52 protein-coding genes and 1 other RNA gene (2 of these 53 running past the window's edge) are annotated in these 57,523 nt (G+C 48.0%); 31 read left to right on the forward strand and 22 right to left on the reverse strand.

The features are described from left to right. Positions 1-271 carry the 5' portion of a hypothetical protein gene (locus H6F88_RS18875; protein WP_190644371.1) on the reverse strand. It extends 8 nt beyond the left edge of the window, so 271 of the gene's 279 nt are visible here — the first part of the coding sequence; it begins with the start codon at positions 269-271; its stop codon lies beyond the left edge, outside the window. 61 nt (positions 272-332) lie between these two features. On the opposite strand from H6F88_RS18875, the gene H6F88_RS18880 reads away from it, so the two are divergent. From H6F88_RS18880 to H6F88_RS18890, 3 genes are all read left to right on the forward strand, one after another. After that, the gene (locus H6F88_RS18880) at positions 333-620 is read left to right on the forward strand and encodes a helix-turn-helix transcriptional regulator (protein WP_242050606.1); all 288 of its coding nucleotides are present in this window, start codon (positions 333-335) and stop codon (positions 618-620) included. A gap of 103 nt (positions 621-723) precedes the next feature. Then, positions 724-3,072, forward strand: a complete 2,349-nt coding sequence (locus tag H6F88_RS18885) for a CHASE domain-containing protein (protein ID WP_190644287.1) — start codon at positions 724-726, stop codon at positions 3,070-3,072. Between the two features lie 177 nt (positions 3,073-3,249). Continuing rightward, the gene (locus tag H6F88_RS18890; protein ID WP_190644288.1) at positions 3,250-3,663 is read left to right on the forward strand and encodes a hypothetical protein; all 414 of its coding nucleotides are present in this window, start codon (positions 3,250-3,252) and stop codon (positions 3,661-3,663) included. Between the two features lie 164 nt (positions 3,664-3,827). Here the strand turns inward: H6F88_RS18890 and H6F88_RS18895 are convergent, their stop codons facing one another. Beyond that, on the reverse strand, positions 3,828-4,055 hold the full coding sequence (locus H6F88_RS18895; RefSeq protein WP_190644289.1) for a hypothetical protein: 228 nt from the start codon (positions 4,053-4,055) through the stop codon (positions 3,828-3,830). A gap of 267 nt (positions 4,056-4,322) precedes the next feature. Here H6F88_RS18895 and H6F88_RS18900 point away from each other — a divergent pair, with 267 nt between their 5' ends. The 3 genes from H6F88_RS18900 (at position 4,323) to H6F88_RS18910 (ending at position 6,748) form a co-directional block, all read left to right on the forward strand. Further along, the gene (locus tag H6F88_RS18900; RefSeq protein WP_190644290.1) at positions 4,323-4,460 is read left to right on the forward strand and encodes a hypothetical protein; all 138 of its coding nucleotides are present in this window, start codon (positions 4,323-4,325) and stop codon (positions 4,458-4,460) included. A gap of 70 nt (positions 4,461-4,530) precedes the next feature. Next, positions 4,531-5,391: a Tab2/Atab2 family RNA-binding protein gene (locus H6F88_RS18905; protein WP_190644291.1), complete on the forward strand. Its 861-nt coding sequence runs from the start codon at positions 4,531-4,533 to the stop codon at positions 5,389-5,391. Between the two features lie 46 nt (positions 5,392-5,437). Then, on the forward strand, positions 5,438-6,748 hold the full coding sequence (locus H6F88_RS18910; RefSeq protein WP_190644292.1) for a TldD/PmbA family protein: 1,311 nt from the start codon (positions 5,438-5,440) through the stop codon (positions 6,746-6,748). A gap of 9 nt (positions 6,749-6,757) precedes the next feature. On the opposite strand, the gene H6F88_RS18915 is transcribed toward H6F88_RS18910, so the two are convergent. Both H6F88_RS18915 and H6F88_RS18920 read right to left on the reverse strand, forming a co-directional pair. After that, positions 6,758-7,828 (reverse strand): sugar transferase, encoded by a 1,071-nt coding sequence (locus tag H6F88_RS18915; RefSeq protein ID WP_190644293.1) that lies wholly within the window; start codon positions 7,826-7,828, stop codon positions 6,758-6,760. A 105-nt stretch (positions 7,829-7,933) separates the two neighbouring features. After that, complete coding sequence (locus tag H6F88_RS18920; protein WP_190644294.1) at positions 7,934-8,836, reverse strand: LysR family transcriptional regulator; 903 nt, start codon at positions 8,834-8,836, stop codon at positions 7,934-7,936. A gap of 91 nt (positions 8,837-8,927) precedes the next feature. Here H6F88_RS18920 and H6F88_RS18925 point away from each other — a divergent pair, with 91 nt between their 5' ends. The 9 genes from H6F88_RS18925 to H6F88_RS18965 all read left to right on the forward strand — a co-directional run bounded on the left by H6F88_RS18925 (position 8,928) and on the right by H6F88_RS18965 (position 18,884). After that, positions 8,928-9,485, forward strand: coding sequence for an NAD(P)H-dependent oxidoreductase (locus H6F88_RS18925; RefSeq protein ID WP_190644295.1), 558 nt, complete (start codon positions 8,928-8,930; stop codon positions 9,483-9,485). 25 nt (positions 9,486-9,510) lie between these two features. Further along, on the forward strand, positions 9,511-10,548 hold the full coding sequence (locus tag H6F88_RS18930) for an MBL fold metallo-hydrolase (RefSeq protein ID WP_190644296.1): 1,038 nt from the start codon (positions 9,511-9,513) through the stop codon (positions 10,546-10,548). 285 nt (positions 10,549-10,833) lie between these two features. Then, positions 10,834-12,597 (forward strand): hypothetical protein, encoded by a 1,764-nt coding sequence (locus H6F88_RS18935; protein ID WP_190644297.1) that lies wholly within the window; start codon positions 10,834-10,836, stop codon positions 12,595-12,597. 628 nt (positions 12,598-13,225) lie between these two features. Next, positions 13,226-14,005, forward strand: coding sequence for a WecB/TagA/CpsF family glycosyltransferase (locus tag H6F88_RS18940; protein WP_190644298.1), 780 nt, complete (start codon positions 13,226-13,228; stop codon positions 14,003-14,005). A gap of 615 nt (positions 14,006-14,620) precedes the next feature. Continuing rightward, positions 14,621-15,235, forward strand: coding sequence for a PTPA-CTERM sorting domain-containing protein (locus H6F88_RS18945; RefSeq protein ID WP_190644299.1), 615 nt, complete (start codon positions 14,621-14,623; stop codon positions 15,233-15,235). Positions 15,236-15,468: 233 nt separating this feature from the next. Then, entirely contained in the window at positions 15,469-16,059 is a 591-nt protein-coding gene (locus tag H6F88_RS18950; protein WP_190644300.1) for an HpsJ family protein, read from the forward strand. A gap of 250 nt (positions 16,060-16,309) precedes the next feature. Then, entirely contained in the window at positions 16,310-17,245 is a 936-nt protein-coding gene (locus H6F88_RS18955; RefSeq protein ID WP_190644364.1) for an ATP-binding cassette domain-containing protein, read from the forward strand. Then, the gene (locus H6F88_RS18960; protein ID WP_190644301.1) at positions 17,242-18,063 is read left to right on the forward strand and encodes an ABC transporter permease; all 822 of its coding nucleotides are present in this window, start codon (positions 17,242-17,244) and stop codon (positions 18,061-18,063) included. The genes H6F88_RS18955 and H6F88_RS18960 overlap by 4 nt, the downstream gene beginning before the upstream one ends. Continuing rightward, positions 18,063-18,884, forward strand: a complete 822-nt coding sequence (locus H6F88_RS18965; RefSeq protein WP_190644302.1) for an ABC transporter permease — start codon at positions 18,063-18,065, stop codon at positions 18,882-18,884. Before H6F88_RS18960 ends, H6F88_RS18965 begins: the two co-directional genes overlap by 1 nt. Here the strand turns inward: H6F88_RS18965 and H6F88_RS18970 are convergent. Further along, positions 18,841-19,509, reverse strand: coding sequence for a bifunctional 4-hydroxy-2-oxoglutarate aldolase/2-dehydro-3-deoxy-phosphogluconate aldolase (locus tag H6F88_RS18970; RefSeq protein ID WP_190644303.1), 669 nt, complete (start codon positions 19,507-19,509; stop codon positions 18,841-18,843). The two genes, H6F88_RS18965 and H6F88_RS18970, sit on opposite strands and share 44 nt — an antisense overlap. A 200-nt stretch (positions 19,510-19,709) precedes the next feature. Here H6F88_RS18970 and H6F88_RS18975 point away from each other — a divergent pair, with 200 nt between their 5' ends. Further along, entirely contained in the window at positions 19,710-20,645 is a 936-nt protein-coding gene (locus H6F88_RS18975) for a DUF2382 domain-containing protein (protein ID WP_190644304.1), read from the forward strand. Positions 20,646-20,874: 229 nt separating this feature from the next. Then, positions 20,875-21,891: a DUF2382 domain-containing protein gene (locus H6F88_RS18980; RefSeq protein ID WP_190644305.1), complete on the forward strand. Its 1,017-nt coding sequence runs from the start codon at positions 20,875-20,877 to the stop codon at positions 21,889-21,891. A 226-nt stretch (positions 21,892-22,117) separates the two neighbouring features. Here H6F88_RS18980 and pyk read toward each other — a convergent pair whose 3' ends face one another. The 6 genes from pyk to H6F88_RS19010 all read right to left on the reverse strand — a co-directional run bounded on the left by pyk (position 22,118) and on the right by H6F88_RS19010 (position 29,794). Next, a complete protein-coding gene (pyk, locus tag H6F88_RS18985; RefSeq protein ID WP_190644306.1) occupies positions 22,118-23,905 on the reverse strand; it encodes a pyruvate kinase in 1,788 nt (595 codons plus the stop codon). Between the two features lie 239 nt (positions 23,906-24,144). Beyond that, entirely contained in the window at positions 24,145-24,852 is a 708-nt protein-coding gene (locus H6F88_RS18990; protein ID WP_190644307.1) for a COP23 domain-containing protein, read from the reverse strand. Positions 24,853-25,511: 659 nt separating this feature from the next. Next, positions 25,512-27,953, reverse strand: coding sequence for a tetratricopeptide repeat protein (locus tag H6F88_RS34545; RefSeq protein WP_190644308.1), 2,442 nt, complete (start codon positions 27,951-27,953; stop codon positions 25,512-25,514). A gap of 495 nt (positions 27,954-28,448) precedes the next feature. Continuing rightward, positions 28,449-28,619, reverse strand: coding sequence for a ssl1498 family light-harvesting-like protein (locus H6F88_RS19000; protein ID WP_190644309.1), 171 nt, complete (start codon positions 28,617-28,619; stop codon positions 28,449-28,451). Between the two features lie 189 nt (positions 28,620-28,808). Continuing rightward, a non-coding RNA gene (gene ssrS, locus H6F88_RS19005) (6S RNA) lies at positions 28,809-28,992 on the reverse strand. 121 nt (positions 28,993-29,113) lie between these two features. After that, on the reverse strand, positions 29,114-29,794 hold the full coding sequence (locus H6F88_RS19010; RefSeq protein ID WP_190644365.1) for an MBL fold metallo-hydrolase: 681 nt from the start codon (positions 29,792-29,794) through the stop codon (positions 29,114-29,116). A 456-nt stretch (positions 29,795-30,250) separates the two neighbouring features. Here H6F88_RS19010 and H6F88_RS19015 point away from each other — a divergent pair, with 456 nt between their 5' ends. Next, entirely contained in the window at positions 30,251-31,744 is a 1,494-nt protein-coding gene (locus H6F88_RS19015) for a site-2 protease family protein (protein WP_190644310.1), read from the forward strand. Between the two features lie 35 nt (positions 31,745-31,779). Continuing rightward, positions 31,780-32,271, forward strand: coding sequence for a hypothetical protein (locus tag H6F88_RS19020; protein ID WP_190644311.1), 492 nt, complete (start codon positions 31,780-31,782; stop codon positions 32,269-32,271). A gap of 101 nt (positions 32,272-32,372) precedes the next feature. Here H6F88_RS19020 and H6F88_RS19025 read toward each other — a convergent pair whose 3' ends face one another. After that, entirely contained in the window at positions 32,373-32,933 is a 561-nt protein-coding gene (locus H6F88_RS19025; RefSeq protein ID WP_190644312.1) for a superoxide dismutase family protein, read from the reverse strand. A gap of 358 nt (positions 32,934-33,291) precedes the next feature. On the opposite strand from H6F88_RS19025, the gene hpsE (H6F88_RS19030) reads away from it, so the two are divergent. The 3 genes from hpsE (H6F88_RS19030) (at position 33,292) to H6F88_RS19040 (ending at position 36,280) form a co-directional block, all read left to right on the forward strand. Beyond that, positions 33,292-34,242, forward strand: coding sequence for a hormogonium polysaccharide biosynthesis glycosyltransferase HpsE (hpsE, locus tag H6F88_RS19030; RefSeq protein ID WP_190644313.1), 951 nt, complete (start codon positions 33,292-33,294; stop codon positions 34,240-34,242). Between the two features lie 112 nt (positions 34,243-34,354). Continuing rightward, positions 34,355-35,323 (forward strand): hormogonium polysaccharide biosynthesis glycosyltransferase HpsE, encoded by a 969-nt coding sequence (gene hpsE, locus H6F88_RS19035; RefSeq protein WP_190644314.1) that lies wholly within the window; start codon positions 34,355-34,357, stop codon positions 35,321-35,323. A 102-nt stretch (positions 35,324-35,425) separates the two neighbouring features. Next, positions 35,426-36,280, forward strand: a complete 855-nt coding sequence (locus H6F88_RS19040) for a 2OG-Fe(II) oxygenase (RefSeq protein ID WP_190644315.1) — start codon at positions 35,426-35,428, stop codon at positions 36,278-36,280. A 105-nt stretch (positions 36,281-36,385) separates the two neighbouring features. Here the strand turns inward: H6F88_RS19040 and sir are convergent, their stop codons facing one another. Continuing rightward, positions 36,386-38,302 carry a sulfite reductase, ferredoxin dependent gene (gene sir, locus H6F88_RS19045; protein ID WP_190644316.1) on the reverse strand — a complete coding sequence of 639 codons (1,917 nt, stop codon included), beginning with the start codon at positions 38,300-38,302 and terminating at the stop codon, positions 36,386-36,388. Positions 38,303-38,715: 413 nt separating this feature from the next. Next, complete coding sequence (locus H6F88_RS19050) at positions 38,716-39,246, reverse strand: outer membrane beta-barrel protein (RefSeq protein ID WP_190644317.1); 531 nt, start codon at positions 39,244-39,246, stop codon at positions 38,716-38,718. 626 nt (positions 39,247-39,872) lie between these two features. On the opposite strand from H6F88_RS19050, the gene H6F88_RS34075 reads away from it, so the two are divergent. Next, positions 39,873-39,995, forward strand: coding sequence for a hypothetical protein (locus H6F88_RS34075; protein WP_277882201.1), 123 nt, complete (start codon positions 39,873-39,875; stop codon positions 39,993-39,995). Between the two features lie 314 nt (positions 39,996-40,309). After that, positions 40,310-43,000, forward strand: coding sequence for a CHAT domain-containing protein (locus tag H6F88_RS34550; RefSeq protein ID WP_199333689.1), 2,691 nt, complete (start codon positions 40,310-40,312; stop codon positions 42,998-43,000). 101 nt (positions 43,001-43,101) lie between these two features. Here H6F88_RS34550 and H6F88_RS19060 read toward each other — a convergent pair whose 3' ends face one another. The 4 genes from H6F88_RS19060 to H6F88_RS19075 all read right to left on the reverse strand — a co-directional run bounded on the left by H6F88_RS19060 (position 43,102) and on the right by H6F88_RS19075 (position 48,029). Next, the gene (locus tag H6F88_RS19060) at positions 43,102-43,851 is read right to left on the reverse strand and encodes a DUF928 domain-containing protein (RefSeq protein WP_190644318.1); all 750 of its coding nucleotides are present in this window, start codon (positions 43,849-43,851) and stop codon (positions 43,102-43,104) included. Between the two features lie 26 nt (positions 43,852-43,877). After that, positions 43,878-46,268, reverse strand: coding sequence for a CHASE2 domain-containing protein (locus H6F88_RS19065; RefSeq protein WP_190644319.1), 2,391 nt, complete (start codon positions 46,266-46,268; stop codon positions 43,878-43,880). Between the two features lie 21 nt (positions 46,269-46,289). After that, positions 46,290-47,279 carry a DUF1822 family protein gene (locus tag H6F88_RS19070; protein WP_190644320.1) on the reverse strand — a complete coding sequence of 330 codons (990 nt, stop codon included), beginning with the start codon at positions 47,277-47,279 and terminating at the stop codon, positions 46,290-46,292. 84 nt (positions 47,280-47,363) lie between these two features. After that, positions 47,364-48,029, reverse strand: coding sequence for a sigma-70 family RNA polymerase sigma factor (locus H6F88_RS19075; RefSeq protein WP_190644321.1), 666 nt, complete (start codon positions 48,027-48,029; stop codon positions 47,364-47,366). 467 nt (positions 48,030-48,496) lie between these two features. Between H6F88_RS19075 and H6F88_RS34080 the strand changes: the two genes are divergently transcribed. From H6F88_RS34080 to H6F88_RS19090, 4 genes are all read left to right on the forward strand, one after another. Further along, the gene (locus tag H6F88_RS34080) at positions 48,497-48,622 is read left to right on the forward strand and encodes a hypothetical protein (RefSeq protein ID WP_277881983.1); all 126 of its coding nucleotides are present in this window, start codon (positions 48,497-48,499) and stop codon (positions 48,620-48,622) included. Between the two features lie 120 nt (positions 48,623-48,742). Next, a complete protein-coding gene (locus H6F88_RS19080) occupies positions 48,743-51,598 on the forward strand; it encodes an FG-GAP-like repeat-containing protein (RefSeq protein WP_190644322.1) in 2,856 nt (951 codons plus the stop codon). A gap of 331 nt (positions 51,599-51,929) precedes the next feature. Next, the gene (locus H6F88_RS19085; protein WP_190644323.1) at positions 51,930-52,694 is read left to right on the forward strand and encodes a pre-peptidase C-terminal domain-containing protein; all 765 of its coding nucleotides are present in this window, start codon (positions 51,930-51,932) and stop codon (positions 52,692-52,694) included. Positions 52,695-52,795: 101 nt separating this feature from the next. Next, positions 52,796-53,581: a peptidylprolyl isomerase gene (locus H6F88_RS19090; RefSeq protein ID WP_190644324.1), complete on the forward strand. Its 786-nt coding sequence runs from the start codon at positions 52,796-52,798 to the stop codon at positions 53,579-53,581. 253 nt (positions 53,582-53,834) lie between these two features. Here H6F88_RS19090 and H6F88_RS32730 read toward each other — a convergent pair whose 3' ends face one another. The 3 genes from H6F88_RS32730 to H6F88_RS19100 all read right to left on the reverse strand — a co-directional run bounded on the left by H6F88_RS32730 (position 53,835) and on the right by H6F88_RS19100 (position 55,470). Further along, positions 53,835-54,461 carry an IS630 family transposase gene (locus H6F88_RS32730; RefSeq protein WP_206756455.1) on the reverse strand — a complete coding sequence of 209 codons (627 nt, stop codon included), beginning with the start codon at positions 54,459-54,461 and terminating at the stop codon, positions 53,835-53,837. Next, on the reverse strand, positions 54,415-54,903 hold the full coding sequence (locus H6F88_RS32735) for a helix-turn-helix domain-containing protein (RefSeq protein ID WP_199333691.1): 489 nt from the start codon (positions 54,901-54,903) through the stop codon (positions 54,415-54,417). Before H6F88_RS32735 ends, H6F88_RS32730 begins: the two co-directional genes overlap by 47 nt. A 360-nt stretch (positions 54,904-55,263) precedes the next feature. Next, positions 55,264-55,470: a hypothetical protein gene (locus H6F88_RS19100; protein ID WP_190644325.1), complete on the reverse strand. Its 207-nt coding sequence runs from the start codon at positions 55,468-55,470 to the stop codon at positions 55,264-55,266. A 196-nt stretch (positions 55,471-55,666) separates the two neighbouring features. On the opposite strand from H6F88_RS19100, the gene H6F88_RS19105 reads away from it, so the two are divergent. Beyond that, a complete protein-coding gene (locus H6F88_RS19105) occupies positions 55,667-55,981 on the forward strand; it encodes a hypothetical protein (RefSeq protein WP_190644326.1) in 315 nt (104 codons plus the stop codon). Positions 55,982-56,104: 123 nt separating this feature from the next. Further along, on the forward strand, positions 56,105-56,284 hold the full coding sequence (locus H6F88_RS19110) for a hypothetical protein (RefSeq protein WP_190644327.1): 180 nt from the start codon (positions 56,105-56,107) through the stop codon (positions 56,282-56,284). Between the two features lie 29 nt (positions 56,285-56,313). Here the strand turns inward: H6F88_RS19110 and H6F88_RS19115 are convergent, their stop codons facing one another. Next, complete coding sequence (locus H6F88_RS19115) at positions 56,314-56,562, reverse strand: DUF2584 family protein (protein ID WP_190644367.1); 249 nt, start codon at positions 56,560-56,562, stop codon at positions 56,314-56,316. A 320-nt stretch (positions 56,563-56,882) separates the two neighbouring features. Here H6F88_RS19115 and H6F88_RS19120 point away from each other — a divergent pair, with 320 nt between their 5' ends. Beyond that, positions 56,883-57,523 carry the start of an NAD(P)H-quinone oxidoreductase subunit 4 gene (locus tag H6F88_RS19120; protein ID WP_190644328.1) on the forward strand. The gene runs 1,063 nt beyond the window's last position, so only the first 641 of its 1,704 coding nucleotides appear in the window; its start codon is at positions 56,883-56,885; the stop codon falls past the right edge of the window.

Here is a 57,523-nt window from a genome sequence, read left to right on the forward strand (position 1 = left end):
TGGCCCTGCCATATGTCCTTTGAAGCTTCCCCTGATTTATAGTATCGGGCACTTCGCAATCAGTCGGCAGGGCTTCAGGTGGTTCAAAGGCGATCGCCAATCGCACATCAGGCACCTGTCGCTGAAGGGTAGCAAGGTACATTTCAGCATCATTGCGACGACGAAAACGGGCGATCGCCACATTCTCACAGTTGGGCAGCAGACGATAGACCACCCAAGGATGAAGCTGGTCGTGATAAGTCATGGTGTTGTAGTGGTAGAAATGAGACACTAAAGCAGTGCTGCCCTTTTCTATTTGGGCAATTCACTACTCTTAAATTTCATACGCCATTATGACGCGCCAGATGGATGTACGTCAATATGGCGCGCTAAATTCGTTGATGAAGAAAGACAGGCGACCCCAGGAAAGCGATTCACCCATTGAGAAGTTGAGGATTCAGCGCACAAACTTGTCACAGGCTGAATTTGCGGTTCAGTGTGGCATTCCGCTGCGGACTTATCAACGCTGGGTGTCAGGAGAGACTGAGCCAAAGCTAACCCCTCGCCAATGGAAAACCTTGATGCAGATTTTAGAAATTCAATCTGTTAATGAAATACCAGATGACTTTTCCCCCGGTTGAGCAAAGTCCCCCGATTAAGCAGAGGAAGCTGGAGCTTCCGAATTAGCATTACCGGGCTAGAGCTTGTTAACGAGCAAGCCCCTCTTCCCCCTCTCCCCTGCCTGTGAAAACAGAACTTCAAGAACGAGCCGATGTCTTAGCTGCCAATTTACAGCGCAGTATTGATGCCTGTTTTGAGGTGTTGCGTTCGATTGGGCAGCTTTACGGTTCGGCGGAGTGGGTAGGGCGGCAAGACTTTGGGCGATTTGTGCAGCCTGTGCTGCTACGGCATTCCGGCATTCAGGCATTGGAATGGCTGCCTCGGTTGCAGGAGTGCGATCGCCCCTTATTTGAGAAAACTCTCCAAGCTGAGGGCTATACAAACTTTCAGGTGACAGAGCGCAAAGCAGATGGACAGTTGACTAGAGCGGCAATGCGTCCAGAATATTTTCCGGTTGCTTATGTAGAGCCGCTCACGGGCAATGAGTTGGCACTGGGGTTTGACCTGTTTTCGGATGCAATTCGGCGGACGGCGCTAGAACGGGCCCGAGATACGGGGGCGATCGCCATTAGTGGCAGGGTCGAACTGGTGCAGGAAACTCAGCGGCAGTTTGGCTTTCTGGTAATTTTGCCGATCTACCGGGGTGCGTCTGGAGAAACCATTGCAGAAAGGCGCGATCGCCTCCAAGGATTCGTTTTGGGCGTGTTTCGGGTAGCAGACGTGGTTCGGGCTTCGTTGTCCGGGTTGAATCTGGACAACATCAACTTCTTTCTGTGTGATCAGTCCGACCAGCCCGACAAAGCATTTTTGGCTACTTATGAAGCTCAGTCTCGGCGGGTGCTTGCTAGCCCAGCCGAGGAAAGGGGCTTTCAGGAACACCACTCCTTTTGGCAAGAAAAGCTGTCTGCTCAGGACAATTCGATCTGTAGCCGCAGTTTCACCATTGCCGATCGCCACTGGTCGCTCTTGCTATTGCCCACGTCTGCCTATGTCGATCGAGAAGAGCTATACGAGCAAAGCCGCAGTCTAGCAGATGCAGCGACGGCTGAGGCTGAAAAACTGAAGCAGGTTTTGCTCAATCTGCAACAAACGCAGGCGAGATGGTTTCTAGAAAAGCGATTGATTGCGATTGGAGTCGGGCTGGTGTTTCTAGTGCTGGGCAGCGTCAACCTGGTTGCTCACCGCAGCATAACTCGCCTGACCGCAAGCACAAACGGCATGGAACGCACGTATAGCACGATGGCAAGTTTGGCGAAGATCTTAGCGATCGCCACGAATGCCAAAACTCAGTTAGAGAATGTAGAAATTCCTAATTCAGAAACGGCACCCGCGATCGAGCAAATTGATGCTGAAAGCATGGGGACAATTGCTTTCGAAGTGGCATCTTTGCGCCAAGCCATTGCCCCGGATGCTGCTCAGCAAAACCGCCTGGATCTGCTGGAGCCGCTACTTTCTCAACGCCTTACCTCACTTCAGCAAACCGTGCCACAGCCTCAGAACAATGGTGGCGATCGCCAGCTTCAGCAGCAGATTCAGCAGGTGATTCGTGAAATGGAGCAAGTGGAGCGATCGCGCCTTCAGCAATGGGAAACGCAGGCAGCCGAAAGCGTTCGCAGCATTTTTCTAATCAACATTGGTGGCATTCTTCTGAGTGCGGCACTGTTGGTTTGGGTGTATTACCTGCTGCATCGCCAAATCAATGAACGCCAGCAAGTTGAGGTTGCCTTATTTGAGGCAAACAGTCAGCTAGAAATGGAAGTGCAAGAGCGATCGGCCGAACTGGCGCAAACCAAGGAAATTAGCGATCTGAAGCAACGCTTGTTTTCAATGGTTTCCCACGAATTTCGCACTCCCCTAAGTACGATCCTGCTCTCGACTCAACTGTTGTCCGGTAGTTCTGAAGATTGGGCAGAGGAGAAAAAGCGAAAGAACCTGTCGCGCATTCAGTCTGCTGCCAAAACCCTGGCACAGCTTTTGAACGATATCCTGACGCTCAACCGCGCCGAAGCCGGGAAGCTAGAATTTCGTCCCGAACTCCTCAATCTAGAACCTTTCTGCCAGCAAATTGTCGAAGAAATGCAGCTCAGCACAGGCAGATCTCAGATCGAATTCACCCAATACGGCTACCCGACTCCGGTAAAACTCGACAGCAAACTGTTGCACTCCATTCTGACGAACCTGCTCTCGAACGCTGCGAAGTATTCTCCGCCTGATTCAACCGTGTTGCTCAGCTTGATTTACAATCCGGGTTCAGTTGTGTTTCAGGTCAAAGATTACGGCATTGGCATCCCCCCAGAAGATCAGCAGCGAATTTATGAAACCTTTTACCGCAGCAAAAATGTGGGTGACATTGCAGGCACCGGTCTGGGATTAGCCGTTGTGAAAACCTGCGTAGATTTGCACGGGGGACTGGTTGCAGTGACGAGTGCGATCGCCACTGGCACTACTTTTACCGTGACCTTGCCGCAATAGGAACAGAGTCTAGTGAAGGGTAGTGCGGCTGAGTCGTACTACCCTTCACTAGAAGATCTCAATTTATGCCTTTAGACCATGTGAACTCTGCCAAAAGGTCATTCAAACGACAAATTGAATGCACTAGAAATAGAAATGACCAACATTGTAAACACTGTTTCTATTTCTATGAAATCAATGACTAATTTGCTTGCTGCTATGGGACGTTGGGCTGTGACCGCCCTGTTTTGTATTTCAGCGATCGCCTTTGTTTGGCAGGGTGCATTCTTCTCAAACACCGCCGCAATGGCTGCTCCGGGTACGCTCGTAATCGCTGCAAGAACAGAGACCGGTAGCGAGATTCAGCAAGACAACAAAGGCTTTGTTCAGGATGCGGCAGAGAAGGTTAAGGATGCTGCTAATAGCAACGCTAACCGAGTTGATGATGCAACTGACAATGGCAGCTCTATCGGACGCAAAGCTCAAAGAGATGCAGCCCGCATCGAGAAAAGAGCGAATGAAGATGCATCTCGGACTCAGAGAGCGATCGACAACAATGTAAATGCTGTTGAACGTGCTGTTGACAACATCAAAGATGTTTTCAGCAAGTAAGCAATAGTCGATAGCGTCGCTATAAGAAAGCGGTTGAGAACTAGTTTAGGCTAGAACTTCAACCGCTTTTTCAGTTGGATGAGCCTGAGTATTGTGAATAAAACAATTTAGAAAGGACGAAGTTAGCTTAATAACTCCATCCTTTCTAGATTTTGTTGCTTCATCTAAGGATTGATAATGCCATAGTAAAGACCCGCTATAAACAAGAGAAGCGCAAGTATAACGCCTACGAGACTAAGTCCAAACGCGTAGGAAGGAGTCTCGTCCTCATCTAAAACATCTTCTTTCAAGCGTGCTTCTTTTTCCGCTTGTGTAGCTTGATGGGGTGGGGAATCGTTGACGGCAAAGGCAGAATTTCCAGACCTTTCTAAATCCATTTCAGTAGTGTTCATGAGTTTTCTTAATACTTCATTAGTAACGTCTCTACTATGTTCTCGCTCAATATCAAGATCTGCCTCTTTCGTTTGGGTTTTCTAAAGTGAGTTTTTCTCTGACAAAGGAAGTAAGGCAAACCTAAGAAGTAAGACTATTAGTAATAAATTTTGTTAAGAGAAGAATAAATCCACCCTTAGTTGGAGAACATTTAGCATCACTTCCTGAATTAAGAAGCATCATAATCTCAGTCAAAGAACCGAACGCTAGAGATTGCCCTATCACTAATGCACGAATCGCCCAAAAAAGCCTGGACTGTAGCCTCTCTAGCAAAACAGATGCCCCTAGCAGAACAGATGCCCATGTCGCGATCGCATTCTCTAGCCCGATTTACAGAACTGGTTAGGATTGCACTTTCTGCGTGAAATAAAAATAAACTTGCAGAACCGTCCTCACCTATGATCTAGAGCAGAGGTTCAGATTAATTGCCTGCTTATGCCTGTTATCTGGGAGTTAGACTTTTACTCTCGTCCGGTGCTGGATGAAAATGACAAGAAACTTTGGGAGGTGCTAATTTGCGAAAGCCCCACAGACATCACCACTGAGCCTGATTCGCTATTTCGTTATGCCAAATTTTGTTCTAACAGCGAAGTGAATTCGGTGACGTTGCGAGAATCGCTGGAAGAGGCGATCGCCCAAGCAGCTAAGCCGCCCTCCCGCATTCGCTTCTTTCGCCGTCAAATGGCTAACATGATCACCAAAGGCTGCGAAGATGCCGGAATCACTGCCTTTGCCAGTCGGCGCACGCTAGCGATCAATCAGTGGATTGAGCAGCGAATGCAAGAGGTCTATCCCACTTATCCCACCTATCAGCCAGGGACCAATCCTTCGGTAGCAATGGCTGACAACGCGCCACAGCCCTTGCCCGATGCGCTGATTGGGCAGCAGTGGGCGTTTGTCAATTTGGAGGCGATCGCCTTCAAAGAGATGCCAGAGTGGGAAATTGGCTTTGGTGAAGCCTTTCCGTTAGAGATGGCAGGCTTAGCGCCAGATGCTCGGGTTCCCGGTTTAATCATCTTCTCGCCCCGTGCTGTGCCGCTGGCAGGCTGGATGTCTGGGCTAGAGCTAGCTTTCCTCAAGTTCAACACTTCTCCACCGCAACTTGTCCTGGAAACCGGAGCCGACAACGCCTGGATTCTGATCAACTTGCCAACCCCCGCCCTGCAAGCCGAAGCAAAAGCCTTTGAGATTGCTAAGCAGCAGGCAAACCAAGTACATTTCATCGCCGTGCAGACTGACCCAGAATCAGAAACCTTTGCCGGATTTTGGCTGCTGCAAGAACTGAACTTGGCGTAAAGTACCGCGATCGCACAAGATAGTAAACGGTCAACCAAGGAATACTATGGGTTCCGATAACTCGCCACAAATGTTACCGGCAGAGCAACTGCTGGATTTAGCAAAGCAAGCAGGCGCAGAGGCGGCAGAAGTGTTTCAGTCGCGATCGCTCTCTCGTCCAGTCTTTTTTGAGGCAAATCGGCTAAAGCAGCTAGAAAGCTCTCAGGCAGAAGGGACTGCGCTACGGCTTTGGCAGGATGGTCGCCCTGGTTTGGCTGTCGCCTATGGTGCTGTTGAACCGCAAGCATTAGTCGAACGGGCGATTGCCCTCAGTCAACTGAACGACCCAGAAACCATTGAACTCAATGCCGCCTCTCACATTACCTACCCAGATTTGGGAGAAGCAGTAGCCGTTGAAACCCTGGTAGATTGGGGCAGAGAGGCGATCGCTCTGGTGCGTCAGGCTTACCCCGAATGTCTCTGCACAGCCGAGTGGGAATGTGAGGCAGAAGTAACGCGCCTGGTCAATTCTCAAGGACTGGACTGTAGCTACACTGATACCACACTGAGTTGTTATCTATCGGCGGAGTGGGTACGGGGTGAAGATTTCCTGAGTGTCGCAGACGGGCAAACCCAACGCGGCAGGCTCGATCCGGTGGCTGTGGCTGATCAGGTGTTGCAGCGGCTGGACTGGGCAAAAAACAACGCGGCTTCTCCCAATGGGCGCGTTCCAGTACTGTTTACCTCCAAGGCAGCAGACATGCTGTGGGGCACCATTCAAGCGGCGATGAATAGCAAACAGGTACTCGAAAAGGCTTCCCCCTGGAGCGATCGCCTGGGAGAACCCGTTACTTCCCCTGATCTGACCGTCTCTCAACAGCCCGAAGCAGGCCCGTTTAGCTGCCCCTTTGATGATGAAGGCACGCCCACCCAACCGATCACCTTTATCAAAGATGGTGTTTTACAGCTTTTTTATACCGATCGCACGCTGGGGCGATCGCTCGGCAGCGGCACCACAGGCAACGGCTTTCGCCCCGGCTTGGGCAGCTACCCCACCCCCGGATTGTTTAACTTGCTAATTCAACCTGGCTTCAAATCTCTCTCAGACCTGATCGCCTCCCTCGATTACGGCATCATCGTTGATCAAATGCTGGGTGGCGGTGCAGGCATCTCTGGTGAGTTTTCGGTGAATGTTGATCTGGGCTATCGGGTAGAAAATGGGCAGATCATCGGTCGTGTTAAAGACACCATGGTTGCAGGCAACGTCTACACTGCCCTCAAAAACCTGGTCGAACTTGGAGGCGATGCTGATTGGAACGGTTCCTGCTACACACCTTCAATTATTGTTGAGGGATTGTCAACTACAGGACGCAGTTGATGGTTAAGTTTACACAGGTAGACCTCTACGCCAGCGTTTTAACATTAAAGGCAGACGGATTACGAACAGCTTTAAAAGCGCCAACACATTACTTAAATTTTTAGACTGTCTCGCTAGATATAGAAAAGCTGATGGGTTAAGCCACAACTCCCCCTGCTTCAGTAAGTGCTGAGTCAAGCTCGTATTGTTAAGAGTATGTCTCAGTTCCTCTGGCAACTCTAGGCTAACTGGTAATCGCTTGGGACAAAAGTTGGCATCATATCTAGCATTGACCCAGGCTAGTTCTTTGCCTTTGTAAGTTTTGGCTTCAGGATGACCAAACCCAATATTCGTTGTAAAGGAAGTGGTGGGGACAAGATGCGTCTTCTGGTGATATAAAGCGGCAAGGGTAAATGTAATGACCCAGTCTGTTTGTCGATTTTTCTCCAACCAAAACTGGTTGATCATTGTTCTCTTAGTTTGAGAGGTAGCTGGAATTTTGTAAAACTCGCCAAAAGGATTGTATTGTTCTGATTGATTGGCTAAATTCAGCTCTTTCCACCGATCAGCCCAGGTTGCAAATCCCCAGCTAAAGACACGGTTAGACACGATAAAGTCTGTATCAGTCCGAGGACTCAACTCTGCTGGTAGGCTTGCATAGGCACTAATTGAACATATCTGTTGGTGATGTCGATAAGCTTCTAGAAGCCGACACATCCGATCATAAAAGTGTGGATTAGGAACAATGTCATCCTCTAGATAAATCAAGGAATCATGAGAGGACAAAACTTCTGTTAGACCCAGAATTACGTTTTGGTCGCACCCCAAATTATGATTTCTTTTAACGATATGGACAGGTACGAGTGTAGATAACTCTTCTAGTAGTGAAATGCACTGTTCTATCAAAGGTTCATCAGCAGCTTTTCTTGCCCCATCAATAAAACCAATAATCTTAGATGGCATTAGTGATTGTTGACGAACTGCTGCTAAAACTTTTTTGAGCAAATCAGGGCGGGTAAAGGCTACCAGGACAAGTGGAGGTAATTCTACTGGTAGTGGAACATCATTGAGGGAGGTAATTAATGATACATAGCTAGTCATTCTCTAAAACACTCTTTTTTCTCTGTGAACGATAAAACCTATGCTCTCTAAGGGCTTGTAGGATTATAGCTCATGGAGATTGGGGGTTGAGTTGGGTGATTTTACTTAAATGCCTGAGCAAACTTTAGCCAGTTGAGACCTGAGCCATGCTTGGGCTGGATTGTGATGGCTGCGTTCATGCCACATCATCTTCACAGAGGAGAGAGGAATTTCAATGGGAACAGCGGTGAGGTAAAGTTGATCGCTCATTCCACTCAGTTCAACCACTCGTATTGGCAAAACTGCAATTAGATCCGAGTTAATAAGAATTTGGGGAACCACAAAAAACTGATTGACCGTCAGTCCAATGCGGCGAGTGAGTCCTTGTTCCTGTAGGAAGGGTTCAAGCAAACCTGTTGTTTCTCCAGTCAGGGTTACAAGCAAATGTTTTGCTTCGGCGTAGCGAGCTAGAGTTAACTTCTTACCTGCAAGTGGATGGTTATGCCGCATCGCACAGACCCAGGTTGAGGTGAAGAGTGTGTGCGATCGCAAACGAGCATTGACCTGTAGAAATACACCAATTGCAAGGTCAATCTCTGCTTGTTCTAGCAGCATTGGAGCATTGATGTGAGTGTTGGGTATAGTCCGCAAATTGATGTTGGGTGCAAGTTTTTCCAATGTGTTGACCAAAGCAGGCAAAATCACATGGGCTGAAAAGTCATTGAGGGCGATCGTGAAGCTAGCACTTTCGACAGCAGAATCGAACTCCACTGGCTCAAAAGTTCGACGAATTTGAGTTAAAGACTCGCGAATAGGCTGCCACATTTCTGTCGCTTTTGGAGTTGGGCTCACTCCACTTGGGACTTTGATGAATAACTCATCATTCACCAAGTGACGTAAGCGTTTAAGAGCATTGCTAACAGCAGGTTGTGTCATATTCAAGCGATCGGCAGCACGAGTCACGTTGAGTTCTGTCATTACCGCATCAAAAATCTTCAGCAGATTCAAATCAAGCTGTTCGTAATTCATTCTAGTGATAACCCTTATGGCAATTATCTATTAGACAATATAACAATTCTGCCAATATCTTAGAACTTGAAGAGCTATGGCAGAGCAAGTCATGAAGAAAGTACTCGTTATTTTGGCTCATCCAAACTTTGCAGAATCCAGAGGCAATAAAGCACTAGTAGAAGCGGTTCAGGAAATTCCCTCGGTAAAGATTCACTATTTGTATGAGCGATATCCAAACTGGCAAATTGATGTGCAGGTGGAGCAGGAGTTTTTGAGAAGCCACGATTTGATCGTGCTTCAGCATCCGTTGCAATGGTACTCAGTGCCGCCACTGCTGAAGAAGTGGATGGATGATGTACTCACTTATGGTTTTGCTTATGGTGAAGCAGGTACGGCTCTTAAGGGAAAGGAGTTGATGCCTGTAGTGACAGCAGGTGGCTTATCAGAAATGTATGTGGCAGGAGGAGCTGTTAACTTCACGATGAGTGAACTGTTGCGACCCATTCAGCAAACTGCAAATTTTTGCGGAATGAGTTACAAAACACCTTTCGTCGTTCACGGATTTCTGCCGAAAGAGCTGGGAATTCCTGGAACCATTTCAGATGAGCAACTATTTCAGGCATCAAATTGGTACAAACAACTTTTGCAGCAATGTGTCGCAAGTTAATACTCACATTTAAGTGGAGCAATGTATGTCGCTTTCTATTCGATTAGTTCGAGCAGTCATTCAGGCTGTGCAGCGATCGCACTTCAGAACGATTATTAAAACAATGGCTTTTCTGCTCATTGCGCTCATCCTCACTTTGTCGATGAAAGCGCCGACAGTTAACGCAGCCCATGAGGAAAGTACTCCCAACGCAGGAGCTTATCAGTTTCAGGTAGGAAGTTTCAAAGTTGCGACGATTTCTGATGGATTACTAACACTGCCTCCTCTGCCAACCTACGCTCCAACAGCCGATCCGATAGAAGTGGAGAGAGCAATGGTAGAACGATTTTGGTCACCCAGCGACTTATCCCTCTATTTCAATGCAACGTATGTGGATACAGGCGCTCATCAAGTCCTAATTGACACAGGTGCAGGGATAGAGCTTGGAGCAGGGCTTGCAAAACTGACGCAAAATCTTCGGAGTATAGGAGTTCAGCCTCAGGACATTGATACGGTGATCATTACTCATGCTCATCCTGATCACCTTGGAGGGGTTGTTTCTCTTGATGGACAACTTACCTTTCCTAACGCTCGATATTACATTTCAGCCGCCGAGTGGCAGTTTTGGACAACCCCCACGATTGATTTATCATCCCTGATTATTCCTGAAGCTTTCAAGCAAGGTATTGTTGCATCTGCACAGAAGCATTTAGGGGCGATCGCCAACAAAGTGAGCCAGTTTCAACCTAATCAAGAAATTGTTCCAGGCATTACTGCGATCGCTGCACCAGGACATACTCCGGGTCAATCAGCATTACAAATTAAATCTGAAGCCTCTCAGTTGATGGTCACTGCTGATGTCTTCTTCAATGAAGCGTTTGATTTAGAACATCCTGAATGGCAAACTGGGTTTGACTTTAACCCGCAACAAGCAGCAGAAACGCGGCGTAGGCTACTCGATCAGGTCACTCAAGATCGAACAATGGTGAGTGCTTATCACATGCCGTTTCCTGCAGTGGGTCACATTCGTGTAAGGGGCGATCGCTATGAATGGGAACCTACCCTCTGGCAATTCGAGCCTTAGAACGTATAAAGTCCGCTAGAATCCTTCTCTTATTTTGAAGGACTCCGGGCTGTCTCTATATTTCTACGTCTGAAGTTCAGAAGCGGGTATGGGGAACTCTGTTCTTCTACTCAAGTTCATTAGAGAACAGCAATACTTCACGTGGATTTCACTCCTGATTTTGAGGAGTTTGAGGAGATTGTTAAAAAAACTTTCCTGATTCACGTTTTTGGGCTTGAAAGATGACACAGGGGCAAAGTCTACCAAAAGCAAAGACACCATCTGTAATGCTGTCAAGGGAATCTCATGACAGAACTCACACAGGCTATCCTGTTGTCACCTTCTAGAAGGGACAGCTACTCAATTCAGCCCTCTTCTCGTTTCTTGCCGTCTTTATGGGAACCCATTGACCCGGAGCCATCTCCCTCAAAGTGGTTTACTTCAGATGGACAGCGGCGTGTAGTAGTTGTGGCTGGACTCGCAGTGGCTGTGACTTCTGCAAATCTGGCACAAATCTTGAGCCGCGCCCCCGAATATGAGGGAAAGTTCCAGATTTCGGTGGAGCCTGCGATCGCCAACCGTTCTCCTCAAGCCCAAGCCCTGAGCAATGGCTATGAGACAGCGGTTCCTACGATTGATTATGATACTCAAATTGAGGTTTTAAGGAGTGCTGTACTCCTTAGCCCGGTCGTTGAACAGCTTCAAGCGCAAGACATTGAGCTTGACTATGATGCTTTGAGCCGCAACTTGCACATTGCCCAGCTTGAAGCACCAGGAATGTTGGAGATTACCTATCGCGATGCAGATCCTGAAACTGTTCAGGTTGTTCTAGACCAGGTTGTGGATGCTTACCTGAACTATGGACAACAGTGCCAATCAGGTGCTTGTAAAGGACTCGAATTTGTTGATGCCCAGATTTCCCAGGTGCAGCAAAGGGTGGAAGATTTGCGTCAGCAGCTACAGGGGTTTCAGCAACAGCATGGCTTAAGCGATCCAGATGCCCAAGGGCAACGCTTGTCTGCTTTTTCTCGCGAAATTGCAAACCAGCAGGCAACCTTACAAACGACTCTGCCGAAGATTCGCAGCAGTCAGGTAATGTTACAGCAGCAAATGGGTTTGCCTGATTCGGCGATCGCCGAAACCTTGTTAAATCAGTCATCTAGCTATCAAACGCTGCTCGACCAGCTCCGAACCGTAGAGTTAGAAATTGCCCAAGAATCGACTCGCTTCCAAGTGAATGCTGAAAAAGTCGAGTCTTTGCAGCAAGAGCATCGTGAGTTGCAGCTACAAATGCGTCTGGAAGCTCGACAGATTGCACTCAGTTACTTATCCACCAATCCCACGATTGCAATCACAGAGTCGGTGGAAATGCCTGTTTCACCAGAAATGGCCCTACGTTGGATTGAAACCACTCAATACCTCCAGGTTCTAGAAATTCGTCAACAGTCCCTTGAACGAGCGGAAACGCTGCTAGTTCAGCAAACGGAACAGTGGGCAGCGCTGTCTCGTCAATACTCACAAGTGGAACAGGAGTTGCACACTGCCACTAGCACTTTAAACCAGTATCTTGTGAAGCGGCAAGAGCTAGAACCGCAGGCTGCTCAGCAGAAAATTGCCTGGGAAGTCATTGCTCCACCAGAATTAATTCACGATCAAACAGGTCAACCTGCACCCACAATTCCTAATCTCCAGCGTGATTTAAGTGCAGGAATTGCTTTTAGCATGTTGCTTGCGACTGGAGCGGCGATCGCCCTTGACAGACGTAAATCCCTTAACTCTGCTATTCAAACCAAAACTACCATCACTCACCTTGACATCCAATCCAGGCTGGCAATGCTGGCGCGGTACGTTGGTCTGAATACAGAACAACATACCAAAGGGCAAACTATGCTGACTAACTGCTATCCCATGTTGAGACTGCCAGAAGGATCTCAGCAATCACAACCCGTTCAATTCCAAGCAGATGCTCACTCGCATCAATCAGATTGGACTTCGGCACCCCTAACCATTACTGCAGAACTAGTTTCTGAAGAGTCGGCTTCCGAACCTAAACTCGTTTTCGCGAGTTAGGTATAAACTGCTACGATGCTGATGATTTTCAAGGATTGAGCTTAATGCTTGAGGCGATCGCAATTCTTACGCATCTCTTCATGAAATAGGATATGAAAGGATGAGTATGTTCACGTAATTCGGTATATTTTGTTAGTGTGGATCAGTAGTTGACGAGCAGCTAAATCATTGCTTACTCGCTCTACCGCTGCTTGAAGTATTCACTTTTGAGTTGCAAAAGCTACGAAGCAGCCTACTTAGGGCTGAGCTCAAAAATTCTTGTCAACTGTGCCTAAATCCGACTTAACTTCAAAATAATCTTCCGGATAGGCTAGTGGTTTTACGTAGACATAGATAGTTAGACATTGTTCAAGTTTGTGCTCAATGTCGTTCATTACCCCTCCATCTACCTTCTCTCTGGTGCCGAACTGCCACAGCTATTGCTAATTACATTCCTGAATGTGTGTTGCAACTTCAGGACAACTTAGCAAACAGGACTTCTACCATTAACCTCAATTTCTTTTGCAAACACACGTTTGGTCAAAGAGGTCTGTTATTGACCTTTTCACAGGGTGGCTGAACCGTAGCGGACGCATTTAACGCTGCATCCAAAAGCAAAAAAACAGTTATTGGATAGAGGAGTCATACTGTGAAACCACCCCTTAAAAAGGTGAGTGTGGTCAATTCCCCCGTTACCGCTTCACCATTCGACGAGCAAATAAAAGTAATTTTGGAATGGGCTAGCAAACATCTCAGTAAAGTTGTTTGTGTCGCTAACGTTCACATGGTGACAGAGGCGTATTTAAACCAGGACTTTAGCAAGGTTCTCAAAAGCGCTGATCTGGTTACACCGGATGGAATGCCGCTGGTCTGGATGATGAAACTGTTGGGAGTGCGAGATCAAGACCGTGTCGCAGGTTTAGACATCCTACTAGCTCTTTGTAAAGCTGCTCCCTCAACTGATGTCGGACTGTTCTTTGTGGGTTCTGAGACGCCTATCCTTGATCAGATGAGAGCAAAGCTAAATCAAGAATTTCCTGACCTACAAATTGCTGGAATGGAACCGTTACCCTTCCGACCCCTTACACCAGCGGAAGATGAGGCGTTGATTCAAAAAATTAATGCGAGTGGTGCAGGTGTGGTTTTGGTGTCATTAGGCTGTCCAAAACAGGAACGCTGGATGGCAGAGCATAAGGACAAAATTCACGCGGTCATGATTGGCTTAGGTGGAGCTTTCCCAGTTTATGCAGGTATTTGCAAGAGAGCGCCGCGTTGGGTTCGAGAAATGGGTCTGGAGTGGTTTTACAGACTCATTCAAGAACCTCGTCGGCTCTGGAAACGCTACAGCACGACGATTCCTCTGTTTTTGTGGTTGGCGACAAAGCAGTTGATTAAACAACCCAAAGTGTTGTTACGCTCTCAAGGGTAAACCAGCAATTCTTTGAAGTCACATACTCACTAATAAACAAGGGGCCTATGCTCCTTGTTTTTGCGCGATCGCCCATTCTACAGTTGCAGCTATACAGGTTAGGAAAAAGAGGGGAGGCAGGGCTTAGCCCTGCCTCCCCTCTTTTTCCTAACTTAAATAACTTGCCGATTTTTGTTTGCTAAACGTAGGGAAAAAACTCTTTAGAACAACTTTAAGACCAAGAATTAAAAAACTAAGAATGTGTCCTACTTAATGAAAACTTGTCCCTGATTTTAATGGAGAAGGGGTGAATATACTGACTAGTCAACTTACGAGGAACATTTGATAAATAAGTGGTTTCTTTAACAAGAGGACGGTGAGTGTAAAAATACCGTGAAACCACGCAATATGTCTTGTGGCTACAGTACAGTCACATACAATTGACTTATTGCAAGATGCGTTTTTTTAAGCCCTACGTATTTCTCTCAGGTGCTAATTCTCTACCCAAGGTGCGCCGCTAGCTACGAAGCTTTTAAGACTATTCGCAAAGAATAGCTTACGAAAACTTCAGTAGCTGACTCAGGTTCAACCATTACCCTTCAACCCGAACAAGCACACACACTAGGTAGGTCAAGCATGAATTTCAAATCATTTGCTCTTAAGACTGCGATCGCTGCCACTGTACTCACAGGCTCCACACTAGCGGTTTCTCCTGCTGAAGCTATCACCTTCGGTAGCAAGCTGAACTTCTATGGCACTGCTGATGTCACGACCAATGTCGGTGAAATTGACTTCTATTTGCAAGATGCAGATGAGAGTCTAGATGGAGCTGGTGGTGAAAACATTGGACAATTCATCGTTAGTGGTCCAAGAAGCAACACGAATGAGTTTAAGTCTCTTGCTAGAGCAGTAGGAACTATCAAAGACATTGAGTCTTTACCAGTTTTCCAAGCTATCAACAATTTCCTGTTTTTCGGTCAAAACAGCCCGTTCAACTTTAACCTCACTGCCTTCACTAAGCTCTCTGATACGACCTACAAATTTGAAGGAGTTTTTGCTGACAATACCCTTGGTTCAGGAGAGTTTACGACTCAGGTGATTGCATCTGGTGTAAACAGCTACTCTGTCACCGTTGTCGCGGGCAATGAAATTCCCACTCCTGCTCTGCTCCCCGGTTTGATCGGCATGGGTGCAGCTGTGCTGCGGAAGCGTAATGCTGAAGAGGATGAGCAGGTAGAAGCAGAAGCATAAATTGATTGGTGATCATATGCTCTGCCTTTAGAGACGGTCCTTTAAACGTTAGTTCCTCTGTGTAGGTAACTAATAACTACTCCATTTGGAACTGTTCTACTAGTCAAGGTTGGTAGGGATAGCTGTTTTGGAAGCCGTTCCGACGCAGCTATTCCTCCCTTTAACTTTTTCTAAGTTTGTATGTTGCAGTCCAGTTTACAGCAGTTTTTTCCCCTACCAATCCTTTAACTTCTATGGCAAGTATCTCTGCCCCCAACTTTGCTCACCCCTACGCTGCCAGAAACCTCTGCCGCATTGTTGGGTTCACCTGTCTGGCTGGTTTTTTGTTTGATTTACTGTTGCTGGCACTGCCACCTAACCTCGGTAGCCTGGAATGGCGGGTTGGGTTTATGCAGCAAATTGGCGATCGCAGCATTATTCTACTTTTTGGCGCAGCCCTCACGATGTTTGGCAGCCTTGATAGTCGCCAATGGCTGAAGCAATTGGCAATGGGCTGTTTAATTATTGGTGTTGTCTTTCACCTTTCCTGCATTTTGCTTTTGCGAGATAGTCTAGTTCTACAACAGCAGGCGATCGCCAACATTTCTACCCAGGCTGCCGAACTGCAAACGCAACTAGAAGCATCTGAAAATGACCCGGCGGCGGCTGAAGTTAGTCCAGAGGAGCGACAGCAAGTTAACCAAATGCTCACAACTCGTGCCGAGACGCTTAGACAAAATGCTAGAACTGGAATTTTGAAAGCTGGACTTTCCACCGTTGGTAACCTGGTTGTGATTGGAATTGGGCTAGTTAGCCTGGGACGCTACGGAATGCGACAGCGTTAATAGCGTTAATTGAGATAAGACGATTTCATGTTAGAAATACCCGCTGCAGGGACGAACGTCTGTTCATCCCTGCAACTAATTTGTTAACCTACAGCTGCGATCGCGTCCGGTCTTCAAGGAAGCAGATCTGCGACTTCTTTGAGGAGTTGCAGATCTTTGCTTTTGGTATTGCATCCTGCCTATGGAGATCCGGAGGATGCGATTGCCGTTCGTCTACTCTAGACTTACTGGAGTAGCGAGCGGACTCACAATGGATGTAATGGTGGAAGCCAGAGGGCTAGAAAAGTGCTTTGGCAAGACAAAAGCTTTACAGGGCATTAATCTCTCGGTGCCTCCTGGGTCAGTGTTGGGGGTGCTAGGGCCAAATGGAGCAGGTAAAACCACAACAATTAATTGCCTGACAACCCTACTCAAGCCTGATAAAGGGTATGCCACGATCGCCGGGTACGATGTTATTAAACAGCCCGCTGCGGTGCGATCGCTAATTGGCGTAACGGGTCAGTTTGCAGCGGTTGATGAAGAATTGACTGCCCGCGAAAATCTAATTCTGTTTGGGCGATTGCTGCGACTCTCTGCCAACACGGCAGCAAAACGGGCAACAGAGCTGCTTCAACAGTTTGAGCTACTAGAGGCAGGCAATCGCCGGGTCAAGGAATTTTCGGGTGGAATGCGTCGTCGCTTGGACTTAGCAGCCAGTATTGTAGCTGAGCCGCTGGTGCTGTTTTTGGATGAACCAACTACGGGGCTTGACCCACGCAGCCGTCGTCAACTCTGGGATATGGTTGTCGCGCTAAAAAAACGCGGTATCACCATTTTTTTAACCACACAATATTTAGAAGAAGCAGACGAGCTTGCCGATCGCATTGTCGTGATCGATCGCGGCACCGTTATTGCAGAAGGCACTTCTGATGATCTAAAAAATCGCGTCGGTGGGACATTCTGCAAACTGGAACTGGCAGACCCCAAGGATGAGCCAAAAGTGAGACGAGCGCTATCTGGGTTAGGGGATATTGCAGGCACCGGAACACTTACTCTGGCTGCACCCGATGGTGTCACAACTTTATCTGAAGTGGTTCGTCGGGTGGATGCTATCGGCATTACCCTGGCTGATATTTCTCTCTGTCGTCCCAGTTTGGATGATGTGTTTTTTGCCCTGACCGGACACACCACAGGAGAAACCATATGACTGCGATCGACTTGCAGGCTAAAGCCAAACAACTGGTGAAGGTTCGGTGTGAAGCCGGAATTAGTAGAGCGATCGCCGATAGTTTCATCATTGGTCAGCGCAACTTAATTCGGCTGAGTCGTCAGCCAGCCGTCATTACTGGTGTGTTAGTGTTTCCTATTGTGTTTCTGACTGCCTTCCTGCTTGCTTTTGAGCGATCAATGTCTGCTCAAAACATTGATTACATCCAATACCTGGTGCCCATTATCACGCTTCAAGCGATGTTTTTTACCGCAATGAATTCTGCTAGCAACCTGGCAGGTGATATTGATACAGGAATGCTGCAACGCTGTCGGGCAATGCCGATCTCACGGGCGGCTGTTCTAGGTGGGCTACTAATTGCCTACTTGGCCAGGGCAATTGTCACGATCGCCATTCTACTTCCCGTTGCTTACCTTTATGGTTTTCGGTTTCAGGCAGGGGTGTTGTCTGCGATCGGATACATTTTACTCACTTTATTCTTTACCACCGTCGCTGTCACTGGCTACTCTCTCCTCGCTTTGGGGCTAAAGAAACCTGATCTGGTGCAATCTCTTGTGATTGTTCCTTATGCTCCTTTTCTATTACTTAGCAGTGGATTTAGCCCTGCCGAAAACTTTCCAAATTGGCTTCAGCCCTTTGTCATAGCTCAACCCGTGAGTCATATTGCAGCGGCTCTCAGGGCACTGGCTAGTGGTGAACCGCTGCTGATTCCGTTGCTGTGGTCAATCGGCTGGTTAATTGTGCTGTTATGTGGGTTCGGGTTCACTGCGATCTGGCTTTACCGGAGGATTTCCTGATGACGCTTCCTTTGAATGCCGCTCAACTGGTTGAAATCCGACAAGAAGGTGAACTCTTTCGCGACCTGCATGACATTGCCATTGTGACTCAGCGCAACCTACTATTAGATCTGAGAAATCCGGCTGTGATCATTGGTTCAACTGGTTTTCCTATTTTCCTGATGCTTATCTTTACAGCCAGTTTTGCAAAGGTTGTGGTGCCAAATGGCTCTTACACAGACTACGGACAGTTTTTGGTACCACTTAGCACAATTCAGGGATTGTTGTTTAGCACGATCAATACAGGAACCGCACTCTACTATGACCTTAGAAGCGGCATGGTATCTCGACTTCGCACCCTGCCCATCGCTCGTTCTGCCGTGTTAGCCGGACGCATTTTAGGTGGGGCCGGACGGCTCCTCGTTCAGGTCACTTTCATCACTTTAGTGGGACATTTAATCGGATTTCGCTTCCAAAATGGATTCATCAACAGTCTGCTCTATCTACTCCTTCCTGTCGTCTTCACCTCTGCTTTTTCCTGGGTGGCAGTCTTTCTAGCCGTAAAAGCCAAATCTGCTGAAACCGTTCAGGCGGCCATGGCTCCCTGGTTGTTGCCACTCACTTTTCTTAGCATTGGCTACGTCCCCAAAGAAGGATTTCCCGAATGGGTTCAGGGGTTTGTGTCCCTCAATCCCGTTTCTGCTGTAGCTCAAGCCATGCGAGGGCTATCATTCGGTGGCCCTTATGTTGAATATGTGATTCAGTCCTTACTGTGGAGTGCAGCGCTGACTGCCGTATTTAGCACTCTGGCGATTCGGGCGTATCAGAAACGTAATTCGTAAGATTGTGTCGCAATAGTTGGGCCTGCTGGGTAATCAATTCCCAGTTTTGAGTGGCGATCGCCTCCTCGGGAAACAACTGCCCCGATAGCCCCACTGCGATCGCCCCTGCATCCAAAAATGACCTGGCATTCTGAATCGTTACGCCGCCCGTTGGAATCAGGGGAATGTCACCCAATGGCCCCTGCAAGCTGCGAATATAGTCAGCTCCTCCTAGGGCCTGCACCGGAAATACTTTCACGCTCGCGGCACCGGCTTGCCAGGCCGTAACAATTTCTGTGGGTGAAAATGCCCCTGGAATAATTGGTACCTGTTGGGCAACTGCCACCTCAATTAGATTCAAATCGACATGCGGGGTAAACAAAAACTCAGCTCCAGCGGCGATCGCATCTTTTAATTGGTCAAGCGTGAGTAAAGTACCTGTACCAATTACACAATCAGGTAACTCATCCCGCAACTGTTGAATCAACTCACCTGCACGATCGCTATTCCAAGTAATTTCAATTAGTTTCATATTTGCAGCGGCGATCGCTCTAGCCATACTAAGTCCCAAACTTAACTGGGGTACACGAATGACGGCGATCGCCCGCTGCTGTTGCACCAAATTCTGCCAAGCGCTCTTAAACATACCTCTAAAAACAAAATTTGTTGGCTAAAGACCAAACCACATTACTGCGTCTACCTTTTAGCCTAGTTGTCACTTCAATAATTGAGACTTTGCTCCGAAATTTAACAAGTGCCACGTCAGCCAGGCGGGAGATGAATCGCAGTCAGCATTTTCATAACCTAGACGGGTATAGACCGAAGTTTAGTTTTAGGAAGAACAACATGGCTTTAGTTAAATTCAAAGAAGCTTATCCAGATTATCGCAATAGCTTTGGCGATAGCGATGCAATTCCATTTGATTCATTCAACGTTTACAGCCAAAACGACGAGCAAATTGGCTCTGTTAAAGACGCTCTAATTGACGAGCAAGAAGGACGCTTTCGTTATTTGATCGTAGACACAGGCTTTTGGGTTTTTGGCAAAAAGGTCCTACTGCCCATCGGCATGGCTCGTTTTGACTATGACGCACGTCGCATCTATGTAGATGGACTGACCAAAGAGCAAGTAGAACATCTACCCGCATTTACCGACGACCTCAAAGTCGATCAGGATTACGAAGAGAGCGTGAGAAGTGGATATCGTCCCCTTGCTGCTCAACCCAGTACGCTACCTGGTACTCAATCCGTTGACGCAAGCACACAGCCACTCACAGGTACTTCTGCGATAGGTGCTTCTGCGGTCGATAGCACTTACGATCGCGATGCATACAGCTACGATCGCGACCACGCTCTGTACAACCGCAACGAAATTGAAGATCAGCCACTACGCCTTTATGAGGAGCGTTTAGTCGCTAACAAGAGCCGTGTCAAAACAGGCGAAGTAGCGATTGGCAAGCACGTCGAAACTCAGACTGCACGAGTATCAGTGCCCGTTGAGAAAGAGCGAGTAATCATTGAGCGTACTACTCCTACCGATGCGCGTGCAGCAGTAGTAGGCACCCACGACTTCCAAGATGGAGAAGTGGCACGGATGGAAGTTTACGAAGAAACCCCCGATATCCGTAAAGAAGCCGTAGTTCGGGAAGAAGTCCAGATCCGCAAAGAGGTCGACCATGAAACCGTCGAAGCTCAAGAAGAAATTCGTCGTGAAGAACTGGATATCGACACCCAAGGACGACCCATCGTTGAGCGCTCTGACCGCCCCGGACGCTCGGTATAACCGACTCCCCTAGTCAATCGTGTCTCCAGGTTTTGCTTGGAGACACTTCTAGCGGAACTCTACCTTCCAACAAGATAAGATCCAGAATTTCTAACCTGGCATCTTAGGGTGGAGTCTCAAGTGAAGAAAACCCTGAGTGGTGTAGGTTAGTCCTGCACCACTTGAACTCATTTTTGGTCAAGCGAACCTATTTGGCTGTAAGGCTGACGAATATAGAACGGAGAATAGCATGGCTCTTTATAAAATCGAAGATTTTCATCCCAACTATCGAAACGAGTTGTTTGGTGGCGAAGACATCAAAGGTCTCAATATCTACACCGAACAAGATGAAAAAGTAGGAACGGTTAGCACTGCTCTGGTAGACGATGACGGGCGATTTCGCTATCTAGTGATGGATACAGGCTTCTGGATCTTTGGCAAAAAGGTGCTGTTGCCAGTTGGGCGGTTTCGTAGCGATCCGCGATCGCAGCGCATCTATCTGAAGGGGCTCTCTCGCCAGCAAGCAGAGCAGCTGCCTGAATATGATGAACACATGACTGTCGATTATGACTATGAAGAGCGGGTGAGAGGCGTTTACCGGACCGCTCCATTAGAGAATGGGGTTCCGCTAGAGAGAATGCCAACGGAAACTCGGACGGCTGCGGTTTCTGCTCCCCAACCAAGTGAGCGCGTCAGAAACAATATTCCTCCTGCCCAGCCGGTAGTCAACCCGCCTGTGAGCAACACAACTACCTCAACTCCAGGGTTTGATCGGTTGGATAGGGATGCGGATCGCGATCGCACTCCTTATAATCGCAATACATACCGCTATGAGCAGGAACCCTCTCTGTACTCTATGAACGAGCAAGATCATCAAACCTTCAGGCTCTATGAAGAGCAACTAGTTGCGAACAAAGACCGCCGTAAAGTTGGTGAGGTAAGTGTTGGTAAGCGCATCGAGACTGAGACTACTCAAGTTGCTGTCCCCGTGCAGCAGGAACGCGTTGTAATTCAACATAACCCTACTGCAAACCGGGGTGTAGCCGTCACTCCAGGTGCTACCGACTTTCAGTCGGGTGAGGTGATGCGGGTAGACCTCTACGAGGAAACCGTTGACATTACCAAGCAGCCCGTGGTGCGCGACGAAGTGGTGATTCGGAAGGAAGTCCGGCAGGACACGGTGACCACCGAAGAAACGCTGCGCCGTGAGGAGCTAGACATCAACACAGCCGGTCGTCCATTGATTGATGAACGTCCGCTTCTTTAGCCCCTCAAGACAACATTACGTCTGTACCAATCTCCTTTACTCCCCTCCCGGTTGAAGATTAGGTACTAAAACAGGAATGCACCCCCGCGTCGCGGGGGTGCATTCCTGTTTTAGTGGGAAAGAAGTATATGCGTGGCACTACAAGCTTTGTCACTTTTGGGAAAGAAATTTCCCTCGTTCCTCTTGTTCGAGAGTAATGGAAGAGAGATAACAAGGGGCGATCGCGCTATACGCTAAGCGTTGTATCTGCCTGGTTTAGCCCTACTGCACCGGAGTAAACCAATCCCCTTTGCATGTCGAGCGTGAGAATTGTCCCGTCTCGAATTACCTCAGTTGCATTTTTAACACCCACAATCACCGGCACCCCCAGGCGCAAACCGATCACGGCGGCGTGGCTGGTGAGGCTGTCGTCTTCAGTCACAATCCCCGAAGCTTTGCGAATTGCCTCTACAAAATCAGCACTGGTACCAGAGGCAACCAGAATCTCTCCAGGGTTAAAATTACCGATTTCCTTACTGCTGTGAGCAACTCTGGCACGTCCACTGATTGAACCTTGTCCAATGCCAATTCCCCGACCTAACACGGCAGTGACCACTTCAACTTTGATCAGATCCGTTGAACCTGCCACGCCTTGAAGTGTGCCCGCAGTCATCACCACCAAATCGCCCTCTGAGAGTAGTTGCTTTTCTTGAGCCACGTTCAGCGCTGCCTGAAAGGTTTGCCCGGTAGAGGGTAGATCCAACACAAGCAAAGGTTTTACTCCCCAAACAAGCTGAAGTTGGCGAGCTACATCCACATGGGGAGTAATGGCCAGAATGGGAGTGTGGGGCCGAAACTTAGATACATTTCGAGCCGTTGCCCCAGTTTTAGTCAGCGTCATGATGGCAGCAGATTTAAGCTGCTCAGCAATGCGTCCCACCGCTTGGCTGATCGCATTGGGAATCGATCGCCCCGGTGCGCTTTCTGCATTCCTGTTCAGGGGTTGGTCTTGCTCAATGCGAGTGGCGATGCGAGCCATCGTTTCTACTGCCTGAATCGGATATTTGCCGACCGCTGTCTCGTTAGAAAGCATGACCGCATCGGTTCCGTCCAAAATGGCATTTGCCACATCTGAAATTTCTGCCCTTGTCGGGCGAGGGCTTTGAACCATGCTGTCCAGCATTTGAGTGGCCGTAATCACCGGAATACCCAAACGGTTAGCGGTGGCAATCAGCCGCTTTTGCAACAGCGGAACTTCTTCGGCAGGCAGTTCTACCCCCAGATCGCCTCTGGCAACCATCACTCCATCGCAGATCGACAACACAGCTTCCATTTGCTCGATCGCCTCGTGTTTTTCGATTTTGGCGATTACAGGAACGTTTTTGCCTGCGCTAGAGATTAATTCTTTGATTTCTAGAATGTCTTGAGGATTGCGGACAAAGCTCAGTGCGACCCAGTCCACGCCCTGGTCTAGCCCAAACGTCAGGTCAGTTCTATCCTTGTCGGTAAGTGCCTTGATCGAAAGGTAAACCCCTGGGAAATTTACGCCTTTGTTGTTGGACAGCACTCCACCCACAACCACACGGCAGTGAAGTTCTTTGTTTGTCTTGTCTACCTTGTTTACAATCATCTCGACGCGACCATCATCCAGCAAAATCGTTGCGCCTTCTGGAACTTCGTCTGCCAAGGGTTTGTAGGTTACAGAGCTAATTTCCTGGCTTCCAGGCAAAAGCCGACTGGTAAGAATAAATGGGTCGCCCTTCTGTAAGGTAATGGAACCATTCTCAAACTTGCCCAGACGAATTTTGGGACCCTGTAAATCTTGCAGAATCCCAACGGGTTGGTTAAGCTCAAACGAAATTTGACGAATCAGGCGAATGCTTCGCTGGTGGTCTTCATGAGTGCCGTGAGAGAAATTGAGTCGTAGTGTGGTTGCCCCAGCTTCAATCAGGTCGCGCAAAACTTCTGGACTGCTAGTGGCTGGCCCGATAGTAGCTACTATTTTGGTTCGACGGATAGAGTGTTGCAGTTGCATAGAGTTGCCAGAAGTAAGTAGAAATTCTAGAGGCAGAATTGCCAGGTTTCACGGGTTTGGTCTGGAGCGACGATTGCTTGGTAGAGGCTAGCTCGTCTCTGAAGGAAAGACATTCAGGATGGAGAGGCAGGGTGGAGAGGCAAGAGGGATAGTATCATGTTTGGCGATCGCCTTCAGCATGAAATTCCCCACCCTCAGACTGAGAATGGGGAGGTAGATGCCAATTTTTGGCAAGTTATCTAGCGAAAACTGTCAGGGTTGAGCTGTGGACTAGATTGAGCAGGGGTGCCGCCTTGTAGTCTGGTTCCGGTGCCGCCATCAGCCTGGTCGAGGAAGGGGCGCAGGTTGATGCTGTCAGTGCTTGAGTTGCTGCGTCTCGAACCCGGTAAGTCAATATCCAGCGCCTCTCCGATGCGGTTGAGGATGCCATCATCACCGCCAGTGAAAGTTGTAACGGAGTCGGTTTGCTGACCTCTATCTGCAACTGCCAGGTTTTCAAAGACACGATTACGCGTTACCAATGGATCTTGTCCAGGAGGCACGGTCAATACAATTCGGCAAGATGCATCTTGCTGAGTAGTGACGCAAATGGTGTTGTAGCCGTTTTCTACGCCTGTCTGCATTTCTAGCAAGCCGTCAGGACGGTAGGACTCTAGGCGACGGCTAATCTCACTGCAACGTCGTTCTTCCGTCCAACCGCCACCTAGCTCAGTTGGAGTAGCCCAGGCATAGGCTTGCCCAGGTTGGCTTTGGGGATAGTACATCACAGTATATTGTCCGTTGATGGACTGGCAGGCAAAGCGGGTGCTGCTGGTGATGTCCGGTTGGGGAGTGGTTTGGGCGATCGCCCCTCCTGCTAGCCCCATTGCCAGTCCTACAGACAGGCTGATTCCTCGTCGTAATCGTGTCGTAAGTGTTTGACGTGACTCAAACAGGGATAATGGCATATTATGAAGTCCTTTTAGGTTCATGAACGCTATTTTCTTAAACTCGTTTTTGGGCAAATTTTGGGGCAAAAGTTAGGCAAACTGGAGCGGGGAGAGGAAGCGAATCCCAGAATTGGTTTCCACTCAGTCTAGCTAGTTGGTTTGGTTAAGTGGCGCGATCCAGAAAGCTAGCACAATCTTCTCCATCTTCTGAGGACGAGGACAGTCTCAGCAAAGTGCCTCAGATCTACAATTTTTCGCTTTTACTTAGGCCTGTGCAGAAGCGCTAAATCGCAGCTTGATAAAACAGAGCTGTTTCTAGGTGCCGCTTTTGAGCAATCTGTCTTAAGAGTATCTTTAGCATCTATTAGGTGCAGTTATGGGAAGACCCCAAAAATCTCGTAAAGTTTTATGACGAAAGGTCTGTGTCTCTTGTTACACTATTTTGTGGAGAAGGAAATGGCGGAAACGTCAATATTCCGTTAACCCCTGCCGATTTGGGAACGCGCAGTTTGGGTTTCTTCCAATGAAAAGACAACGTGATTGACTATCTCTTGGGCTGGCTTGGAATCAAGTCAGCTTTTTTGTAGAGGCTAGGGGCCAGTACCGAACCCCGAACCTCGAACCTCCCACCTATAGTTCCTTAGTTCCTTCCGGAACCTTAGCCCCTAGCCCCTCTTCTAAAGCTGAGGCAAAATTTGCGGCAGCAGATGCCCAGGAACTTTAGAGAGGGCCAGGTTTTGTCCTTGAATGCCAAATTGATTGTAGAAGGCGCGGATGGTTTGCAGGAGACAACTCAAGGCAGTTTGGCTGAATTCGGGTTTTTGCTGCCAGCCCTGTAGCGCTTGTAGATGGTGATGTAGTGAAGCTTCCAGATGATTTGACCGGGCTGGAGCCTCAGCTGAAACGTGGGGATCGCTGGCGATTTGATAGTGGGCTAAGCCCAGGTTGTTGTGAGTGGCGTTGAGGTCAAAGTTGAGCGGGATGGGCTGAGAAGATTTAGCCAGTTTTTCGGCAGCGATAAGAGTTGCTTTGTAAGCAGCGATCGCCTGCTCTAGATAGTCCAAGCGGGCTTCAGCGTCATCTTTCACATGGTTTGCCATGTGCCAGTAGGCTGTGCCGAGATTGTTTTGAGTCGCGGCAAAAGCGGCTGGGGCGACTTCCAGGGTTCGATATTTCAATGCCATGCGATAGGCTCCTAGAGCTAGCCCCAGCCAGTCTTTCGGCTGTTCTTGCTGAGCCAGATTCCAGTAGGCGGTGCCGAGGTTGTTTTGGATCATCGCGTAGTTGAGCGGCTCTTGCTTGGGATTGTAGTAGCGCAGAGCCTCTGAATAGGCAGCGATCGCCTGCTTCAAATTCACCTTGGGCTGTTGGTGTTGCGCCAGGTTCCAGTAGGTGGTGCCCAAATTGTTTTGCGTCGAGGCATAGCGCAGTGGCTCTACATCTGCTTTGCGATAGCGCAATGCCTGCTGGTATGCCTGAACCGATCGCTGAAGATTCTCGGCAGGTTCCTGATACCGCGCCAGATCAGCGTAGGCCGCTCCCAGATTGTTTTGAATCATTGGGAAAGTTTGAGGCTGAGCCTGGGGATCAACCTTCGTCAGGGCAAGCTGATAGGCTTGAATGCCCTGCTGCAAGTAAGGTAATGCTTGATCGGGGGAAAGGGGCGATCGCGACAGCATCCAGTAGAGGTTGCCCAGGTCGTTCAGGATGTCTGCCCACTGGTTGGAAGCTTCGTCGAGGCAGAGCAAAACCTGCTCATACGCCTGGATCGCGATCATCAGGTTTTGGGGAGAAGCGTCACCCTGCTCGATGCGATCGCGATAGAGGTTGCCCAGCGTTCGATAGGCATTTGCCAACACTGCTGGAGGAGCCTGTTGCTGATGCAGCAATTCAATCTGCTGCAACAAAGGCAATGGCTGCACCGCTTCACTTGCTCCTGGGGGCACTTGAATGCGGGCTTGAGATTCGGCTAATTTACCCTGCTTGGGGGTCGAAGTCGTCACAACTGGCTGCTGGCTCGGTTTGCTTCCCGTCTGAACTTGGGGTGGTCTAGCCTGAGCAGGTTGATCCACCGCAGCATCAGATTTTACTGGTTGACGCGGCGCAGGGGTAGCAGCAGGAGGTTGAGTTTTGGCAGCAGGTGGCTGGGCTGGAGGGGCGACGCGGGGTTGAACAGTCGGCGCAGTCTGAGCGGGACGCGCACTAGGGGGCGCACCTGGAGATTGATTTCTACCTGTTGGAGCGGCAGGTGAGGTGACAGGTAGATGTGGAGCTGTTCCGGTGCCGTTTGAGTTTGCAGGGCGATCACCAGGGTCAGGTTGAGGTGCTTTTGCCCGAGAAACTGGGGGTGCGGCTGTGTTAGCCTGGTCTAGTTTTGCCAGATCCCGATCCAGTGCATCCCAAAGCGATTCTGATTCAGTTGCTTGAGACTGCGGCAAGCCATTAGTTTTGGCGATTGCCGGAACAGTTTTTTGAGGTGCTGCTTGAGTCGCTTGAGCCGCAGTTGCAGCGATCGCCTCTTGAGGACGCGTCCGAGGTTGAGGAATAGATGCGGCAGGCAGCGGAGTGGGATCGCCAACAAATTCAAACACTCCCGTGCGACAGCGCCAAAACTCTGGGGCTGACTGCGGCATAGAGCGAAACCAGGGACGCGGCATCCACAGTAGCAAACTCGACTCCAGCACAGGTAAACTGCGCTCAATGCCCTGAAGATGCGTCAAAAAGAGACGCTGCACCGCAGCCGACTGGCGAGTCAGGTGTTCGATCCCCACAAACTGAAAGGCTGGCATTGGGGCGCGGCGGTTGCCCGTTTTGGGTGGCGGTGACTGAGACAGCCATTGAGCCACCTGCACAATTGGGTTAGGATCGCTCAAGCTTAAGTCCAGCGTGACTAGGCGAGGATAGCGCTGTCCGCCTGTTTCTGCAGCCCGATTGAGTGCCGTTGGAGAAGGATTTGCCAGTTCTGCCAAAAGCTGTGCCGCGAGGCGATCGCGCAAAGTCAGGTCATCACAGACTGCAATAAAAATCTGACGACGCAGATTCAAACTCAAAGCCAGTTTCAGGCATTGATAGGTCTGCTGGTTTAAGCCTAAAATTTTGCGAAAGGGGATGTCTGTCACGAGAAGATGCCGCAGGTCGAGAATGGGTTTGATAACCAGATTTGCTAACCAGATCTGAAGCCAGAAGTTTGGAAATCAGATGAGGTTTCAGTCAGTTTTGAATACTACGTAATGAAACCTATTTTCGTAGAACGCTATGGATGTGCCGTTTCTACAACAGTTTCTTCAGAAATGTGACTGAACTAGCTGGCTTCCGGCTAACTTGATAAAGGAGTTGGGGCAGTTAACAGATTAAGCCGTTATAAACCTCTTCAAGCCGATTGCCTTCAGGTCAGGACAAGAGTGCTGTATCTGAGGTAAGTCAGTTTTACGCCATTTCGCTTCCCCTTCCTGAAACTGAAATAGCCCTATCAAACGCTGCACAGGGATTTTTATCAAAATCAAAAAACCAGGCTTTTCCACAAGGGCAGCCTGGTTAATGATGTCAAATTCAGATGTGTGCCACCTTCAGAAGGCACTCAACGCCTGGTTTGCTATCGATTTTGTAAAAGACTTTTACGATACAGAAACCGCTATAAAGAGGAGTCCGCCGATCAGTGCGATCGCCGCAACGCTCAAAATAATATAATTCCGCTGTTGTCCCTGGGTTGGTGGCTCAGCTTGGTAAATTTTGGGTTCAACCGCAAAATTATTCAGGCGACCGCCTTCTTCGGTGGTATAGGGCATGAAAGAACCTCTCGTTACAAATTTCACCAATTGTAACAAATAATTGCGGGATCACTCTCACCTAACTGTTTACTTTTCTTAATAATTTTCTCTTTCCAAAAATTGAAGTGGCGCAGGCATTGCCTGCGCCACTCAAATCCGTTGTTCTTTTAGAACTAGAAGCTTCTATGAGAAATCAAAAAAGCTTGAGAGTCCCCCGCAACGCCGTCTTACCTCAGTTTTTGACCTGGAATAATCCAGGTGGGAAGCACGGCCTCAGTTTTAAGTTTCCGGGTACAAGCCCGGTATACTGCCACTGAAACATCTAGTTTCCCTTGTAAACAAGGCATAGATCATAAAACATTATTGGCAGTCACCAACGCCGCAGCAGAACTATGCCTATTTTAACGATCTTTGTGGGGGCTATTGCAAGGGTGGTGAACCGTAAATGAATAAATCTTGACTTAAGCCATATTTCTCACGTAGCAATCGGTCTACCCAAGGGCTGAAAAGCTTTACAGCAGAGGTTTCGCTTGTAGATGCGTAGCTAGATCCAGTTGAGCTAACCGCTGATAAGCCTGGTCAATCGCGCGTTTGCCCCGAAGAAATCCAGTGTTGGCACCCGGACAGATATAGCTCAACGTTTCTGGCGTAAACCGATCCATGATTCGCTGAATACTCTGAATTTGTCTCGGCCAGTGAAAGGTCTTTGCAATTCTCAGAGGTACAGGTTCGCCCTGCTGATTGGGCAGCAAATGTCGTCCGGTAAAGAGAATCCCACCGTGGCGATCGCAATACAAGCAAGCGGAGCCAGGGGAATGACCCGATGTCCAAATCGTGTGGCACTGCGGATTGATTTGAAACTCTTGCTGAAACTGAGTTAGCTCGATTCCCGGTAATAAGTAAGCTTCTTGCTCTTGAATCAACACCTCACAGCCAAATTTCTGCTGAATCTCACGGACTCTACCCTTACCGCCCCGGTGTGTCAGAAACAGCCAACGAACGCCGCCCTGCTCCTGCAAAAAGTCCTGGTTTGTCTGATCCCAAGCAGGACAGTCAACCAGAATGTTTTCGTTTCCTTCCGTGGCTTGTATTAAATAAGCAGTTCCCCCCATCGTGTCGCGGTTAGGGGGAAAGGCAAAAATATCCTCAAAGACTTTACGGGGTTGCTTAGAGTTCGGCTGAGAATTGCTCAAAGTTCGGTTGGCTTGGGATGAGTCAGGGCTAAAGGCAGGATCTAACACAACTATTCAGTATTCAGTCTCTCTAAGCAGATCGTACTAAGCGGATTTCACGCTAATGCAATCCTTATTCTACTGACGTTTTGGCATGAAGCTGGTGAACGAGCTTAACTCTCGTGAGTAGACTTAACTCCAGAGACAAATTTCTGAGCGAATTTCAGTAATCTGCTAGCTGATCGATTGTAGAATGATCACTTTAACGGGGTTCATCTGAAAAAGTCTTGCTTGAATCCCGCAGCAAAAGCTTCTTGGCGAGTTTTGGGATGTTGATGACGCAGGTGTTTGTTCTGTGCGGGTTTGAATTAAAGCTTTAGATTCATTCGCCTTGAGGATTGGTTGAAAGCGGTATGCTGGAGATCTACCAGTGATCAATCAGTGATCGATTGAATTGACGAAATTGAGACCCGCAGCATGATTTTCTGGTTGCTCCTCTTGGGAATATTTACGTACTTCATCGTCCAACGGACGGTGGCGAGCATTACCCGAACTCCGATCTGGGTACTGTGGCTAGTGATGATGACTCCTGCTTTTGTCTGGACAGGCTGGATTTTGGTTTATGGAGAAAATGAACCAATGCCAGCCATCCTGTTGTTGGGGCCCTTCATCCTTTGTCCATTGCTGTACTGGTTTTTGATTCAGTGGGGACGTTCGTCCAAATCTGGCGCTGCGGTTGAGGCACAGGCACAAGGTCTACAACAGGGACCGCAGGCGATCGCCGAACCTACTGCTGAAAAGCGCCCTACCCTCCGACCCATCGATAAAGAAGAAGAAGCGGCTTTGCAAAACTGCTTTCCCTGGTCAGTCTATTACTTGCAAAACGTTGAATACCGTCCCCAGGCTTTAATTTGCCGGGGACAACTGCGAACCTCACCCGAAGTAGCCTACAAAACGATTCGGGAGAATGTGGAAAGGCAGTTTGGCGATCGCTTTCTGATTGTGTTTCAGGAGGGAATGAACGGTAAACCTTTCTTTGCTCTGGTGCCTAACCCTCAAGCCCAAGCAGCCGCAAAATCAGCCAGTGAGTCCCTAAACCGCCCCGGTCTAGCCCTAACTCTGCTGCTAGCAACTATCTTCACTACAACGCTGGCAGGCGTTGCAATCTCTGGCACGATCACTGAAGATACAGAAATCACAGCTGCTTTGCTGCTGAATGGACTGCCTTATGCACTGGCGCTAATGGCTATCTTGGGAGTTCATGAGTTGGCGCACTATTTGGCGGCTAGGTTTTACAAAATTCGGGCAACACTTCCTTACTTTATTCCGGTTCCACCAGCCAGTTTCTTTCCCTTTGGGACTTTTGGTGCATTTATTCAGATGCGTTCTCCTGTACCTAATAGAAAGGCGCTATTTGATGTAGGGATTGCTGGACCAATGGCAGGCTTTGTGGTTACGATACCGCTGCTGCTTTGGGGGTTAGCACACTCTACTCCTGTCAGCCTCACAGAAGAATCTGGTATTCTAAACGTCACTTCCTTTCAACCTAGCTTGCTGTTGCTGGCTTTGTTGAGTAAGCTAGCTTTGGGTGGTGGGTTGACTGCGACCACTGCTCTAAAGCTGCACCCAGTAGCGGTGGCAGGCTGTTTGGGTTTGCTGGTGACAGCGCTGAACCTGGTGCCTGTGGGTCAGCTTGATGGGGGGCATATCGTTCATGCGATGTTTGGGCAGCGAGTGGGTGCAGTGATCGGTCAGGTTGCACGATTGTTGGTTCTGGCTCTGTCGTTTGTTCAGCAAGAATTTTTTCTCTGGGCAATTTTGCTGTTTTTCATTCCCGTGGTAGACGAACCTGCCCTGAATGATGTCAGTGAATTGGATAACCAGCGTGATTGGTGGGGGTTAGTTGCATTAGGGTTACTGGTCAGTATTATTTTGCCAGTTCCCCAATCTGTAACTCAAATTTTGTTTTAGACTCTCTAGCATGGGCTGCATGAGGAGTTGGTGGGATGTCTCAGGATGTTAGGCAGTGGTTGTTAGAGATTAAGGCACTTCAACAGAAACTGGCTGAGGTCAATCAAGAACGGGATCAGGCTTACACCAGTGCTGCAAATTGGCGCAGGTTTTATGAAACAGAGGCACAGCAGCGGCGTACTGAAGCACGTTTAGCACAACAGCAAATTGAAATGCTGAAAGCTGAACTGCAACGGTTACAGCAGTCGCCTCAGCCTATTGTGAGTGATGGGATAACTGAGTCTGCGATTCAAGAGCAGCTAGAGCAGTTACAAAACCCATCAGAGGTTAAAGAGACTTTGGTTAGAGCGCTGATGGAGTGCGATCGCCTATCTCAATCGCTCAAAGCAGAGCAGGCAGACCATGCTCAGACGCGGCGCAGCTTAACAACGGCTCTCGGAGACACGGTGAACCTGTTAGCTAAAGAACGAGCGACTCGCGATCAAACAAAATCTGGTACGCCGATTACTAATGGCTCAGCGGTGTGAGGTTTACAGCCGTAGTCTTGAAGGTGCAGACAAGGGGCTTAAGCCCCTTGTTCATAATATTTGCGGAATGGCTTCAAGCGAGTGACTTCAAGTGAGTAAGTTTAGCTTGAAGTATCAGAGCTTAGGAAAATCGTACCGCAGCCGATCCGACCTCCGGCATTGCCGGTGGGTTGCCCGAAGTCGTCTTCGTTTTCGTGCACAATAATTGCTCGTCCGGCGATCGCATACTTTCCGTCATTCAGCGTTAAGCCAGGAAGCGTTTCGCTAAACGCGGTGACTTCACCCCCTGCAACTGAAATGTTGCCCAGATCGCCTGCGTGAGCATTGGCAAATCCATCTGTGGCAAGTTTGCCATGCTTTACTCCATCTGGGTTGAAGTGCCCTCCTGCTGCATTGCCACCCTCAGCGCAACTGCCAAACTCGTGGATATGAAACCCGTGATTTCCAGAGGGAGCAGTATCCAGAGTTGCGTTAATTTGCAGCCCCGCATCTGTTTCGACAAAACGGGCTTCTCCTGTCACAGAAGCAGATTCTGAGGTGCCTTCAATGATGGCTTTGCCGATTTCAGCGGCAGTAGCGGCAGGGACAGAATAAATTACAGCCAAAAGACTCAGACAGAGGGCTAGCCCCAATGTTTTGATGATTTTGCCAATGCTAGTCATGGTTCACTTTTTGGATAACAAGCTTGATTAAAGCAGCGATCGCTGATTATTTGAGCGATCGCTCATAGATTGAATCTTCTACGTAAATTTCTCGTCTGTGAATCCCCTATAGGGTTTAAGCAGGGTCAGCACAACTCACTAGTTCTGCCGAAACCTATATGTAGAAACACATAGCCAACCTTAAAGAGTGAATGAAGATCAAGCTAGATCGCTAGTCCTGATATCCTCGCATTCGCTACTATCTGACTTATGAAAACTGGTCAAGGAACTCTGACTTAGTCTCTGCAAATAGGCTGAAAATTTTGCAGCTCTTAACTGAATTAACGTAACCGCTAATATTCATTATCTGCTTAAAATTATGGTTGATTTCACGGTAGCGATTCCTACGTACAATGGCGAAGAGCGTTTGCCAGACGTGCTAGACCGATTGCGATCGCAGATTGACCTGGACAATCTCTCCTGGGAAGTCATCGTTGTAGACAACAACAGCAAAGACAATACTGCCAAAGTCGTTCAGGACTATCAGGCGGAATGGCCCGCTCACTGCCCGCTAAGGTACTGTCTAGAACCTCGTCAAGGGGCCTCTTTTGCCCGGCAACGAGCCGTTACGGAAGCAAAAGGAACCTACATCGGTTTTTTGGATGACGACAACGTGCCTGCTCCCAATTGGGTTGCAGCAGCTTACGCCTTTGGCGAAACCCATCCCGAAGCAGGAGCCTTTGGCAGTCGCATTCAAGGAGACTACGAAGTCGCGCCTCCTGAAGAATTTAAGAGAATTGCCTGCTACCTGGCCATTATCGAGCGAGGTTCTAAACCCCGACTGTACCAACCTAAGAAGCGTATGTTTCCACCTGGGGCTGGGTTGGTTGTGCTGCGGCAAGCCTGGTTGGAAGCCGTTCCCAAGCGCCTATTCTTGAACAATACGGGCAAAGAAGCCGGGCTTGCCAGTGAAGATTTAGAAGTCGTGCTGCACATTCAGAAGGCAGGCTGGGAACTGTGGTACAACCCTGAAATGCAGGTTCAACACAAAATCCCCCACTGGCGGCTAGAGAGAGACTATCTGGTTTCAGTGTTTCGCTGCATCGGGTTGAGCAGCCATCACATTCGGATGCTGAGTTTTGCCGCTTGGCAAAGACCTTTTGCCTTCTTGATGTATCTAGCAAGTGATCTACGAAAACTAGTTTTGCATTTCCTTAAGTACCGAAAGGTGATTAAGAATGACCTGATTGCTGCCTGTGAAATGGAGCTTCTGGTCAACAACATCATTAGCCCATTCTTTCTATGGAGAAAGCGGCTTTTGCGGATCTAGCGAATCTAACTGATCCATTTCAGGAATTCGAGCTTTCTACTTAGAAGTAATTTTGGCTAGCAAGATAAACCGACTTCAACAATCACTGCTTTGAGGACTTTCAGGGAAAGATATGACTTCTGAAAATAGTAAGCCGGAAGGCGCAGGGATTGGCTTTACCGTTGCAATTCCAACTTATAATGGCAGCGATCGCTTGTCTAATGTATTGGAAAGGTTGCGATCACAGATCAACACTGATTTTTCCTGGGAAATCCTAGTTGTCGATAATAACAGCAGCGACAATACCAAAGAAGTGGTTCAGTCCTATCAGGCTGATTGGCAAGGTCCCACTCTCAAGTACTGCTTCGAAGCAAAACAAGGGCTGGCATTTGCCCGTCAGTGTGCCGTAGAAAATGCTCAAGGTGAGTTTGTTGGTTTCCTGGATGATGACACGTTACCAACTCAAGACTGGGTTGCTGCTGCTTATGAATTTGGTCAAACCTATCCCACAGCAGGTGCTTTTGGTGGGCAAATTCACGGCGACTTTGAAGTAGAACCGCCCGAAAACTTTGAGCGGATTCAATCATTTCTAGCAATTAAAAAACGCGGTTCAAAACCTCATCGGTATGAGCCGGAAAAACTGAGTCTGCCCCCCGGTGCGGGGCTAGTTGTACGCAGACAAGCTTGGTTGGACAGCGTGCCCAAACAGTTAGTTCGCACCGGTAGAGGCGGCAATGACTTCGAAATTTCCTTACACTTGCATCGGGCAAATTGGGAAATTTGGTACAACCCCCTGATGAATATCTATCACCAAATTCCAAAACAGCGTTTGGAGAAAGAAAATCTGCTTAAGCTGATTCGTACCGCTGGACTATGTGTTTGTCAGCTTCGTTTGGTGGGAGCAAAAAGCTGGCAAAAACCCGTGATTGTGAGCAAGATTCTCTTAGGTAATTCTCGTAGAGTGATTCTTCACCTGTTGAAGTATCGATGGAAAGTAAGAACTGATTTGATTGCTGCTTGCGAAATGACATTTTTCTTAAGCTGTTTAGCCAGTCCCTTTTACTGCTTCATGTCTAGCTCAAAGAAGACTCAAAAGGCATGATTCTAAATTAACGTCTTGCTGGCTAAAACAAGTCAAACAATTCTAACGAATTTGAGGCGATCGCCCCAACTATTTTCATCCCTTACTTAAAGGAAAGGTTACGTGCTTAACACTCTGATCAAAAAGGTTCCACAAGCTCTATCTGAACTGACTTACAAATCAGATTTAGCCAAATATGTAGATAGGCTTCCAGCAATCTTACCTGGCGATCGCCAAATTGTTGAAGGTCTTCAGCAAGAAGGAACTGTAATTACTTCATTAACTGATTTAGACATTCCGTCAACATCCACTTTATTGGATGCGGCAGGTCACATCGCGCCTGAATTGCTAAAGATTCCTCCTAAGAAAAACAGAGCTTACTCGCGCGCAGATTCAACCCTGCTGATGCAGTATCCTGGACTGTTTTTGTGGGGTTTAGAAGAGCGGTTGCTCAGCATCATCGAAAATTATTTAGGGCTACCCGTTGCCTATCATGGAGTCTCTTTCCGTCGAGATGTAGCGGATGGTTCGCAAGCAGGTACCCGCCAATGGCACATCGATATTGAAGATCGGCGAATGGCAAAAATTATCGTCTACTTCAACCAGGTAGGTGAGAACAATGGCCCGTATGAATATATTCCCAAGTCGCTAACACCGCCTCCTAATGTGTTTAAGCGAAACTATGGTTTTGTCCCAGATGATGTTGTAGAAAAAGCGGTGCCATCGTCTAATTGGAGAAGCTGCACAGGTGGCGCTGGAACGGTTGTCTTTACCGACACTTGCGGTGTATTTCACCGAGGCAGAATGCCTACCGAATCCGAACGGCTTGCCATGTTCTTTACCTACACCTCCCGCAAGCCTAAAAATCCAGAAACCTGCAAGTCGATCCTGAGTCAGGATGAGTTACTGACTATCTCAAAATCTCTGTCCGATCGCCAAAAGCAGTGCATTTTTTGGAAAGAATTCAGCAATTTGTAAAAGAGATTTCTGTAGGGGGAAACGGCTATTTCCCCCAAAAAATAAGTAGCGCAGGGATTAACTGCGCTACTTTTTATCGACTTAATACCGATCGCCTTCCGCAGTTCAGCTTATGGTCTGTAAATAAGCCTCGATAGCCGTATTCGCTAGCTCTGTCATCGGTTTACCTTGCTGGGCGGCAATCGCCTTCAGCTTGACATACACCTCATCCTTGATGCCAATTCGATGACGCAATTTGTTGCTCGTTCTGGGCTCATAGCTAGCCGCAAACTGCCGCAATGCATCAAACCCAACTCGATGGCAAAAATCGCCAAAGCTTTCCGGCTCTGCTCGTTGCTGACGCTCTTGCTTGAAGTAGATCAACAGTGGCTCTAGCGCAGCTTCCAGGTTTTGGATATTCAGCTTGTCCAGATAAAGTTCAGCCAGACGAGTTTGATTTGGGTCAGCCCCTAGCCACAGTTGATAGGTATCGGGTGACTGTCCTACAAAGCCTAACTCTGCCAAATAAGGACGAGCGCATCCATTGGGGCAACCCGTCATTCGCACGACAAAATGCTCCTGATCCAAGCCCACCTTATCTAGCAACGTCCGAATTCGCTCCATAATGCTAGGCAGTACTCGCTCTGACTCGGCAGTAGCCAAACCGCAGGTAGGCAATGCCGGACAAGCCATCGAGTAACGTACCAGTGGATCGATCTCAGTTTCCGGCTGAATGCCACAGCGTTGAAGAATTTCCTGAATTTCAACCTGCTGAGACGGCTTAATCTCATATAACACCAGGTTATGATTTGCGGTCAGGCGAATTGGCAGCGCAAATCGCTCCTCAATCTCCCGCAGAGCCGACTTAAGCTGAAACGTGCCTTCGTCTTTAATTCGCCCATTGTCAATTGAGATGCCCAAGAACAGGTTGCCGTCGCCCTGCTCATGCCAACCCAAAAAGTCCAGATACTTGAACTCTGGCAACGGTTTAAACGGTTGGATGGACTTGCCAAAATAGCCCTCAACTTCCTGGCGAAACTTGTCTACGCCCCAATCTTCTATCAAATATTTCATTCGGGCGTGGCGGCGGTTAAAGCGATCGCCATAGTCGCGCTGAGTCGCCACGATTGCCTTCATCAGGTCGTAGACATCAGCTTTGTCTACATAGCCAATCGGGTCAGCCAAGCGAGGAAAGGTTTCTTCCTTGTTGTGAGTGCGTCCCATGCCGCCACCCGCAAACACGTTAAAGCCTTCCAGTTCGCCCTGGGAATTGGTCATCACTACCAGGCTGACATCTTGTGAATAGAGGTCAATTGAATTGTCTCCTGGCACCGTCACGCTGCACTTAAACTTGCGCGGCATGTAGTAAGTGCCATAGAGCGGCTCTTCGTTGTCATGAAAAACGGTGCCGTTGCCGTTACGTTCCAGTGCCTCAGCGATCGCCGGATTGGGTTCTGCCGTAATCGCTTTCTCACCGTCTAGCCAGATTTCGTAATACGCGCCCGTTCTGGGCGTCAGCAAATCTGCAATCTGATCCGCATATTCACGCGCGTAAACATATTCAGGGCGATCTTTGTAAGGCGCAGGGGGAGACATCACGTTGCGGCTAACGTCGCCACACGCCCCCAAGGTTGAACCCATGTTGCGAACAATGGTGGCGATCGCCGTCTTCAGATTCTTCTTGAGAATGCCATGAAGCTGAATTCCCTGCCGCGTTGTGATCCTCAGCGTTTGATTGCCATATTGGCTCGACAGATCATCCAACGCCAGATAAAGCTGCGGTGGAATAAAACCACCAGGATTCCGAGTCCGCAGCATGAACTGATAATCTTTCTCCTGTCCCTTGACCCGATTATCGCGGTTATCCTGCTGATAAGAACCGTGAAACTTAAGGATCTGTATCCCATCCTCACTAAAATGGGTTGTATCCTGAGAGATCTCAGTGGCGACAGGCTCACGCAGTGCATGGCTGCGTTCTTTAAGGCCTTCTACTTTGGAAGACTTACGGTCAGTGGCAGGTAGAAAAACAGGAGTTTTAACCATTGCAAAGATCTAAAGGATACTGATTTCCGGTTTCCCGGTCGGAATAAAGGTGAATCCACCCCTCCGATCTTAGCATCGCATCTTCTCACATCAGCCTTTCCCATTGTTAGAAAGAATTTCAAATTATGAAGATGCTGCTGTTGTCACACCAGTTAAGACAACTTATAGCGTCTCTCTAGAAAGAGGCTCTAGATAGAAGGGCACGCTGCTCCACGGGGTGCCCTTCTATCTAGAGCCCTAATTTTTGGGATTGGTATAACGCAGGTTATTCAATTCGCCATCTTTAAGAAAAATGGGGAGAGAACTAAATTCTCTCCCCGTCCTTTCCCTAACTCAAAGGATTCACTAGATTCGGAGTTGCACCCTTAGTTGTAGTTGCACCCTGGGAAGTTACACCCTCAAGGGTTGCATTCTTAGAATCGGTAGCCAGCACCAAACTGGAAGCTGAGCGCTGGGTTAGAGCTATCTTGATAAGCATCTAGACCTAGCTTTGCGTCGCCGTACAGCACCACATTTCGGACGACCTCAGCCTCAACACCTGTCGTCAAGACGACAGAATCCTGGTTGCCAAGAGGGGTTGCCTGACCGTCTTGCTCTACAAAGGAATAGCCTGCTCCGGCGTAAACGTTAGCGTTATTTGTGATAGGCACATCGTAAGAAACGATTGGCATGATCGCACTGGTGTCATCACTAAATAGAACCGCACCGCGTAAAGAAACAGGCGCATTTGGTACAGCAAAACGTCCCTGAATGTTGCCTCCAAATGTGGAACCCTCTTCATCGCTTCCACCATCTAGGACACCTGCGGAGATACCGCCACCGACGTAGGTTCCATCCATTCCAGCAGGTTGAGCAGAAGCAGGATTAGCAGAGAGGAAAATTGGAGAAATTGCTAGTGCAGATAATGCAGAAAAAGTTGCGATAGACTTCAATGAAAGTTTCATGTTCGTTCCCTTCAGCAGTTTCTTTGCTGTTCTTTTTGAGATTTTGCGTCGTTAGAGTCGACGTAATAGTTCCAGAAAACTCAACTTTTTCGCCACCCGAATTTGAGATATTACAAAGTGCCGTATAAATCTAAAAGCCTCGTCTTGCAATGGATTCAATATGCAGCGGTAGCTTCGAGATTAGACTTGTGGGGCTTACAGCAACTTTTCTCTGGATATATTCTTGTTTTAAATCCTAGGAAAATGAACAGGATGTTGTGATGGTCTGTTTTCTAACTGTCACACATAATTTGTTTCAAAAAATGCAACGAAGTCAGTAATATTTTGTTCGAGATATATAGAAATTATCTAAGAAGTTATTTAATCAATTCAGTGATTTGAAAGTAGGATAAGTTCATTCTTTAATCCAAACAGGGTTTTGATAGCTTGGGAACAAAACATAATCTTTTACGTCCTCAGCTAATGTTTAGTTTCAACTTTCAAATACATTTTTATGAAAAATACAAATCTTTTTTCTCTATAAATCTCTAACTCTTTCAAAAGTAGAAGAATCGTACAATGGAGCAATTATTTTCAAATGCTTTCAGGTGCTAGTAATGCCGAGAACACTCTCCTAGCAGAGTTTTGTGGCTACACCCAGGTCAAAGCAGCAGACAAATGACTTGCTTTTTACCCAGCCGAATCAGGCGATCGCCCCAACTGAGATGAACCGTTTAAAGTCTTCCCAAGACTCGATGTGTAGGAGTTAAGTCAACGCAGTATAGTTACCTTGAACTGAGCTAGGATGCATTAATTGTTTGTTAATGAATCATCAGGAGGACATCTAATGGAAGCAATTCATTGGATGGACGCGATTTCAGCGGGGTTTGCGATCGCCATCTTTGCAGGGGGGCTATTCATGCTGATATCAGGGGTGTGGTCGGCGCGAGATAAATAGGCACAATGGTTTCAAAACGCTTCTAAAAGACTTTGACCTATCATCCAAAGACGGTCTGTGAACGGCAATAACTTAGTAGCTTCAACGAGTTGCCAGATTCCCTAAGTAATACGGGAGAGGTGAACTGTGATCACGCGACGATATCACCGACTGGTTGCATTCTTCTTACTCACGCTCCTGAGTTTTATGGTGGTTGTCAATCGACCCGCGTTGTCTGCTGATGCACGACAGCTTTTGCAGGCGGGGGTTAACTATTATGAGCAAGAGCAATTTGCGACAGCGGTTGAAGTCTGGAATCAAGCATTAGCTGGCTTTACGGCTCAGGATGATGAGCTAGGGCAGGCATTAGTGCAAAGCAATCTCTCGGTGGCGTATCAGCATTTAGGACGCTGGGAAGAGGCGGAAGAGGCGATCGCCACCAGTCTTAACCTATTGCAGTCTGAGCAATCCAATACATCTACTCAACCATTCTTGGCAGTATTTGCAAAAGCCTTGAATACCCAGGGTCGATTGCATTGGTCTGGGGGGCGCTTTGATGACGCTCTAGACACTTGGCGACAAGCAACGCTTGCTTATCAGCAAGCCAACGATATTCGCGGGGTGGTTCTCAGTTCGATTAATCAAGCAGAAGCGCTCCAGGCATTGGGGTTGAGTGTACAAGCCGAAGCAACTCTAGGCAATGTTTATGAGGTGTTGCAGCAACAGCCTCTAGAGCCATCCTTGGTAGCAACGGGGCTGTGGTATCTCGGCAATGCTCAACGACGCTTAGGCTACTTAAACCAATCCCACGAACTGCTGCAAGAGAGCCTGGCGATCGCCACTTCTCTCGATCTTCCTTCACTCACGAGCTCTATTTTGCTGGATCTGGGCAACACAAACCGGGCTTTAAGCGATCGCGCGATCGCCATCGGCAAAGCAGATGAAGCACAACCGCATCAAACGGACGCGATCGCTCACTATCAACAAGCTGCTAGCAGAGCGACCTTACCGATTCATCAGATCCAAGCTAAGCTCAATCAACTCAGCTTGCTGGCAGAAACTGGGCAAACTTCGGATGCTGCCGAACTGTGGTTGCAGATTCAACCTGATCTCACCCGTCTACCGACTGGGCGATCTACTGTGTTTGCAACTCTGAATGCAGTCCGCAGCTTGATCTGCCTGCGTCAGCAGCTTAACTCTGCTCAGGCAGATTGCTTGCAGCAAACTACTCAACCAGAGCTAGAACAGCCCCCTCCTTCCTTGCCTGATTGGAGTGAGCTTGCCCAATTGCTAGCAACTGCCATTCAGCAGGCTCGCACTCTGCAAGATTCTAGGTCAGAAGCTTTTGCATTAGGACAATTGGGAGAACTGTACGAGTTAACCCGCCAGTGGTCAGAAGCTCAAGCTGTAACTCAACAAGCGCTCTTGAAAACAGAAACGATTCAAGCTCCCGATATCCGCTATCGATGGGAGTGGCAGATGGGACGACTGCTGGAAAAACAGGGCGATCGCCCTGGAGCGATCGCTGCCTACACGGCGGCGTTTGAAACTCTAAAGTCTGTTCGCAGCGATTTGTTGACCATTAATTCCGACGTTCAATTTTCATTTCGCAGCAACGTCGAGCCAGTCTATCGGCGTTTGGTGAGTTTGCTATTGCAGTCAGAAGTGGGTCGTGAACCGAGCCAAGACGAGCTAAAGCAAGCAATTGAGGTGATAGATGCATTACAGCTGGCAGAGATCGAAAACTTCTTGCGCTGCACCGTTGTGCAAGCGACAACTCCCTTTGGAACTGAACCCTTAGTCGATAGCATCGGTCGCGTTGATCCAACAGCGGCGATCATCTATCCCATCATTCTGGAGGATCGGTTAGAACTCGTCTATCGATTGCCAGGACAACCATTACAGCATTACACCACTGCGATCGCACAACATCAGGTTGAACAAACCCTAACCGATCTGCGAACCAGTATCGTTGCTCGAAATCGTCCTGAAATGTTGCTTGAGAAGGCAACTCAAGTCTACGACTGGATCATTCGTCCGCTAGAGGCAGACCTCGCTGCCACCAATACGGTGAAGACTCTAGTATTTGTGTTGGATGGAGCGCTGCGAAACATTCCGATGTCGGTCCTTCACGATGGGGAGCGTTATTTGATTGAGAAACCCTATGCTGTGGCGATCGCTCCTAGCTTGCAACTGGTTGATCTCCAACCTCCCTCAGGAAATTCCCTTGAGGTGCTGACAGCCGGGGTCAGTGAAGCGCGACAAATCGAAGGACAATCCTTTAGCCCCCTCGCAAACGTTACAAACGAGCTACAGCAGATTGAGGCAGTGGCTTCAACCGAGTTGCTATTGAATCAGGAATTTACGAGAACAAACTTGCAACAGCAAATTGACTCCGGCGACTTCTCCATCGTTCACGTTGCAACGCATGGGCAGTTTAGCTCTGATCCAGACGCAACTTTTATTGTGGCTTATAGCGAGTTACTAAAGAGCCAAGACTTAAATGACCTGTTACGCACTGACCTGCAAGACCGCTCCAGCTTCATTGAATTGCTAGTGTTGAGTGCCTGTGAAACTGCCCAGGGAGATGAACGAGCAACGTTAGGGTTAGCAGGAATCGCCGTTCGCGCCGGGGCACGCAGCACCGTGTCTACGCTGTGGCAGGTGAGCGATTCCTCTACTGCTATTTTGATGGGAGAGTTTTATAACCGCCTCACGCCGTCCACCCTGACGAAAGCAGAAGCGTTGCACCAGGCTCAACTTGCACTCTTCAATGAATATGGCTATCGATCTCCCTATATTTGGGCACCGTATGTATTGGTAGGAAACTGGCTTTAATTACTCCTTTCCCACTAAAAGATCAGGGATGCCCCCCCGCGACGCGGGGGGGCATCCCTGATCTTTTAGCACCTAATCTTTAATCGGGAAGGGAGTAGACTTCAATTAGACAGCAATTGTGCATCCACAACCGTGTCTAAAGCTAGATCGGCTAAACCAACCTGTTCCAAAAGGTCAACCCAGGCTGTACGAACAGCAGTGTCTTCTGGGTTAGAGCGATAACGAGTAGCCAACTCCGTCAGTGCGTCATACCAAACTCCATTCCATTCAAATGCAGGGTCAGGAGTGGTTCGCGTAATCCAACCATCCAGAGCGAAATCTCTGTGTCCATAGCTCTCAGAGCCACAATTAATCATTAATTTCCACTGATAGGCTTCCTCCATTTCCAAAGCGATCGGAATAGTGATTCCCATCACTCCTGGTACATCTGCCAGTTGAATCGAGGAGCGATACAGGGTGGTCGTCTCATTGCGATCATGCACTGAAAACTCAACGGTAGTCACATCCTGATTCGTGTAAGGCATGTAAAACCAGACCACTGGAGACTCCATTGCTGTTGCCCCTTTTCCATCTTCGGGCACAAGAGCGGTGGGTGGATGAGTGGTTTGCCTACACTGACTCGCGGATTCCCCAGGACGGGTTCCTCCTCCGGTACGACTGCCATCTGGAGTACCTGTTATGGGGAGCGGTCTGGGGCGCGTTGCTACTCTGGAAGGGTTAACTTCAGCATGGTGTGGGTAAGAAGTTTCTGCTTCTAGCCTCGTTTGAGTCCATCCGGCATTTGGAGTGAGTATCAGGCTAATTACTAACACTCCAATTTTCAAATGTTTTATCAGTAATTGATTAACCATACGGATTCAATGAACCTCGACAAATCCTACTGCACGACAGAACCTGGCGTTAAGACAAGCATCACACCTCCTGTTATTCCAAGCGCTAAAACGGTTGGAATCAGTGGCAACCAAAGCCCCTGAACCAGTGCAAACCAGCACGAGCCGTATAATACTCCGACGGCAACTCCAAACCCAATTGTCAAATTCAACAAAATGGGAATGCCAGTAGGATGAACCCGCAAATGCCAAACCAATACTCCTCCCACGAGGGTCCACCCCAGCACCCAAAGGGCATCAGCCCATTGAGGCATTGCTTGAATTAAAGGACGATGCGAAGCATCCACTTTAGAGTAGTCGCCCAAAATAGTGTCTAGCAGTTGACTGACAATATGCGCATGGATGTGTAACCCCCGCATTCTGCCATAGGGTGTGGACTGATCATCTTGAACACTTGCGGCTGTTACGCCAACTAAGACTACGCGATCGCGAATCCAACTGGGGTCAATTTGATCTTGAAGGAGAGCCGTAATCGAAATCTGTTGGGCAATTTCGGCGGTGGCTCGATAGTTGATCAAAATCTGATTGCCGCGCGCATCCAGGTTTTGATATCCACCCGTGCGAGGGGTTAAACGTTTAATGATTGTTGTATCAAACTGCCAGTCCTGTTCTGCTGTCAAGGTTGGAGGAATAGCTGGGATTTGTCGATCGAGATAGTTGAAGACCAACTGCAGGCTAAAAGAATAGGGTGTGGTGCAGGGAGATAAAGGCGAAATCGGATTGGGCGATCGCGACAATACATGCCGTCGCACCACTGCATCCGCTGCATCCAATTCTAAGTCTGCAAAACCAATCTGCTCCACAGGGCTATCAGGAGGAGGGGCGATCGCCTGCGTTTCATCTGTTCCCCAGGTACATACGGGGACGACATTTGGGTTAGATTGCAACTCGGCAACAAAGGATTCATGCCCCGGTAAAACGGGGCGATCGCGATAGATATCAATGCCGATTGCTGCTGGACGATGGTGCCCCAGTTTTTCAATCACTTGAACCAATACCGCATCGGGTACTGGAAAGCCATACTGCTGCAAATCTCGTTCGTCTGCCCCAACCAATAAAATGCGAGAGTCAGGTAGCTCAGCCGGGCGCTGTCGCAACAGGCGATCGTAGCTTTGCAATTCCCACGGCTGCAGCCAGCCAAACCACCGTAATCCCATAACGAGAGCCGTAACTGTCACACTGCTTAAGCAGACCAGCCCAAGTGGCCTCTGTAAGGAAGTAGAAAGGGGTGTTTTTAACTTAGAGTTTGGAGTTTTAGGTTCTGAAGGCTCTTCTTCCTCTGGATGCCGACATAGCTGTTGCCAGGTCGCCGGAATCGCCGCTGGATGCTGATAGATGACGGGTAGCCAACTGGCACAGGGAAACTGATCCTCTAAGCTCTGTAATCGCTCACGGGCTTCTCTTTCTGCTAAATAGAATGGTTCCCCTCCAGCAAAGGCTTTCAAAAAATACTTGAGAAAGTCTTGAGCAACCGGATCAGGGATAGGCTGCCGCATCACGATCATTTGGGGCAGTTGCAGTTCCTCAAGCGCATGGGCTAAGCCCAACCCATCGCAGGAGTTAAAGATAGCAAACTGCAAACCGTGAGCGATCGCCCGATTAACTCCATACTTCAGTTCCTCAATGGTCAAACTCACGTCAGGGTTGAGCTTGATCCACCCCTCGCCATCTTCCGTGGTCTCGCTGTGCCCAGCAAAGAAGAGAATGTCCCAAGGCTGTTCACACAGGTGGTCGTGCAGCACTCGTCGAGACGGTTCTACCAAAAACGTCAGGTTAGCTCCTGGTAGCTCAGTCAACATCTGCTGATCAGCCTCGACGTTGATGTTAGAGCGATCGCCCAAGATAGCCAGTATTCTCACTCCACTCGTTGCAGACGCAGAACGGGTGAGTTGAGTCAGGGGACGGCGAAACTTGGGCGCACCCAACGCAACCTCTGCCTTTGGATATTGCTCAACCACATCCCACACATGCCAGGGAAGCTGATGCAACTGCTGATCGTCAGTGCGAAGCAAAATTCGAATCGGTTCCTCTTGAACCAATGCCTGACGTAATTGATTATCAATTTCTCGAAACGAATTGGATTGCAGCCACAATCTCAATTGTTTTTCTAGCGTCTTTGCCGATTGGAGACAGGCTTCAATCGGGTGGAGGGAGCCGTCGTAACGGATCTGTCGAGGTTTGAGTGCGCGAGAGGGAGCCGATAGACGATGATAATGAGTTTGCCATTGCGCGAGTTGGGCAGCTAACTCTGGGTTGGGCGGAAGCGCTCCACTGGTTGCAATATCAGGATATTGTCCCTCCTGCCCAATCTCCAACGTAATCCGGAATCCTTGCTGTTCCAGGTCACCATCCAATTTCAGAACCACGAGCTTACTCATGACGGTTCCTTGCTATCTCACTCAAATCACGAAGGACTCAACCTTGCTCTGATCTGCTAGCTCCACTTTGACACTAAACGCATCTCCAACATCACCGCTAAATTTCAGTTCAATCAGTCGGTTATCTGCTCGGGCATCAGACTGCATGATGATTGAACCTTCATTGTCTAAAATCATCACCCGCAGCGTTGCTGGAAGATGTGGGTGATCGGCTGTTGGGCAAACATGAACAGTAACGGTATGTGATGAGTCTGCCTCTGATGAGTCTACCTCTGGAGTAATCTCCAAGATCAGGGCGACCTGTTCATCAGGTAAATCGCTGAAGCTTAACAGTTTGCCTCGTGCGATCGCAGATGTATCAGATGTCGCCTCTGCATCTGGCGTTGCACTGCGCCATTGTACTGCTAGGGGTTGTAGCCCTAATAGGTCATCCAGCGATCGCCATCCTGCCTCAATCAAGCCATCTAACCACTGACTTAACCGCGTCACGCCTTGTAATGGGTCTTGACGTGAAGTTAACGAGTGCAGGTAAGTAGGCAGTTCAGAGAGCGATCGCAACTGACGCAGCGGCAATTCTTCTGTCTCAACCTGATCGACAAAGCCTAGAAGGGTTGCCTCCTGACGATGGTCATCAATGCCCACCACAACATATCCAATTCGATCTTCCTGCACCTCAGTGGGAACGTGGCAAACTGGGTCAGGGTCTTCGAGTCCAGCCAGTGAGAGCGGACGACACTCTAACCGCCCTACCCCAACAATGTTTAGATCCGCTGTATTGATTACCGATCGCATCAGTGGATTCCAACTGTCGCATCCTGACAAATTTGCAGAAACCCCCAAAATCTTGAGGTAATTATTCACCGCGCAAACCGCCAGCGTATTGAGATAAACCTGATCGGCTTTGGTTGGCGTAGGCTGCTGTTTGGCAAATCCTTGTGCGAGTTGGTGGGTTTCCTGGGTAATTAGGACAGGTACTCCAGCATCATCGAAAGCCCCAAGATCGTAATTCATAGTTCCCCTCTTAGCAATTGGCGAGTAGTCAAGAGTCGTCGTGGTCACGCAGTATCAGCATCAACTTATACTTTTGTGAAAGTTTCAGCGATGACTACTCTCCTCCTCATCTAGATATCCTTGCGAGATACCAAAATTTCGCAGCAGCGGCAGGCAACGGCGATTGTAAAACTTGGGTAAATCCTTAGCTTCGGCAGGAGTAAGGTGAAAGCGATCGGCAATGACTTGCCAAGAAGTTTCTGATGGAAACCGCATCAGGAATAAAGTTTGAGCATTGATATCAACTCGTTTTCTAAAACAAGTTGCTTGCAATATGCCCTGCGGATCGGTTTGGACCCAGTTCATCGTTTTTTCCCAAACGTCGAGTGTCGGTTCCAGTTCAGGGCGTGCTGGAAGTCGATCGACTGGATCTACAAAATTTCCTTGCTCTGTTTGCTCTATGCCTGCACGTCGCTTGTAGTCTCGACTTTGGCGATCGCGAAATAACCGCAGTTGCTTCTTCAGATAGTTATCTAACCAGGTGATCACTCCACTCAACGTTGGATCATATTCTTCCAAATGCTGGCAGCAATACTCCCACATCTGCTGAAGGGCATCTGCATAGTAGGGAGTGTATTCTCTCCAAAGTTTGCCCGACTTCATTACTAACCGATAAATCTCCTGCAGTGCCCGTTGGCGGTCAACGCTTTTAGGAGGATGAGTACAGGCTTCGGCAACGAGCTGGCGAAGCGTTTCATCTAAATCCTTCATATTAAATCAGTCAAGGAGAGGGGTTTGGGGCATTTATAACTCCTCTTCTGTAATACGCAGTATTCCAGGTAACTGCGCTTCTTCATTACAAAATTTAGTACACGAATTCAGTAGCGCAAGAGGCTTAGCCTCTTCACTAAGCGATAGTCGCTTTTTAAGTGCTGCTCATGCTCAAGAGGCGATCGCCTCAAAGTGGAACTGCTCCACATCGCTCTTTGTCTAGTAGTGACTCCCTCACACTATTCACGAGTTCTACTTTGCTTCGCCCGACCTTAAAAAAATCAACGTCTTGAACCCGCTACGTCATTCGGTTAGCTGCCCGACGTTAGCACCCGTAAAGGTGATAGGGAAGGGGGCTATGGCTTGGTAAAATTTATTCAAATCCAGGTTGCATCAACTCTTCAAACCCAATGTAGATAATATCAACCAGGGTTAGGAGATTGGCGAATTTATTCGCAGATTCCAGAATGAGATCGGTCGAACGCTACAAGAACCAGTCCGCATCGGCAGACTATCAGAAGTCAAAGGTCAAAGAACCGACACAGGTCGGTTTTGTCGAGGTAGGAGTGGCTTTAAACGCCAAAATTCTTTAGCTTTGTGATGTCTAAGTTCGATGAGTAGCACTAGGCATACCCTCTGCTCACTCTTTCCTTTAAAGGGTTGTTTGAGCAGATTTGCTGCTACCCGCAATTTACCTGGCTTAAGGAAAGCATATGTCTCAGCATAATTCGGAAACGTTTTCAGTTTCAGCTGCTTCTGAGTTGAGTAATCAAACCACATCAAATTTGACACAGGATTGGAAGTACAGTGTTTTTGGTAATGGAATTGGTAGTAGTGGGCTGATTACAGCAGACATTGACAACGACGGAATCACGGAAATCATTGCTGGTGGGTCACTCACAACCTTTGGCACCAACGATTTTTGGTATGTGTTAGACCCGATCTCAAACCCTAATGGGTATAACAGACAGTGGACCAGTAGCTTATATCCAGACAAAGTGTCAGCGATCGCGGCGTTTGACACAGACGCAGATGGCATCTACAGCATCTTTACAGGACTAGGAAATGGGGATGTTGCAATCTATGATGGCAGCTCACTTCAATCCATCAAAACCCTCAATCCGTCTAATAGCGCGATTCATCACATCCTGTATGCTGATGCAAATAACGACTCTATCAAGGACATCGTCATTGCTGATGACAACCATATCTACATTTACAATGCCAGTTCCCTCGCGCTCGACCTGCAACTGAATTATGCTTCCACCGACTTCGAGATCGGCAATGTAGACTCAGATGCAGCTAACGAAATTGTTTTATCCAGCGGTTTGGTCTTGGAAGTCAACGGTTCCAACACTAGCGTCCAGTGGGATTATGCTGGGGGAGACTTTGGACAGTCAGTTGAACTCTCAGATGTTGATGCAGACGGAATTCAAGAAATCATCGGAGCAGCTCCTTGGAACTACATTACGGTTTTTGATGCAGACATTCAATCTCCCAAATGGCAAATCACCACCAGGCAGGACATTGATGCCCTTCTGGTTACAGATATTGACAATGATGGAGTTGATGAAATTCTTTACGGTGATGGTCAATTCGGTAAGATTTACGCTTATGACGTGATCAGCCGCACTGAGCAATGGGCAATTGACAACCCTGAACATGGGGTTACTAATATTGCTGTAGTCGATGTGGATGGAGATGGAACCCTGGAGCTTTTTTGGGGATCTGGGGCAACCTCAACAGGACCAGATCATCTTTATGTCCATGACATCTCGACGCAATCTCTAGAGTGGAAGAGCCAGCACGTTGATGGCCCCTTTCATGCGATGGATATTGGTGATGTGGATAGCGATGGACAACTAGAAATTGTCTTTGCTTCGCTTCGGAGTAATAGTGGTTATGGGGATGGCATGGTCGCAGTTTGGGATGCACAAAGCCATAGGCCTGAGTGGGATCAAACCAATTTATTTGGAGGAACGGCTTGGACTGGAATTCACGATGTGCAAATCGGCGATGTTAATAACGATGGTACGCAAGAAATTGTCGTCGCCACCGATCGCTTATATGACGGAGCCATTTATGTCATTGACGGCACTACAAAAGAAATTAGGCATTCCTATTTCTATGATGATGGTGCTTCCATAAGGTCACTGGCGATCGCTGATATTGACAATGATGGCACAACCGAAATTATTGCAGGGGGTTCTAGAGAGCACACAGGTGCCCCTGGGGTGTATACCTATATTTTGGATGGCGCAACTGGAGCCGTTGAATGGAACAGTATTAATTTAGGAGACTACTGGTCAGCTGTTTCTGAAATTGAAGTTGGTAATCTGGATAGCGATGCAACCCAGGAGATTGTTGCGGTCAACAACCACCTCTTTGTATTTGATGGAGTGACTCATCAACAATGGCAAAGTTCATTTAGTGGTGTTTCAAGCGTCCATCTGTATGATCCTGACCAGGATGGAACACAAGAAATCTTGGTGGGTCTTAACGACGGACAGGTGTTGGCGATAGATGGACAAACGTATCAAACCGTAGATAATTTCCAAATCAGTTCGACTGCCATTACTGGGTTGCAAACCTCTGATGTTGATAAAGATGGTGATATTGAACTGGTCTATAGTAATGGTACCTCAGTGGGTATCTACAGCTTTGAGCAATCTGCTACCATCTGGCAAAGCGACCCGTTAGGTACATCAGTAGGCAATACAAATAGTCTGTTGGTTGCCGACACCGATGGGGATAGACGAGTTGAGATTATCGTTGGTACAAACTACACCGTGGTTGAGTTCGACGTGCTTATTCCACCGAGACTCGTTCAACCATTTGCAGATTTAACCACTAACACGGTGAGTGAATTTACGTTACAAATCAGTGACTACTTCAACGAGATTGATGCAGGTGATACTCTAACTTACTCTGCCAATGGTTTGCCGGATGGGTTAGAGATTGATGCTGGGGCAGGTCTTATTGATGGGGTTGCTACTGCTGCTGGACAATACGACATCACCGTTACAGCAACAGATAATACCGGTCTATCTACAAGCGACACGTTTGAGTTAACTGTATATAACCTAATTCGGTTAACCCGATTTGATGATACTGCAACAGGAACGAGATCACCTGACCACATCGAAGCACTTGCAGGAAGCGATCGCGTTTCTGGCAGATTGGGAGATGACTTAATCAACGGTGGTGCTGGCAATGACCATTTGTTGGGAGCTGCTGGCAATGATAGTTTGAATGGCGGCAGACATAATGACTTTTTAAGTGGCGGCGCAGGACAAGACAGACTTAAGGGTGGGATAGGACAAGACGTGATGAAGGGTGGTCTAAATTCAGACATCTTTGTGCTGCAATCGAGGTCGGGAACTGACAAAATTATTGACTTCGAGAATGGACTAGACTTCCTCGGCTTATCCAACGGCTTAAAGTATGAAGATTTGACTATCACTCAACTTAGGAATCAAGTCCTAATTTCAGATATCAATGGTGCGATCGCTCAACTTCGAGGCATTAGCGCCAGAGCAATCACTCAAGCAGACTTTGTAGCTCTCTAGGTTTTCAATAACCATGTTGGAAGTAATACAGAAAGTAAACATTTCTCTACACAATTAACACTTCCAGCAAGTACGTTGCTCATTTGCAGAGATCTAAAAGTCTCTGCATTTTTTTTTGTTAAGAAGCGGCTCCTTTGAAGGGGAAACGATGACGAACCGATATCAGCAGTCTCCCCAACAGGATATTGCTTCTCATTCCCTAGGTTTAGATATGTAAATTATTTCGCCGGAGTGCGAAAAGTGATTTTGAGCAACGCAGTAACAGGTATAGAAAAGCGATTCATCCTACTGGTCAGGAGCAATCGCATGTCACTACACAAAGGAGAAAAAAATGTCTACATCCAATCTTGGCACTTTGCGCAGCACACCCAGAAGCAAAAATGACTCGACTTTAACTACAAGTGACCCTACCGATGTCTATAAGTTCAGACTCACAGGCACCAGCAATATCAACTTGTCTCTCAATGAGATCAGTTCTGGGGATGATGCTGATTTACGCCTATATCGAGATTCCAATAGAAATGGTCGCTTAGATATCCGGAACGGAGTTGTTTTAGACGAAGAAATTGCGAGCTCCGTCAACAGCTCTAACCTGGATGATGCAATTAATGTTCAAGCCAATGCAGGCACTTACTTCGCTAGAGTTGAGCGTTATGCTCCAGGTAGCTCTGGCACTGTCACTTATGATCTAGACTTGTCTGCCACCTCACCTTCTCCAACAACCTCACCGAGTAACCTTCTTCCTAAAGAATTCACAGTTGGTGATGCTGGAACAGTAGTTAGAGATCAAACCTACAGTGACGCAGTCGGGGATAGCGATACGGCAGATGTTTATTCCTTCAGACTAAGCCGTAATCATCGCCTCAATAGTATTGACCTTTCCGGGCTCAGCGATGATGCAGACATTCGTGTCATTCAAGACCGCAACCGCAACCGTATTGTTGATGCGGGTGAGGTCATTGCTTCCTCAACCAACGGCGGCAATTCCATGGATTCGATTTCAGCCGGTCAGCTTAGGACTGGTGTGAATTATTTTCTTCAAGTCTATCAGTACTCTGGCAACACAGACTATCAGCTCACCTTTGACGTAGCTTAACCACTAACCCTAATCACCAATCCTCAAATTTGAGGATTGGTGATTAGCGTCAATTGCGTAGTAGTGCTTACAACATAGCCGCTTTATGAGGTGTCCTTTCTATGACTGCCGTTCTACAAATCGGGTATTCTACACTCACAAACGAGAACATCGTTCCTTTGTTGGCTTGCTATCAAATCATCCCTCAGCTTATTTGCGAAAGCATTATCGAGCAGGCGATCAAAACAATTCACTGTACATCGGAAGAAACAACTCAAGCGTGCCAAGAGCTTTATCAGCAATGGGGACTCATTTCTGAAAGCCAAAGGCAAATTTGGCGATCGCACTACAGATTAAGTCAGAAACAATTTGAACAACTGGCAACACGAAAGCTGAGGATTGAAAAATTCAAACAATTGTCTTGGGGACATACGGTTGGGTCTTGCTTTCTCAAGCGCAAAATGCAGCTAGATCAGGTAGTTTATTCATTCATGCGAGTTGGTGATCGAGGACTTGCAAATGAACTCTACTTTCGTATTCAAGAAGGAGAGCAATCCTTTGCTGAACTTGCTCACGAATACTCTGAAGGACCAGAGGCTTACACCAGCGGACTAATGGGACCAGTTGAATTAGGTAAGCTGCATCCGAACCTGGCAGAACTGCTTTATACAAGTCCAGTTAATAAAGTTCAGTCACCTGTGCCTTTTGGAGAATGGCAAGTGATTGTGCGTGTCGAGAAATTTATTCCAGCAGAATTGGACGACGACATGCGCCAGCGGTTGCTTCAAGAAAAATTTGAATCTTGGTTTCAGGAACAGCTCCGTCAACTCCCTTACCAAGAACGGATCTGGATGGGAGTTACATCAGACCATCCTAATGATGCAACAAAAAACTTAGCAGTAGCATGAGTTGAACAATCAGGAACAAATATTTCTCAGAAACATACTTCTTCAAAGATTTAACGTTCTATTTCTGAACGTCAGTTACAACAATCATTCAAGGAACACTTTTAATGCTTTATGTCCTTTAAACAGTTATTTGTCCATTTTTAAACAATTAGTGTCCATTCCCTTTAGAGCTAGACAAACTGGTGGTACAGGGTTCTAGCTCTATTTGGGAATTATATTCTTCCTTTAGAGTTAAACAAATAATACCAATTCTCTAAATTCCGGCGACAGATAAAGCTTCCAAGATAGAGGGACGAGCGGTAATCGATGCAATCACTTCAGGAGTGAGTGCTGCCAGACGTTCTCGCAACTGCTGACGCAACCCATCAAGCGTAGTGGGTAAGCTCCAGCGCAATCGCCGCTTGAGATATTGCCACACTTGCTCGATCGGGTTTAACTCAGGACAATGAGGAGGTTGAAATAACAAGATGATGTTGCTTGGAACCTGCAAGCGTTTGGCTTTGTGAAAACCACCGTTGTCCAACTGAATAATCAACAGGTCATCCTTGAATTGTTGGGACACGAGATCCAGAAACACCTGAAAGCAACTGGTGTTGAGATGTGAGAACTCAAAGAAGAAATACTCTCCCGTTTTGGGTTCAACAATGCCATACAAGTAGGTTGCTTTAAACTGCCATTGCACTTGTCCAATCGGCTTGACTCCTTTGGCTGTAATCTTACGTCCTCCCAAGGTCTTTAACCCCAGTCGAGTTTCATCACCACAGAAGAACGTACCTTGCCACTCCAACTCAAAACGCTCAATGCCACCCACACCAGCATCGCCAAGTTCTCGCTCAAGTTTTTTTATATGCTTCTCTCTGCTGGGGCGACTGCTTGACACTTACAGGTCGGGGTACCTTAGGCGAGGCTTGCAATCGGTAATGCACCAGTTTATGCACCGTTTTGTACTTTGCCCTGATCCCTAAATCCTTCTCCAACCAGTTACAAATCGCTTCGTAGCCATCAAACCCTTGCGGTTGCTCTAAACGTTTGCGCCAAGAGGAGGCTGCCCATCCCGGAATCGCACGGGGACGACCTGAACCTACTTTGCGCTTAAGTAGCTCGTCCATGCCTCCTCCTCGGTAGGAACGCAACCATTCCTGCAGGGTCCCTCGATGCCGTCCTAACATCGCAGCAGCATCTTGCACGGTTTCGGCTTGCTTAGTTTTCAGCAAGTACAGTAGTTGAATTCGTTCTTTGCCAAATGCCGTTTTTTTCCCTCGCAGCAGTTGCTTGAGCTCTTCCTCACTCTCTTTAATCTCTAGCTTGTAAACTCCTGCCATATTCTACCGTTGAACCCTCTACAAGCTTTATACCATCTGTCGCCTTACTTTGGAGAATTGGTATAAATGTCATTTTCTACTAATTCTGAATAAACAATCGGCAGCCTGTAGCTCCCCTAATCTGTCAAGTAACGGCAGGACTTTCAGAAATATTTAGAATCTATAGGGTCTACAGACTGCCTAGCTGGTCTTTAAACTGTTTGTTTTCTGCTTGCAGAGCTTATCACGCTGCTCCAGTTCTTTAATTCGATCGGTTTGCTGCTTCACGGTTTGCTCTAGCTCTGCTTGTGATAGATGTAAAGAGGGATGGCTTGTTGACCATTGCGCCAAAACATCATGTAGATCAGCCCCTCATACTCGTCAGTGCCATTCTGGAAGTCGCGAAGAACTTTGTATGACTTCCTGAATGACGAGGGCTTCCATTTGCTGCGAACGACGCAGAATTAGCTGCTGGTTCTGACCAAATGGGGCTGTTTTCACAGCTTGTCCAGAGGTCTTAAATAAAGGAACCCCAGACTCTAAAATTAGATGATCGGAGCAAAACTCATCCCAGAGGGTAGTTCCCATACGTCTTCTTAATCTCTGCTCTTGCAAGATTAGAGTGCCCAAGCTTAGCTAGTGCTGTTTAATCCTTCAAATCGAAATCTCAAAATTGCTGAAGGGCGATCGCTCTCACCTTGAAGATGACAGCATTGGAAGAAAGAGCAGCCATGCCGCAATTGCTAGAATCCTAAAGTAATTAATCATCATTGACGATCTCACTTTGAAGCAGAAACGCTCAAAATCTTTGCTGTTAGCCTTACTCAACTCGCTGTCTGATTTTGATGGGGAGCTATCTGAGGACGCTATAAAACTGTTGGATGAGCTGAAAACTCGATCGCACGCTCTCCCTCCCTTATATGCCGATGTGTTTGCCCTGCCTGATTCAGCGACCTGTGCAGATCTGGTCGATCGCATTACTTCCCTTTCTCAAGAGCGGATTGCGATCGCCAGCTATGCGTTTCAAATCTTCCGCTACTATGAGCAAATCTTGAGAGCGAGTCCTAGTGATGGGTCGCCGCAACAGAAGGCGGCTTAGGAGGCACAGGTGGAGCGGATTCGCCTTTCGGTGGCTCGAACCAAAGCAGCGTTGGCAGAATCTCTTGGGTAATGGGTAGAAGAAACACTACAATGAACGGCTAGCAATCATCAGGAACTACCAATGACTATGTCTGCCCTTAACCGTCAGCAATCCGATCGCCTGATTCAACACGTTAGCGGAGTTGAGCAACTGTTAACCGAGCTGGATGAGGAAGGAGCGGAGGAAGTTCTGGATGAACTTTATATGCTGATTACCAAGCTCTTTGACCAGTTTCCGCAGCTTGATAAGGACGAGGATTAACAATACTACCCTCATTGCTGCTCCTTACCCTACTCTTTGACAGGAAATGGTGAATGATAAATTCTGTCAATCTTAAACTCTAGACTCGTTACGCCTTGTTCCCAGGTGAGTTTAGTAATGATGGCATCTGCGTAAGCAATCCATTGATCGTTTACTAGGGAAATTGGTACATCGATCGGGAAAATTCTGTAGCTTTCTTTTTGAGCTTGGTAGGTTTTACCCTTCTCTAATTGATCTGGATAGCCCTGAGTAGGCAAGAGTTTAACAACAGTTCTCATTATGGTCTTCAAATTAGAGGTTCCGCGCCCAGTGGTCGGGCTTTCTTTCAAAATTAGAATTGCTACATAGCAACAGTTCTAATTTTGGTTTTTAAGCCAGAGAGTCTTGCCAGGGGAAAGCCTGGCGTTGGCGAACTTTTCTCTAAAATTCTGGGTTGTGCTGGGTCTGCAATCTCAACAGCGCATGAAATCATTCAGATAGATTTATCCCTATGCATAGATCGATTTGCATAGACTCATAGCCAAAGTCCTATAACTAATCTGCCGCAAAGTCTAGTAGGATTCTCTCATCAGAGGTTAAGTATTTATTCCTACTTGCTATGGTGACCGTTCAATTCCCCTGGCTAACCACGCTCGTTCTGCTCCCGCTGGTTGCCGCTCTACTCATTCCATTGCTGCCCGATAAAAGCGGCAAGCTGGTGCGCAGCTATGCCCTCGGTGTCGGGATTATAGATTTTGTGCTAATGTGCTACGCCTTCTGGACACATTACGATGCCAGCAGCGCTGCGTTCCAGATGGTAGAAAAATTCACCTGGATTCCGCAGCTGGGGTTGAACTGGTCCGTTTCAGTAGATGGACTGTCTGCTCCTCTGGTGCTGCTGGCCGGATTGGTGACCACTCTCTCCATGTTTTCGGCTTGGCGAGTCGATCGCAGGCCCAAGCTGTTCTATAGCTTAATGCTGGTGCTGTATGCCGCTCAAGTGGGCGTCTTTGTTGCCCAAGATCTGCTGCTGTTCTTCGTCATGTGGGAGGTCGAGCTGGCTCCAGTCTATCTGCTGGTCTGTATTTGGGGTGGACAAAATCGTCGTTATGCCGCTACAAAATTTTTGATGTACACCGCTGCCGCCTCTATCTTCATCCTGGTTGCGGCTCTGGCGATGGCTTTCTACGGCGACACAATTACCTTTGACCTGGCAGACCTGCAGCTGAAAAGTTTCCCTCTGGCCCTGGAACTGCTGCT

It is taken from the genome of Oculatella sp. FACHB-28 (assembly GCF_014696015.1).
GTDB lineage: Bacteria > Cyanobacteriota > Cyanobacteriia > Elainellales > Elainellaceae > JAAUTN01.

Excerpts from the sequence above, each read along its gene's own strand:
- H6F88_RS18880 (WP_242050606.1), top strand. The coding sequence starts at position 333 with ATGACGCGCCAGATGGATGTACGTCAATATGGCGCGCTAAATTCGTTG.
- H6F88_RS18890 (WP_190644288.1), top strand. The coding sequence starts at position 3,250 with ATGACTAATTTGCTTGCTGCTATGGGACGTTGGGCTGTGACCGCCCTG.
- H6F88_RS18895 (WP_190644289.1), bottom strand. The coding sequence starts at position 4,055 with ATGAACACTACTGAAATGGATTTAGAAAGGTCTGGAAATTCTGCCTTT.
- H6F88_RS18900 (WP_190644290.1), top strand. The coding sequence starts at position 4,323 with ATGCACGAATCGCCCAAAAAAGCCTGGACTGTAGCCTCTCTAGCAAAA.
- H6F88_RS18905 (WP_190644291.1), top strand. The coding sequence starts at position 4,531 with ATGCCTGTTATCTGGGAGTTAGACTTTTACTCTCGTCCGGTGCTGGAT.
- H6F88_RS18910 (WP_190644292.1), top strand. The coding sequence starts at position 5,438 with ATGGGTTCCGATAACTCGCCACAAATGTTACCGGCAGAGCAACTGCTG.
- H6F88_RS18915 (WP_190644293.1), bottom strand. The coding sequence starts at position 7,828 with ATGACTAGCTATGTATCATTAATTACCTCCCTCAATGATGTTCCACTA.
- H6F88_RS18920 (WP_190644294.1), bottom strand. The coding sequence starts at position 8,836 with ATGAATTACGAACAGCTTGATTTGAATCTGCTGAAGATTTTTGATGCG.
- H6F88_RS18925 (WP_190644295.1), top strand. The coding sequence starts at position 8,928 with ATGAAGAAAGTACTCGTTATTTTGGCTCATCCAAACTTTGCAGAATCC.
- H6F88_RS18930 (WP_190644296.1), top strand. The coding sequence starts at position 9,511 with ATGTCGCTTTCTATTCGATTAGTTCGAGCAGTCATTCAGGCTGTGCAG.
- H6F88_RS18935 (WP_190644297.1), top strand. The coding sequence starts at position 10,834 with ATGACAGAACTCACACAGGCTATCCTGTTGTCACCTTCTAGAAGGGAC.
- H6F88_RS18945 (WP_190644299.1), top strand. The coding sequence starts at position 14,621 with ATGAATTTCAAATCATTTGCTCTTAAGACTGCGATCGCTGCCACTGTA.
- H6F88_RS18950 (WP_190644300.1), top strand. The coding sequence starts at position 15,469 with ATGGCAAGTATCTCTGCCCCCAACTTTGCTCACCCCTACGCTGCCAGA.
- H6F88_RS18955 (WP_190644364.1), top strand. The coding sequence starts at position 16,310 with ATGGATGTAATGGTGGAAGCCAGAGGGCTAGAAAAGTGCTTTGGCAAG.
- H6F88_RS18960 (WP_190644301.1), top strand. The coding sequence starts at position 17,242 with ATGACTGCGATCGACTTGCAGGCTAAAGCCAAACAACTGGTGAAGGTT.
- H6F88_RS18965 (WP_190644302.1), top strand. The coding sequence starts at position 18,063 with ATGACGCTTCCTTTGAATGCCGCTCAACTGGTTGAAATCCGACAAGAA.
- H6F88_RS18970 (WP_190644303.1), bottom strand. The coding sequence starts at position 19,509 with ATGTTTAAGAGCGCTTGGCAGAATTTGGTGCAACAGCAGCGGGCGATC.
- H6F88_RS18975 (WP_190644304.1), top strand. The coding sequence starts at position 19,710 with ATGGCTTTAGTTAAATTCAAAGAAGCTTATCCAGATTATCGCAATAGC.
- H6F88_RS18980 (WP_190644305.1), top strand. The coding sequence starts at position 20,875 with ATGGCTCTTTATAAAATCGAAGATTTTCATCCCAACTATCGAAACGAG.
- pyk (WP_190644306.1), bottom strand. The coding sequence starts at position 23,905 with ATGCAACTGCAACACTCTATCCGTCGAACCAAAATAGTAGCTACTATC.
- H6F88_RS18990 (WP_190644307.1), bottom strand. The coding sequence starts at position 24,852 with ATGCCATTATCCCTGTTTGAGTCACGTCAAACACTTACGACACGATTA.
- H6F88_RS19000 (WP_190644309.1), bottom strand. The coding sequence starts at position 28,619 with ATGCCCTATACCACCGAAGAAGGCGGTCGCCTGAATAATTTTGCGGTT.
- H6F88_RS19015 (WP_190644310.1), top strand. The coding sequence starts at position 30,251 with ATGATTTTCTGGTTGCTCCTCTTGGGAATATTTACGTACTTCATCGTC.
- H6F88_RS19020 (WP_190644311.1), top strand. The coding sequence starts at position 31,780 with ATGTCTCAGGATGTTAGGCAGTGGTTGTTAGAGATTAAGGCACTTCAA.
- H6F88_RS19025 (WP_190644312.1), bottom strand. The coding sequence starts at position 32,933 with ATGACTAGCATTGGCAAAATCATCAAAACATTGGGGCTAGCCCTCTGT.
- hpsE (WP_190644313.1), top strand. The coding sequence starts at position 33,292 with ATGGTTGATTTCACGGTAGCGATTCCTACGTACAATGGCGAAGAGCGT.
- hpsE (WP_190644314.1), top strand. The coding sequence starts at position 34,355 with ATGACTTCTGAAAATAGTAAGCCGGAAGGCGCAGGGATTGGCTTTACC.
- sir (WP_190644316.1), bottom strand. The coding sequence starts at position 38,302 with ATGGTTAAAACTCCTGTTTTTCTACCTGCCACTGACCGTAAGTCTTCC.
- H6F88_RS19050 (WP_190644317.1), bottom strand. The coding sequence starts at position 39,246 with ATGAAACTTTCATTGAAGTCTATCGCAACTTTTTCTGCATTATCTGCA.
- H6F88_RS19060 (WP_190644318.1), bottom strand. The coding sequence starts at position 43,851 with ATGGTTAATCAATTACTGATAAAACATTTGAAAATTGGAGTGTTAGTA.
- H6F88_RS19065 (WP_190644319.1), bottom strand. The coding sequence starts at position 46,268 with ATGAGTAAGCTCGTGGTTCTGAAATTGGATGGTGACCTGGAACAGCAA.
- H6F88_RS19070 (WP_190644320.1), bottom strand. The coding sequence starts at position 47,279 with ATGAATTACGATCTTGGGGCTTTCGATGATGCTGGAGTACCTGTCCTA.
- H6F88_RS19075 (WP_190644321.1), bottom strand. The coding sequence starts at position 48,029 with ATGAAGGATTTAGATGAAACGCTTCGCCAGCTCGTTGCCGAAGCCTGT.
- H6F88_RS34080 (WP_277881983.1), top strand. The coding sequence starts at position 48,497 with ATGAGATCGGTCGAACGCTACAAGAACCAGTCCGCATCGGCAGACTAT.
- H6F88_RS19080 (WP_190644322.1), top strand. The coding sequence starts at position 48,743 with ATGTCTCAGCATAATTCGGAAACGTTTTCAGTTTCAGCTGCTTCTGAG.
- H6F88_RS19085 (WP_190644323.1), top strand. The coding sequence starts at position 51,930 with ATGTCTACATCCAATCTTGGCACTTTGCGCAGCACACCCAGAAGCAAA.
- H6F88_RS19090 (WP_190644324.1), top strand. The coding sequence starts at position 52,796 with ATGACTGCCGTTCTACAAATCGGGTATTCTACACTCACAAACGAGAAC.
- H6F88_RS32735 (WP_199333691.1), bottom strand. The coding sequence starts at position 54,903 with ATGGCAGGAGTTTACAAGCTAGAGATTAAAGAGAGTGAGGAAGAGCTC.
- H6F88_RS19100 (WP_190644325.1), bottom strand. The coding sequence starts at position 55,470 with ATGGGAACTACCCTCTGGGATGAGTTTTGCTCCGATCATCTAATTTTA.
- H6F88_RS19110 (WP_190644327.1), top strand. The coding sequence starts at position 56,105 with ATGACTATGTCTGCCCTTAACCGTCAGCAATCCGATCGCCTGATTCAA.
- H6F88_RS19115 (WP_190644367.1), bottom strand. The coding sequence starts at position 56,562 with ATGAGAACTGTTGTTAAACTCTTGCCTACTCAGGGCTATCCAGATCAA.